General features: G+C 68.7%; 54 protein-coding genes and 2 pseudogenes (1 of these 56 cut by a window edge). 20 read left to right on the top strand and 36 right to left on the bottom strand.

Going from position 1 to position 55,648, the window contains the following annotated elements; all coding sequences use genetic code 11:
- Together AC1DGI_RS12485 and AC1DGI_RS12480 are read right to left on the bottom strand one after the other, a co-directional pair.
- Nucleotides 1-446 carry the 5' portion of a redox-sensing transcriptional repressor Rex gene (locus AC1DGI_RS12485; RefSeq protein ID WP_441403166.1) on the bottom strand. The gene continues 250 nt to the left of window position 1, outside the view, so only the first 446 of its 696 coding nucleotides appear in the window; it begins with the start codon at nucleotides 444-446; the stop codon falls past the left edge of the window.
- Nucleotides 447-547: 101 nt separating this feature from the next.
- Nucleotides 548-820, bottom strand: a complete 273-nt coding sequence (locus tag AC1DGI_RS12480; protein WP_441403165.1) for a glutaredoxin family protein — start codon at nucleotides 818-820, stop codon at nucleotides 548-550.
- Between the two features lie 115 nt (nucleotides 821-935).
- Here AC1DGI_RS12480 and AC1DGI_RS12475 point away from each other — a divergent pair, with 115 nt between their 5' ends.
- Nucleotides 936-1,754, top strand: a complete 819-nt coding sequence (locus AC1DGI_RS12475; protein WP_476899068.1) for an HAD family hydrolase — start codon at nucleotides 936-938, stop codon at nucleotides 1,752-1,754.
- 90 nt (nucleotides 1,755-1,844) lie between these two features.
- Here AC1DGI_RS12475 and AC1DGI_RS12470 read toward each other — a convergent pair whose 3' ends face one another.
- The 4 genes from AC1DGI_RS12470 to AC1DGI_RS12455 form a co-directional block, all read right to left on the bottom strand.
- On the bottom strand, nucleotides 1,845-1,943 hold the full coding sequence (locus AC1DGI_RS12470; protein WP_003792170.1) for a 30S ribosomal protein bS22: 99 nt from the start codon (nucleotides 1,941-1,943) through the stop codon (nucleotides 1,845-1,847).
- 193 nt (nucleotides 1,944-2,136) lie between these two features.
- On the bottom strand, nucleotides 2,137-2,349 hold the full coding sequence (locus AC1DGI_RS12465; RefSeq protein WP_441402758.1) for a helix-turn-helix domain-containing protein: 213 nt from the start codon (nucleotides 2,347-2,349) through the stop codon (nucleotides 2,137-2,139).
- Between the two features lie 192 nt (nucleotides 2,350-2,541).
- Nucleotides 2,542-3,654, bottom strand: coding sequence for a 3-deoxy-7-phosphoheptulonate synthase (locus AC1DGI_RS12460; protein ID WP_476899067.1), 1,113 nt, complete (start codon nucleotides 3,652-3,654; stop codon nucleotides 2,542-2,544).
- Nucleotides 3,655-3,972: 318 nt separating this feature from the next.
- Nucleotides 3,973-4,662: a FadR/GntR family transcriptional regulator gene (locus AC1DGI_RS12455; RefSeq protein ID WP_476899066.1), complete on the bottom strand. Its 690-nt coding sequence runs from the start codon at nucleotides 4,660-4,662 to the stop codon at nucleotides 3,973-3,975.
- Nucleotides 4,663-4,892: 230 nt separating this feature from the next.
- Here AC1DGI_RS12455 and AC1DGI_RS12450 point away from each other — a divergent pair, with 230 nt between their 5' ends.
- Complete coding sequence (locus tag AC1DGI_RS12450; protein WP_476899137.1) at nucleotides 4,893-6,101, top strand: alpha-hydroxy acid oxidase; 1,209 nt, start codon at nucleotides 4,893-4,895, stop codon at nucleotides 6,099-6,101.
- 36 nt (nucleotides 6,102-6,137) lie between these two features.
- Here the strand turns inward: AC1DGI_RS12450 and gdhA are convergent, their stop codons facing one another.
- From gdhA to AC1DGI_RS12435, 3 genes are all read right to left on the bottom strand, one after another.
- A complete protein-coding gene (gene gdhA, locus AC1DGI_RS12445) occupies nucleotides 6,138-7,475 on the bottom strand; it encodes an NADP-specific glutamate dehydrogenase (protein ID WP_476899065.1) in 1,338 nt (445 codons plus the stop codon).
- A 139-nt stretch (nucleotides 7,476-7,614) separates the two neighbouring features.
- Entirely contained in the window at nucleotides 7,615-8,139 is a 525-nt protein-coding gene (locus tag AC1DGI_RS12440) for an ArsR/SmtB family transcription factor (RefSeq protein WP_441403630.1), read from the bottom strand.
- A 100-nt stretch (nucleotides 8,140-8,239) separates the two neighbouring features.
- Nucleotides 8,240-9,463 (bottom strand): acetoin utilization protein AcuC, encoded by a 1,224-nt coding sequence (locus AC1DGI_RS12435; protein ID WP_476899064.1) that lies wholly within the window; start codon nucleotides 9,461-9,463, stop codon nucleotides 8,240-8,242.
- Between the two features lie 102 nt (nucleotides 9,464-9,565).
- Here AC1DGI_RS12435 and AC1DGI_RS12430 point away from each other — a divergent pair, with 102 nt between their 5' ends.
- On the top strand, nucleotides 9,566-10,999 hold the full coding sequence (locus AC1DGI_RS12430; RefSeq protein WP_476899063.1) for a TrkH family potassium uptake protein: 1,434 nt from the start codon (nucleotides 9,566-9,568) through the stop codon (nucleotides 10,997-10,999).
- Nucleotides 11,000-11,039: 40 nt separating this feature from the next.
- Complete coding sequence (locus AC1DGI_RS12425) at nucleotides 11,040-11,678, top strand: potassium channel family protein (protein WP_441402634.1); 639 nt, start codon at nucleotides 11,040-11,042, stop codon at nucleotides 11,676-11,678.
- 45 nt (nucleotides 11,679-11,723) lie between these two features.
- Here the strand turns inward: AC1DGI_RS12425 and AC1DGI_RS12420 are convergent, their stop codons facing one another.
- From AC1DGI_RS12420 to topA, 8 genes are all read right to left on the bottom strand, one after another.
- Nucleotides 11,724-13,277 (bottom strand): FAD-dependent oxidoreductase, encoded by a 1,554-nt coding sequence (locus AC1DGI_RS12420; protein ID WP_476899062.1) that lies wholly within the window; start codon nucleotides 13,275-13,277, stop codon nucleotides 11,724-11,726.
- Nucleotides 13,278-13,355: 78 nt separating this feature from the next.
- Nucleotides 13,356-13,940, bottom strand: coding sequence for an HhH-GPD-type base excision DNA repair protein (locus AC1DGI_RS12415; RefSeq protein ID WP_441402631.1), 585 nt, complete (start codon nucleotides 13,938-13,940; stop codon nucleotides 13,356-13,358).
- Between the two features lie 55 nt (nucleotides 13,941-13,995).
- Entirely contained in the window at nucleotides 13,996-14,829 is an 834-nt protein-coding gene (gene proC, locus AC1DGI_RS12410; RefSeq protein WP_476899061.1) for a pyrroline-5-carboxylate reductase, read from the bottom strand.
- Between the two features lie 242 nt (nucleotides 14,830-15,071).
- Nucleotides 15,072-16,391 carry an RNA polymerase sigma factor gene (locus AC1DGI_RS12405; protein ID WP_476899060.1) on the bottom strand — a complete coding sequence of 440 codons (1,320 nt, stop codon included), beginning with the start codon at nucleotides 16,389-16,391 and terminating at the stop codon, nucleotides 15,072-15,074.
- Nucleotides 16,392-16,403: 12 nt separating this feature from the next.
- The gene (locus AC1DGI_RS12400) at nucleotides 16,404-16,739 is read right to left on the bottom strand and encodes a YciI family protein (protein WP_476899059.1); all 336 of its coding nucleotides are present in this window, start codon (nucleotides 16,737-16,739) and stop codon (nucleotides 16,404-16,406) included.
- Between the two features lie 118 nt (nucleotides 16,740-16,857).
- On the bottom strand, nucleotides 16,858-17,874 hold the full coding sequence (locus AC1DGI_RS12395; protein WP_441400339.1) for a Ppx/GppA phosphatase family protein: 1,017 nt from the start codon (nucleotides 17,872-17,874) through the stop codon (nucleotides 16,858-16,860).
- Between the two features lie 81 nt (nucleotides 17,875-17,955).
- Nucleotides 17,956-18,405, bottom strand: a complete 450-nt coding sequence (locus AC1DGI_RS12390; protein WP_441400337.1) for an SseB family protein — start codon at nucleotides 18,403-18,405, stop codon at nucleotides 17,956-17,958.
- A 63-nt stretch (nucleotides 18,406-18,468) separates the two neighbouring features.
- A complete protein-coding gene (topA, locus tag AC1DGI_RS12385; protein ID WP_476899058.1) occupies nucleotides 18,469-21,207 on the bottom strand; it encodes a type I DNA topoisomerase in 2,739 nt (912 codons plus the stop codon).
- A 317-nt stretch (nucleotides 21,208-21,524) separates the two neighbouring features.
- Between topA and AC1DGI_RS12380 the strand changes: the two genes are divergently transcribed.
- From AC1DGI_RS12380 to AC1DGI_RS12370, 3 genes are all read left to right on the top strand, one after another.
- On the top strand, nucleotides 21,525-22,481 hold the full coding sequence (locus AC1DGI_RS12380) for an SRPBCC family protein (protein ID WP_476899057.1): 957 nt from the start codon (nucleotides 21,525-21,527) through the stop codon (nucleotides 22,479-22,481).
- A 211-nt stretch (nucleotides 22,482-22,692) separates the two neighbouring features.
- Entirely contained in the window at nucleotides 22,693-22,836 is a 144-nt protein-coding gene (locus AC1DGI_RS12375; protein WP_441400331.1) for a hypothetical protein, read from the top strand.
- Nucleotides 22,837-22,853: 17 nt separating this feature from the next.
- A complete protein-coding gene (locus AC1DGI_RS12370; protein WP_476899056.1) occupies nucleotides 22,854-23,645 on the top strand; it encodes a DUF2382 domain-containing protein in 792 nt (263 codons plus the stop codon).
- A gap of 82 nt (nucleotides 23,646-23,727) precedes the next feature.
- On the opposite strand, the gene AC1DGI_RS12365 is transcribed toward AC1DGI_RS12370, so the two are convergent.
- The gene (locus AC1DGI_RS12365; RefSeq protein WP_476899055.1) at nucleotides 23,728-24,390 is read right to left on the bottom strand and encodes an ArsR/SmtB family transcription factor; all 663 of its coding nucleotides are present in this window, start codon (nucleotides 24,388-24,390) and stop codon (nucleotides 23,728-23,730) included.
- Between the two features lie 79 nt (nucleotides 24,391-24,469).
- Here AC1DGI_RS12365 and AC1DGI_RS12360 point away from each other — a divergent pair.
- Nucleotides 24,470-25,705: pseudogene (locus tag AC1DGI_RS12360) on the top strand (MFS transporter); the annotation flags it as partial.
- 69 nt (nucleotides 25,706-25,774) lie between these two features.
- Here the strand turns inward: AC1DGI_RS12360 and AC1DGI_RS12355 are convergent.
- Both AC1DGI_RS12355 and AC1DGI_RS12350 read right to left on the bottom strand, forming a co-directional pair.
- Nucleotides 25,775-27,412 (bottom strand): DUF7059 domain-containing protein, encoded by a 1,638-nt coding sequence (locus tag AC1DGI_RS12355; RefSeq protein ID WP_476899054.1) that lies wholly within the window; start codon nucleotides 27,410-27,412, stop codon nucleotides 25,775-25,777.
- A gap of 9 nt (nucleotides 27,413-27,421) precedes the next feature.
- Nucleotides 27,422-28,237 carry a MerR family transcriptional regulator gene (locus tag AC1DGI_RS12350; protein WP_476899053.1) on the bottom strand — a complete coding sequence of 272 codons (816 nt, stop codon included), beginning with the start codon at nucleotides 28,235-28,237 and terminating at the stop codon, nucleotides 27,422-27,424.
- Nucleotides 28,238-28,583: 346 nt separating this feature from the next.
- Here AC1DGI_RS12350 and srmL point away from each other — a divergent pair, with 346 nt between their 5' ends.
- From srmL to AC1DGI_RS12330, 4 genes are all read left to right on the top strand, one after another.
- A complete protein-coding gene (gene srmL, locus AC1DGI_RS12345) occupies nucleotides 28,584-29,741 on the top strand; it encodes a PheS-related mystery ligase SrmL (RefSeq protein ID WP_476899052.1) in 1,158 nt (385 codons plus the stop codon).
- Between the two features lie 109 nt (nucleotides 29,742-29,850).
- Entirely contained in the window at nucleotides 29,851-30,306 is a 456-nt protein-coding gene (locus AC1DGI_RS12340; protein WP_476899051.1) for a hypothetical protein, read from the top strand.
- A gap of 35 nt (nucleotides 30,307-30,341) precedes the next feature.
- Nucleotides 30,342-30,911, top strand: a complete 570-nt coding sequence (locus AC1DGI_RS12335; protein ID WP_476899050.1) for a hypothetical protein — start codon at nucleotides 30,342-30,344, stop codon at nucleotides 30,909-30,911.
- 71 nt (nucleotides 30,912-30,982) lie between these two features.
- The gene (locus AC1DGI_RS12330; RefSeq protein WP_476899049.1) at nucleotides 30,983-31,531 is read left to right on the top strand and encodes a hypothetical protein; all 549 of its coding nucleotides are present in this window, start codon (nucleotides 30,983-30,985) and stop codon (nucleotides 31,529-31,531) included.
- A gap of 58 nt (nucleotides 31,532-31,589) precedes the next feature.
- Here the strand turns inward: AC1DGI_RS12330 and AC1DGI_RS12325 are convergent, their stop codons facing one another.
- Nucleotides 31,590-32,330 (bottom strand): DUF981 domain-containing protein, encoded by a 741-nt coding sequence (locus AC1DGI_RS12325; RefSeq protein WP_476899048.1) that lies wholly within the window; start codon nucleotides 32,328-32,330, stop codon nucleotides 31,590-31,592.
- Between the two features lie 166 nt (nucleotides 32,331-32,496).
- Here AC1DGI_RS12325 and AC1DGI_RS12320 point away from each other — a divergent pair, with 166 nt between their 5' ends.
- On the top strand, nucleotides 32,497-33,066 hold the full coding sequence (locus AC1DGI_RS12320) for a TetR/AcrR family transcriptional regulator (protein WP_476899047.1): 570 nt from the start codon (nucleotides 32,497-32,499) through the stop codon (nucleotides 33,064-33,066).
- Between the two features lie 177 nt (nucleotides 33,067-33,243).
- On the opposite strand, the gene trhO is transcribed toward AC1DGI_RS12320, so the two are convergent.
- Nucleotides 33,244-34,134: an oxygen-dependent tRNA uridine(34) hydroxylase TrhO gene (trhO, locus tag AC1DGI_RS12315; RefSeq protein ID WP_476899136.1), complete on the bottom strand. Its 891-nt coding sequence runs from the start codon at nucleotides 34,132-34,134 to the stop codon at nucleotides 33,244-33,246.
- A gap of 141 nt (nucleotides 34,135-34,275) precedes the next feature.
- On the opposite strand from trhO, the gene AC1DGI_RS12310 reads away from it, so the two are divergent.
- The gene (locus tag AC1DGI_RS12310; protein WP_476899046.1) at nucleotides 34,276-34,968 is read left to right on the top strand and encodes a GNAT family N-acetyltransferase; all 693 of its coding nucleotides are present in this window, start codon (nucleotides 34,276-34,278) and stop codon (nucleotides 34,966-34,968) included.
- Nucleotides 34,969-35,081: 113 nt separating this feature from the next.
- Nucleotides 35,082-37,505, top strand: a complete 2,424-nt coding sequence (locus AC1DGI_RS12305; protein WP_476899045.1) for a DEAD/DEAH box helicase — start codon at nucleotides 35,082-35,084, stop codon at nucleotides 37,503-37,505.
- 75 nt (nucleotides 37,506-37,580) lie between these two features.
- Here the strand turns inward: AC1DGI_RS12305 and AC1DGI_RS12300 are convergent, their stop codons facing one another.
- The 7 genes from AC1DGI_RS12300 to ssd all read right to left on the bottom strand — a co-directional run bounded on the left by AC1DGI_RS12300 (nucleotide 37,581) and on the right by ssd (nucleotide 42,880).
- Complete coding sequence (locus AC1DGI_RS12300; protein WP_476899044.1) at nucleotides 37,581-37,985, bottom strand: Rv3654c family TadE-like protein; 405 nt, start codon at nucleotides 37,983-37,985, stop codon at nucleotides 37,581-37,583.
- Nucleotides 37,982-38,359 (bottom strand): TadE family type IV pilus minor pilin, encoded by a 378-nt coding sequence (locus tag AC1DGI_RS12295; protein ID WP_476899043.1) that lies wholly within the window; start codon nucleotides 38,357-38,359, stop codon nucleotides 37,982-37,984. The genes AC1DGI_RS12300 and AC1DGI_RS12295 overlap by 4 nt, the downstream gene beginning before the upstream one ends.
- A gap of 152 nt (nucleotides 38,360-38,511) precedes the next feature.
- A complete protein-coding gene (locus AC1DGI_RS12290; RefSeq protein ID WP_476899042.1) occupies nucleotides 38,512-38,811 on the bottom strand; it encodes a DUF4244 domain-containing protein in 300 nt (99 codons plus the stop codon).
- A 163-nt stretch (nucleotides 38,812-38,974) separates the two neighbouring features.
- Complete coding sequence (locus AC1DGI_RS12285; RefSeq protein ID WP_476899041.1) at nucleotides 38,975-39,580, bottom strand: type II secretion system F family protein; 606 nt, start codon at nucleotides 39,578-39,580, stop codon at nucleotides 38,975-38,977.
- Nucleotides 39,577-40,284 (bottom strand): hypothetical protein, encoded by a 708-nt coding sequence (locus tag AC1DGI_RS12280; RefSeq protein WP_476899040.1) that lies wholly within the window; start codon nucleotides 40,282-40,284, stop codon nucleotides 39,577-39,579. The genes AC1DGI_RS12285 and AC1DGI_RS12280 overlap by 4 nt, the downstream gene beginning before the upstream one ends.
- Before the next feature lie 173 nt (nucleotides 40,285-40,457).
- Complete coding sequence (locus AC1DGI_RS12275; protein WP_476899039.1) at nucleotides 40,458-41,747, bottom strand: TadA family conjugal transfer-associated ATPase; 1,290 nt, start codon at nucleotides 41,745-41,747, stop codon at nucleotides 40,458-40,460.
- On the bottom strand, nucleotides 41,744-42,880 hold the full coding sequence (gene ssd / locus AC1DGI_RS12270; protein WP_476899038.1) for a septum site-determining protein Ssd: 1,137 nt from the start codon (nucleotides 42,878-42,880) through the stop codon (nucleotides 41,744-41,746). Before ssd ends, AC1DGI_RS12275 begins: the two co-directional genes overlap by 4 nt.
- A gap of 119 nt (nucleotides 42,881-42,999) precedes the next feature.
- On the opposite strand from ssd, the gene AC1DGI_RS12265 reads away from it, so the two are divergent.
- Entirely contained in the window at nucleotides 43,000-44,709 is a 1,710-nt protein-coding gene (locus tag AC1DGI_RS12265; RefSeq protein WP_476899037.1) for a bifunctional 3'-5' exonuclease/DNA polymerase, read from the top strand.
- Between the two features lie 161 nt (nucleotides 44,710-44,870).
- On the top strand, nucleotides 44,871-45,056 hold the full coding sequence (locus AC1DGI_RS12260) for a YegP family protein (RefSeq protein ID WP_441399701.1): 186 nt from the start codon (nucleotides 44,871-44,873) through the stop codon (nucleotides 45,054-45,056).
- A gap of 22 nt (nucleotides 45,057-45,078) precedes the next feature.
- Here the strand turns inward: AC1DGI_RS12260 and AC1DGI_RS12255 are convergent, their stop codons facing one another.
- The 4 genes from AC1DGI_RS12255 to AC1DGI_RS12240 all read right to left on the bottom strand — a co-directional run bounded on the left by AC1DGI_RS12255 (nucleotide 45,079) and on the right by AC1DGI_RS12240 (nucleotide 48,659).
- Nucleotides 45,079-45,759, bottom strand: coding sequence for an NUDIX hydrolase (locus AC1DGI_RS12255; RefSeq protein WP_441399700.1), 681 nt, complete (start codon nucleotides 45,757-45,759; stop codon nucleotides 45,079-45,081).
- Complete coding sequence (gene nth, locus AC1DGI_RS12250) at nucleotides 45,756-46,565, bottom strand: endonuclease III (RefSeq protein WP_476899135.1); 810 nt, start codon at nucleotides 46,563-46,565, stop codon at nucleotides 45,756-45,758. The genes AC1DGI_RS12255 and nth overlap by 4 nt, the downstream gene beginning before the upstream one ends.
- Before the next feature lie 67 nt (nucleotides 46,566-46,632).
- Nucleotides 46,633-47,994 carry a hypothetical protein gene (locus AC1DGI_RS12245; protein ID WP_476899036.1) on the bottom strand — a complete coding sequence of 454 codons (1,362 nt, stop codon included), beginning with the start codon at nucleotides 47,992-47,994 and terminating at the stop codon, nucleotides 46,633-46,635.
- 149 nt (nucleotides 47,995-48,143) lie between these two features.
- Entirely contained in the window at nucleotides 48,144-48,659 is a 516-nt protein-coding gene (locus AC1DGI_RS12240) for a hypothetical protein (protein WP_476899035.1), read from the bottom strand.
- A gap of 291 nt (nucleotides 48,660-48,950) precedes the next feature.
- Between AC1DGI_RS12240 and acs the strand changes: the two genes are divergently transcribed.
- Together acs and aroQ are read left to right on the top strand one after the other, a co-directional pair.
- Nucleotides 48,951-50,981 carry an acetate--CoA ligase gene (gene acs, locus AC1DGI_RS12235; protein WP_476899134.1) on the top strand — a complete coding sequence of 677 codons (2,031 nt, stop codon included), beginning with the start codon at nucleotides 48,951-48,953 and terminating at the stop codon, nucleotides 50,979-50,981.
- Nucleotides 50,982-51,301: 320 nt separating this feature from the next.
- Nucleotides 51,302-51,775 (top strand): type II 3-dehydroquinate dehydratase, encoded by a 474-nt coding sequence (gene aroQ / locus AC1DGI_RS12230; RefSeq protein ID WP_441399697.1) that lies wholly within the window; start codon nucleotides 51,302-51,304, stop codon nucleotides 51,773-51,775.
- Between the two features lie 5 nt (nucleotides 51,776-51,780).
- On the opposite strand, the gene AC1DGI_RS12225 is transcribed toward aroQ, so the two are convergent.
- A complete protein-coding gene (locus AC1DGI_RS12225; protein ID WP_441399696.1) occupies nucleotides 51,781-52,962 on the bottom strand; it encodes a MarP family serine protease in 1,182 nt (393 codons plus the stop codon).
- A gap of 283 nt (nucleotides 52,963-53,245) precedes the next feature.
- Between AC1DGI_RS12225 and AC1DGI_RS12220 the strand changes: the two are divergent.
- Nucleotides 53,246-53,743: pseudogene (locus AC1DGI_RS12220) on the top strand (Crp/Fnr family transcriptional regulator); the annotation flags it as partial.
- 507 nt (nucleotides 53,744-54,250) lie between these two features.
- Here the strand turns inward: AC1DGI_RS12220 and AC1DGI_RS12215 are convergent.
- Together AC1DGI_RS12215 and AC1DGI_RS12210 are read right to left on the bottom strand one after the other, a co-directional pair.
- Entirely contained in the window at nucleotides 54,251-55,087 is an 837-nt protein-coding gene (locus AC1DGI_RS12215; RefSeq protein ID WP_476899133.1) for an IS3 family transposase, read from the bottom strand.
- 14 nt (nucleotides 55,088-55,101) lie between these two features.
- Nucleotides 55,102-55,648: helix-turn-helix domain-containing protein (locus AC1DGI_RS12210; RefSeq protein ID WP_476899034.1), on the bottom strand; the 547-nt coding region annotated here is incomplete at its 5' end.

The raw sequence follows: 55,648 nt of genomic DNA, 5'->3' as shown, positions 1-55,648 counted from the left end.
TCGCTCACCCGCAGCCAGCCCACCTCGCTGCCCACCACCATCTGGTCGGCATCGAAAATGGCCACGATGTCAAAGCCCCGCGATTCAAAGCCGCCGTAGCGGGCGAGCGCCTTGCCGAGGTTGCCCGCGCCGACGATCGCCACCTTCCAGTCATGGGTCAGACCCAGCGCCGCGGCAATGTGACGGTTCAAGTACTGCACTTCATAGCCCACGCCCCGGGTCCCGTAGGAGCCCACGTAGGAGAGGTCCTTGCGGAGGGTGGAGGAGCTGACGCCACAGGCCTCGGCCAGCGACTCGGAGGATACGCGGTCCACGCCCTCGGCCAGCAGTGCGGTCAGGGCGCGCAGATAGAGGGTCAGCCGGGCCACGGCCGCGGGCGGGATCTGCTTGGCGGCAGAACCGGCTCCCCCGGGCAGGGCATCGGGTGATGAATCCAGCGAAGTCACTATCTGCTCCATTGCGTCGCGTTGTTTCTCCACTCTAGAGCCCCGGGAGTTCGTGCCACAAAGCAGAGGGCGCGAGCACCGGCCGCCGGTTCAGGGAGCACTCAGGCCTGCTGGCCCAGCGCGCGGCGCAAGGTTCGGGCCAGTCTCGCCTCATCGATCCGCCAGAAATCCCGCTGGACGCCGTCCACCAGCAGCACGGGAATTTCCTCGGCATAGCGCTCGCGCAGGCCGGCGTCGTCGTCGATCGACTGCTCGGACCACTCGAGTCCCAGGGCTGCGGTGACGCGCCCGACGGCGTCGCGCGCGTCCGCGCACAGGTGGCAGTTGGCTTTGGTAATCAGGACTACATCGGGGGGCAGCACGGGTTTGGCCATGGATCCACGGTAGCCCCGCCCTGCGTCACGCGTCGAAGCGGCCCAGGGGTTCCCACGCGGTGCGGCGGCGTGCCTGCTGCGCATGCGGCCCGCTGGCATTGACTAGACTCGTGGCATGCCCGAGGAGAAGATCGTCGCTGTCCCCACGGGGCCGGATGTGCCACCGCAGCATGGCGAGGCCGCCTTCTTCGACGTCGACAACACCCTCATGCGGGGCGCCAGCCTTTTCCATGTGGCCCGCAAGATGCATCAGCGCGGGGCGTTCACCATTCCGCAGGCTGCCGGCTTCGCCTGGAAGCAGCTGATGTTCGTGCTCCGCGGCGAAAACATCGACGACGTCCACGCCGTCCGCGACACCGCCCTCAGCCTCGGCTCCGGTCTGACAGTCAAGGACATTGAAGTGCTCGGCGAAGAGGTCTACGACGAGATGATCGAGTCGCGGATCTGGCCCGGCACCAAGGCGCTGGCCGAACAGCACCTGCGCATGGGCCGCCGGGTCTGGCTCGTCACGGCGACCCCGATCGAGGTGGCAACCGTGATTTCCACCCGGCTCGGCCTCACCGGCGCCCTCGGCACGGTCGGCGAGATCCACGACGGGGCCTACACCGGACGGCTCGTGGGCGAGATCCTGCACGGGCCCGCCAAGGCCGTGGCGGTCCGCGGCTTAGCCGAGGCCGAAGGCCTGGACCTGGACCGCTGCTGGGCCTACAGCGACTCGCACAATGACATTCCACTGCTCGGCATGGTCGGGCACCCGGTGGCCATCAACCCCGACGCCCGGCTGCGCCGCCACGCGCGCGAACACAACTGGCCGGTCTACGACTTCCGGTCAGGACGCCGGGCGGCAACCCTGGGCCTCAAGGCCGCGACCGTCGGCGGGGCCATCTACGGCTTGTGGCGGGGCTTCTCCCGCTTCCGCGGCCCCGCGGCGTAAAGCCGCCCCGCAGCCGGCGCGCCCGCTCCGGGACAAAGAAAATGCCCGCCGCCGGGAAGGCAACGGGCATTGACGCTGTGTGAAGTAGTTCTACTTCTTGTTGCGACGCTGGTGGCGCGTCTTGCGAAGCAGCTTGCGGTGCTTCTTCTTGGCCATACGCTTGCGACGCTTCTTAATAACTGAACCCACGAAAGTTCCTTACCGGCTAGATGCATTACCTGCCCGTTGGGAAGGGTCCGCGGGCTAAGCAGCAGACTGCACAACTGACAGGTTCTTACAATGACGTAAAACGTTCCTTAACAGGGTACCGCCTATCGGGGGCACACCACGACCGCAGGCCTCGGGGAGAGGTCTGTTAAGGCCCCGCGGGACGGGAGAAAGCTCAGCCCGTCTCGGTGCGTCCGTCGACAACAGCACCCCTGAGGTACTGTTCGACGGCGGTTTCCGGAACACGATAGGAGCGGCCGAAACGCACCGCCGGCATTTCACCGGAGTGCACCAGGCGATACACGGTCATCTTTGATACCCGCATGACATCCGCGACCTCGGCCACGGTGAGAAAGCGCGCGTTGGAGAAGTTGGCCTCCGAAGACATTTCTCTTATTCCTTTTGCTCAAGCGAACGGCTGCCCCGTCTGAACGACATGGCGGTGTGCCGATGCTGAGCCATCAAACAACCATGTGCTAGATACTCTAGGGGTTCGTGGTGCCAATGTGAAAGCCTTACGCAGGAATTTGCCAAGGTTTTCCGCAGGATACCCGCACCGGCCGTCCTCCCGGTGCCGGGCTCAGCTTAGGGTGCGCCGGGTTCGCGCCGACGCCGCCAGCTGGCCGAGCACCGAGGCGGTGACGTCCCAGTCCATGCAGGCATCCGTGACGCTCTGGCCGTACAGCAGCGCGTCGTTCCCGGCGGCGTGTTCGGCGACGTCCAGGGCCTGCGCGCCGCCCACCAGGAAACTCTCCAGCATGATGCCGGCGATGGCCGCCGCCGAGGCACCCCCCGTCTCGAGCTGGGCGCCGATCTCCAGGGCCACCTCCGCCTGCCGGTGGTGGTTCTTGCCGCTGTTGGCATGGCTCGCGTCCACGATGAGCCGCGGGTTCAGCTGCTGCGCGGCAAGGCGGGCGGAGGCCGCTTCGACGTCGGCGGCGGAGAAGTTGGGGCCCTGGCTGCCGCCGCGCAGGATGATGTGGGTGTCCGGGTTCCCTGCGGTGCTGACCAGGGCGGCCCGGCCATCCCCGTCGATCCCCAGGAACGCCTGCGCGGCGGCCGCGGCGCTGCACGCGTCCAGCGCCACCTGCAGGCCGCCGTCGGTGCCGTTCTTGAAACCGATCGGCATGGACAGGCCGGAAGCGAGTTGGCGGTGGATCTGGCTTTCCGTGGTGCGCGCCCCGATGGCGCCCCACGCGACGAGGTCCGCCATGTACTGCGGACTGATCGGTTCGAGGAATTCCGTGGCCGTGGGCAGGCCCAGCGCCGTGACCTGGCGCAGGAACTGGCGGGCGGCGCGCAGGCCGGACGCAATGTCATGGCTGCCGTCGAGCCGCGGATCATTGATCAGGCCCTTCCAGCCCACGGTCGTGCGCGGCTTCTCGAAGTACGTGCGCATGACGATCAGCAGGTCCTCGCGGTGCTTCTCGGCCTGGCTGACCAAGCGGCGGGCGTATTCGAGCCCGGCCTTGGGATCGTGGATGGAGCACGGGCCGACGATGACGAGCAACCGGTCATCGACGCCGTCCAGGATGGCGCGGACCTCGTCCCGGCCGCGGCCGACGACGTCGGAGCCCCGGGCGTCCAGCGGAAGCTCCGCGATCAGTTCCTGCGGCGTGGGCAGGGCGGTGAATTCACTGATCCGCAGATTTGAGGTGGACTGCTGGCTTTCGCCGGCTGCTTCGATGCTCATTGTTCGGGTCCTGTTCCGGGGGTGCGGAGCGGGCCCTGGTCAGAACCCGCCGGAGAAATGGCGAAGGGCAGAGAATGATCTCTGCCCTGTTGGCTCTGAAGGTGGGTTGGATGCGTGTCAGTTAGACGCAGGCCCCTCCAGAGCCAACGAAAAATACGCATACCAACGGTTAGTCATGGCTCGACGATAGCCCCGCTCCCCGCCGGAGGGCAAAGCGGCGGCGTAATATTCCGACGGCGGTACTCCGGGCGCGGCCCGTTGGGCTGCGGCCGGCCGGCGGCGGGCCGCGGCGACGGGTGCTGCGCGAGCGGGACGGCGTCAGGCGCCGCCACCCAAACCCGCCTCCGCGTAGTAGCCCTCGATATGCTCCGCCACCAGCCCGGCAGCCCCTTCGCCGTCGTGCCGGTTGATGGCCGCCAGGATGTCCCGGTGTTCCTGGCGCAGCCGCGCCGCGGTGGCGTCCCAGTCCGGCAGGTTTCCGGTGAGCCGTCCGGCGTAGTCCTGGATGGCTTCGCGCAGGGAACCCATCATGGCGCTGACCACCGTGTTGCCGGCCGCGTCCGCGAGCGCCAGATGGAACCGGACATCGAGGGCGAGGAAGTCCTCCGTGCCGGCGCAGCCGTCCATCTGGTCCAAAAGGCGGGCAGCCTCCGCGAGGGCGGGCGAGTCGGGGCTGGCCCTGGCCGCGGCCCAGGTCTCGAGCAGCACGCGGGTCTGCACAATGTCCGCCACGGGTAAATGCGAGGTGGCCACGTGGAGCCGGAGGGCTGAGCCGAGGGCCGCCGTCGGATCCGAGATCACCACGGTGCCGGCGTCCGGCCCGGAACCCACACCTGCCCGGACCACCCCCATCGCCTCAAGGACCCGGATGGCCTCGCGCACCGAGGTTCGGGAAACGCCTAACTGCTCGGCCAAGGACCGTTCCGCGGGGAGCCTGCCGCCCACGACCAGTTGGCCGCCGGAGAGCTGGTCTTCAATCCACTGCAGGACGAGCCGGTGCGTACGCATGGCCACATCCTACTTGATGTGGTCCGACCACATCCCCTAGAGTGTGGTTGGACCACAGTGTTGGAGACGAGACGCCCCCGGAGGCCGCAGTGACGCAACCCATGAAGACCGGCACCCCCAGCAATCCCGAGGCGCCCACCACGCCGGAAGACACCGCGGCCGGCGCGGCAGGAAACTCGCCCGGCACGCCCGTTGACCGCGGCGCCCTGCCCGCAGCCTTGAAGCGCCGGATGCCGAAGTACGCGGACCTCGCCCCGCTGATGCAGTTCAAGAAGCCGGAATTCAGCCGCGTCGCGAAGCTGCGGCGGGCGAGCACGATCTGGGACCTGCGCGCCATGGCCAAACGACGGACACCCCAGGCACCCTTCGACTACACCGATGGCGCCGCGGAAGCGGAGATCACCCTGCGCCGTGCCCGGGAGGCGTTCCTGGACATTGAGTTCCGCCCCGGCATCCTGCGCGACGTCTCGAGTGTGGACCTCGGCACCGAGATCCTCGGTAAGGCCGCCCGGCTGCCGTTCGGGATCGCGCCCACGGGCTTCACCCGGATGATGCAGTCCGAGGGCGAGTACGCCGGTTCCCGGGCCGCCGCGTCAGCCGGCATCCCCTACACGCTCTCCACAATGGGCACCGCCTCCATCGAGGATGTGGCCGCGGCCGCCCCGGACGGCCGGAACTGGTTCCAGCTCTACCTCTGGACGGACCGGGACCGCTCACTGGAATTGATCGAACGGGCGGCCAGGGCCGGCAACGACACCCTCATGGTCACGGTGGACACCGCCGTCGCCGGCGCCCGGCTCCGTGACGTCCGCAACGGCATGACCATCCCGCCGGCGCTGACCCTGAAGACCGTGTTCGACGCCTCCTACCGGCCCGCGTGGTGGTTCAACTTCCTCACGCACGAGCCGCTGACCTTCGCCTCGCTCTCCCGCTACACCGGCACCGTAGCGGACCTGATCAACTCCATGTTCGATCCCACCCTGACGTTTGCGGACCTCGACTGGCTGCGCGAAACCTGGAAGGGCAACCTGGTGGTCAAGGGAATCCAGACCGTCGAGGACGCCCGCAAGGTGGTGGACCACGGCGCGGACGGCGTCGTGCTCTCCAACCACGGCGGCCGCCAACTGGACCGTGCCCCCATCCCGTTCCACCTGCTCCCGGACGTGACCGCGGCACTCAAGGCGGACCACAGCGACGCGGCCGTCATCCTGGACACGGGCATCATGAGCGGCGCGGACATCATCGCGGCGCTGGCGCTGGGCGCGGACTTCACCCTGATCGGCCGGGCCTACCTGTACGGCCTGATGGCGGGCGGTCGGGCCGGGGTGGACCGGGCCATCGAGATCCTCGCGACGGACATGCGCCGCACCATGGCCCTGCTGGGCGTCAGCCGGATCTCCGAGCTCACCCCGGACCACGTCACGCTGCTGTCCAAATAGTTCGGCCAGGCGCCAGGCGCCAGGCCATTCGCCCGCCTAGATGAGGCCCTGGGCCAGCATGGCGTCGGCCACCTTGACGAAGCCGCCGATGTTGGCGCCCAGCACGTAGTTGCCGGGGTCGCCGTACTCGTCGGCGGTGGCGGCGCAGCGGTCGTGGATGCCGACCATGATTTCCGTGAGTCGGCGTTCGGTGTGTTCGAAGGACCAGGAGTCGCGGCTGGCGTTTTGCTGCATTTCCAGGGCCGACGTGGCCACGCCGCCGGCGTTGGCGGCCTTGCCCGGGCCGAACAGCACCCCCGCCTGCTGGAAGACCGCGACGGCGTCGCGGGTGGAGGGCATGTTCGCTCCCTCCGCCACGGCTACGAGACCGTTCCGCACCAGCCGGGCGGCGGCGTCGCCGTCAAGTTCGTTCTGAGTGGCGCACGGCAGCGCCACGGTGGCGTTAACGTCCCAGACAGAGCCGCCCTCGACGTAGGAGACGGCAGCACGGCGGGCCTCGTAGTCTTTGAGGCGTCCGCGTTCGACCTCCTTGATCCGGCGCAGGAGGTCGACGTCGATCCCGGCCTCGTCCACGATGTAGCCGGAGGAATCGGAACAAGCCACCACGTTGGCGCCGAAGGCCTGGGCCTTGGCGATCGCGTTGATGGCGACGTTGCCCGAGCCGGAGACCACCACGCGCTGGCCCTCAAAGGACTGGCCGCGGGTCTTGAGCATCTCCTCGGCGAAGATCACCGTGCCGAAGCCGGTGGCTTCGGGGCGGACCAGCGAACCGCCCCACGAAATCCCCTTGCCGGTGAGGACACCGGATTCGTAACGGTTGGTGATCCGCTTGTACTGGCCGAAGAGGTAGCCGATTTCGCGTCCGCCAACCCCGATGTCGCCGGCCGGGACGTCGGTGTATTCTCCGATGTGGCGGTACAGCTCGGTCATGAACGACTGGCAGAAACGCATCACCTCGGCGTCGGACCGGCCACGGGGGTCGAAGTCGGAACCGCCTTTGCCGCCGCCGATCGGCATGCCGGTCAGGGCGTTCTTAAAGATCTGCTCGAAGCCCAGGAACTTGACGATGCCCAGGTAGACCGAGGGATGGAACCGCAGGCCGCCCTTGTACGGACCCAGGGCCGAGTTGAACTCCACCCGGAAGCCGCGGTTGATCTGGACGCGTCCGGCGTCGTCCACCCAGGGCACCCGGAAGATGATCTGCCGCTCGGGCTCGCAGAGCCGTTCCAGGATGGCGGCTTCCAGGAATTCGGGGTGCCGGTCGTGCACGGGCCCGAGGCTCTCGAAGACTTCTGTGACCGCCTGGTGGAATTCGGTTTCGCCGGGATTCCGCGCTAGTACCGTGTCCCGGACAGCTTCTAGCCGCGCGTCCATGTAACTCCCTAACCCTGGGCGCCCGTGGTTGGGCGCAACAATATAGCCTTTCCATACTGCACCGCGCCGGGCCGGGAATGCCATTTGAGCGCCACGGCCGGGCGCTTGTGACGCCGGGCGGGTGACGGACAGGCAGGGGCTATTTCTTGCGGCCGAACTTCGGCAGGCTGGCGAGCAGATCCGCGGCCCTTGTGGCGGCCCGGCCCACCGAGCGGCCGATTTGCTGTGGTTTCGAATCCTCCGCCGCGGTGCCGACCGGGATGGCCACTGCCGGGCTCAGCACACCGCCGGCGCTCCGTTCCGGGACCGCTGGCGCAGCCTGTGCAGCCGCGGCGGCAAGGGTGTCCGGACCCGTTGGTGCGGCGGCAGCGGGCGGGGGTGTCGGTTCCGCAGCGGCCGGGCGGCCGACGTCGAAAGTCTCGAGCCAGCTGGCGACGCCGGCCAGCGGCTTGGGGTTCAAGGCGTAGTAGCGCTTCTGGCCCTGGGCGCGCATGCTGACGAGGTCCGCTTCGCGCAGGACCTTGAGGTGCTTGGATATGGTGGGCTGGCTCGCTTCGAGCTCCTGGACCAGTTCCCCTACCGCTTTGTCCCCCTCGCGGAGGGACACCAGAATGTCGCGCCGGGTTGCCTCAGCAATGACGGCAAATACGTCGTCTGTCACCATGCCCTCCACACTAGCGACATATACGCCGGATGGCATCCACCAGTTGCGGACGTCCGCCGGCGGGGCCACCCGGCGCTCCCGGCGGCCCCGATGGGAGGGCTCAGTCGAACCAGGGATCCAGTCCGTAGAGCGGGAAAACTTCCTTGCGGGTCGCCATGACGGTGCGGTCCACCTCGTCGTTGGGGTCGAAGCCGACCTCCCACGAGCGCCACCAGAGGTCGACGTCGTCGCCCATCACCGTGGGCGGCTCCACCCCGTACTTGGCCCCGTACTTCTCCTGCACGTAGTGCCGCCAGTCCTCCGGGACGGGGGTCCGGAGCGGGACCGGGCGGCCGGCCGCAATCGCGATCAGGTGGCTCCAGGACCTCGGGACCACCGTGATCACGTTGTAGCCCCCGCCGCCGGTGGAAATCCACCGGTTCTCGCAATAGCGGGCCGCGAGGTTGCCGATAGCCGTGGCCGCCTCGCGCTGGCCGTCCACGCTGATGTTCAGGTGCGTCAGCGGGTCCAGGCGGTGCGAGTCGCAGCCGTGCTGGCTGACAATGACTTCCGGCTCGAACGCGCCGATGAGTTGGGGCACGACGGCGTGGAAGGCGCGCAGCCAGCCCGCGTCCCCGGTCCCGGCCGGCAGTGCCACGTTGACAGCGCTGCCAAGGGCGTTCGGGCCGCCGATTTCGTTGGCGAAGCCCGTCCCCGGGAACAGGGTCAGCCCGGTCTCGTGGAGCGAAATCGTCAGGACCCGCGGGTCGTCCCAGAAGATGCTCTGCGTCCCGTCCCCGTGGTGCGCGTCGACGTCGACATACGCCACCCGCTGCACCCCGCCGTCGAGCAGGCGCTGGATCGCCAGGGCGGCGTCGTTGTAGATGCAGAAGCCGCTGGCCCGTTCGCGGGAGGCGTGGTGCATGCCGCCGCCGAAATTCACGGCCCGGACCGCGCTGCCGTCCAGGACCGCGGCGGCCGCGAGCAGCGACCCGCCGGCCAGCCGTGCGCTGGCCTCGTGCATGCCGGCGAAAGCCGGGTCATCCTCGGTGCCGAGGCCGCGTTCCAGCTCGGGGGTGTCCGGGTCCGCACTGACACGGCGGACAGCGGCGACATATTCCGGGCTGTGCACGGCGGCCAGTTCTTCGTCGCTGGCAACCCGGGGCGCCGCCACCGTGATGTGGTCCAGGTCCAGCAACCCCAGGCTGCGGGCCAGCCGGGCGGTGAGTTCCATCCGCTCCGGCGCCATCGGATGGTTGTGGCCGAAGTTGTATGCCGTCATGGCCGAGTCCCACACCACCGTCGTCGGCAATGCGGTCTGGGCGAGTCCGGGCAGCAGGGTCATCAATCACAGGCTACCCGAGCGCACCGTCCGGTCCCCCGTCCCTGCGCGGAATATAGTGGTTTACTACTGAGGGACGCCGTTTCAACCAAGGACACTCCACCCATGACGCAAAGCCAGTCGAGGTCAGCGAACCCGGCCAGCTGGCACCCCGGCCAGCCGGAGCGTGAGGGCCTGTGGATCTTCACCCGGTTGCGCGACTTCGTCGACAACATCGCGAACACCTCCCCGGCCCGGCTGGCGGTGACGGTGTTCGTCGTCGTTATCCTGGTCTTCACTGCCCTGCTCACGCTGCCCGTATCCTCGGCCGCCGGGCAGGCGACACCGCTGCACCAGGCCCTTTTCACCGCCGTGTCCGCCGTGTGTGTGACCGGGCTTACCGTGGTGTCGACCGCCATTCACTGGTCCTTCTTCGGCCAGCTGGTCATCCTGATCGGCATCTTCGTCGGCGGCCTCGGCACCCTGACCCTGGCATCGCTGCTGGCCCTGATGGTCAGCAAGAAACTTGGTGTCCGCGGCAAGCTGATCGCCCAGGAGGCCATGAACAACGCCGGCCGCCTCGGCGAGGTAGGCGCCCTGCTGCGGATCGTCATCGTCACGTCCGTGGTGATCGAGACCGTCCTGGCCGTTGCCCTGATTCCGAGGTTCCTGGCGCTGGGTGAAAGCCTGGGCCAGGCCGTCTGGCACGGCGTGTTCTACGCGATCTCCGCCTTCAACAATGCCGGGTTCACGCCCCACTCGGACGGCATCGTCCCGTACGAGACAGACCTGTGGATCCTTGTTCCCCTCATGGTCGGCGTCTTCCTGGGCAGCCTCGGCTTCCCGGTTGTCATGGTTCTGCTGCAAAACGGCCTGAGCTGGAAGAAATGGAACCTGCACACCAAGCTGACCATCCAGGTCTCGCTGATCCTGCTCGCCGCCGGCGCCGTCCTCTGGGGGCTGATGGAGTGGGACAACGTGCGCACCATCGGCGGCATGGACGTGGGCGACAAGGTGACGCACTCGATCTTTGCCTCCGTGATGACCCGCTCGGGCGGCTTCAACCTGGTGGACCAGAACCACATGGATTCCACTACCATGCTGCTGTCCGACGCGCTCATGTTCGCCGGCGGCGGTTCCGCGTCGACCGCCGGCGGTATCAAGGTCACGACCATCGCGGTGATGTTCCTGGCCATCGTCGCCGAGGCCCGCGGCGACGCGGACGTCAAGATCTACGGCCGGACCATCCCGGAGGGCGCCATGCGGGTGGCCATCTCGGTGATCGTCGCCGGAGCCACCCTGGTGGCCGTTTCCGCCCTGTTGCTGCTGCAGATCAGCGGCGCCTCGCTGGACCGGGTGCTCTTCGAAACGATTTCCGCGTTCGCCACCGTGGGACTGAGCACCAACCTCAGTGCCGAACTGCCGCCCGCCGGCGTCTACGTCCTCACGGCGCTGATGTTCGCGGGCCGCGTCGGCACCGTCACCCTCGCCGCTGGACTGGCCCTGCGCCAGCGCAGCCAGTTGTACCACTACCCGGAAGAGAGACCGATCATTGGCTAGTTCCCCAGGCGCCGTTAACCGCCCCGCCCACAACGCGCCCGTGCTGGTGATCGGGCTGGGCCGCTTCGGCGCGTCCACCGCCGAACAGCTGGTCAAGCAGGGCCGCGAGGTGCTGGCCATCGAACGGGACCGGGGCCTCGTGCAGAAGTGGGCGAGCGTGCTGACCCACGTGGTGGAGGCCGACGCCACCAACATCGACGCGCTGCGCCAGCTTGGCGCTCAGGAGTTCAGCTCCGCCGTCGTCGGCGTCGGCACCTCGATCGAGTCCTCGGTGCTGATCACTGTCAACCTCGTGGACCTCGGCATCGAACATCTCTGGGTCAAGGCGATCACGCCCTCGCACGGCAAGATCCTGACCCGGATCGGCGCGAACCACGTCATCTACCCGGAGGCTGACGCCGGCGTGCGCGCCGCGCACCTCGTGTCCGGCCGGATGCTGGACTTCATCGAGTTCGACGACGACTTCGCGATCGTGAAGATGTACCCGCCGCGTGAAACCGTGGGTTTCACCCTGGACGAATCCAAGGTCCGCTCGAAGTACGGGGTGACGATCGTCGGCGTGAAGTCCCCGGGCGAGGACTTCACCTACGCGCGGCCCGAGACCAAGGTCTCCGCCCGGGACATGCTCATAGTTTCCGGCCACGTGGACCTGCTGGAACGGTTCGCCGCCCGGCCGTAGCACCGCCGCTGCACCGTCGTAGCACCGCCGTCGCGCCCAGGGAAGCTAGGCGTCCCCGCCGGCGGCAGCGGGACCGTCCAGGGCCGGGCTGGGAGCCAGGTTGCGCGTGGCCGGCCCCTGGATGACGGTGCCGTCAGTGCTGAACCGCGAGCCGTGGCAAGGGCAGTCCCAGGTGATGTCTGTCGGGTTGAACTCCACGGCGCAGCCAAGGTGCGTGCAGACGGCCGAGACCGCGTGCACCTCCCCCGCGGGGCTGACGTACACGGCCGTTTCGGCCCCTTCCACATCCACCACCCTGCCCTCGCCGGGAACGACATGGCCCAGGTCCACCTCCCGCGGGGCAGCGGCCGGAGAGATAGCCGGGGCAGCGCCGTCAGCGCCCGGCACCCTCTCCGCCGGACGCGCCGCCGGCGTTCCGCCCTCGTTCCGGGTGCTGTCGAACACCGCGGCCCACGGGTTGTCCCGGCCGCACAGCGTGTCCCGGAGGATTAAGGCAGCGGCGGTGCCGTTGGTGAGGCCCCATTTTCGCAGGCCGGTGATGACGTGGAGATGCCGGGATTCGGGCCCCATGCGGCCCACGTACGGCAGCCCGTCGGCAGGCATGGCGTCCTGGGTGGACCAGCGGTAGCCGATCTCACCGGCGCCCAGGCGGTCGCGAGCGAAAGCCGCGAGCCGCCCGTACCGTTCGGCGGAATCAACGCTCTCGGTGGCCCGGTGCCCTTCCCCGCCGACCAGCACGTACCCGCCGCTCTCGACGTCGGCGGTCAGGATGGAGCGCATCGGTTCGTCAACGCTGATAAAGGTTGCGTCCAGCGCCGGAACCGAGCTCCGGGCGGCGACGACATACGAGCGGTGCGGGTAGCATCGGCCGGCGAACCGTCCGTTGTCCCCGAACGGCAGGTTTGTCGCCACGATGACTTCCTTCGCCCGGACTGATCCCCGTTCCGTGGCCACCACTGCCGGAGAGCCGTCCCGCACACCCGTGGCGGGCGACTCCTCAAAGACGAAGCTGCCATCCCCGTCCACGGCCCGGGCCAGGCCCTGCACGTACCTGAGCGCGTGGATCTGGGCCTGGCCGTCGAACCGGACGGCACCCCTGACCGCGAAGGGCAGCGGGACTTCTGTGGTGAAAATTGCCGGCAGCCCCAGCCGCCCGGCCAGCACCGCTTCTTCCCGGACCAGCGCAAGCGCGGACTCAGACTCGGCATAGGTGTAGTTGGCCACCCGCCGGAACCCGCAGTCGATCCCCTCCGCCGCCACGACGCCCGCCACATGTTCAATTGCTGCCTCGTTGGCCTGCCCGTAGGTGCGGGCGGCGTCGGCGCCGTGGCGGGCGACAAGGCCGGAGTAGGCGAGCCGATGCAGTGAGGTGACCTTGCCCGTGGTGCTCCCGGTGACGCCGGTGCCCACCCGCGCCGCCTCCAGCACGGCCACCGTCTGGCCCGCCCGCTTCAGGGCCAGCGCGGCGGTCAGTCCCGCGATACCACCGCCAATCACGGCCACATCCACGTCCAGCGGCGCGTCGAGGGACGCATAAGTGGCCGTTCCGCCGGTGGCAGCCCAGAGGGAAAGGAATCGTCCTGCCGGCTGTTCATACACGGTCCCGACCTCCACGCGCTAGGTTCCTCCGCCGTCGGGCGCGTTCCTTCCGGCGTCGCTGGCTCAACGACCGCAGAATCAGGGCCCGGCGGTCTTCCCGGCCTTCGCGGCGGCCTTGGCTGCCTGCTTGCTGGCCCGCACCTTGCCCAGCGACTCCGGATCCACAATGTCGGCGACGGACAGGAAGGCGTTCTCTTGGCCGTAGTGGCCCGCGGCGTCGCGCCAGCCTTCGGCCCGGAGCCCACACTGCTTTCCCAACAGCGCCAGGAAGATCTTGGCCTTTTGTTCGCCGAATCCCGGCAACGCCTTGAGCCGCCGCAGCACCTCCTGGCCGTCGGGCTCCCCCTGCGTCCAGATGGCGGTGGCGTCGCCGTTCCAGTCACTGTGCACCGTCTCGGCGAGGGCCTGGACACGACCGGCCATGGACCCGGGGAACCGATGGACGGCGGGGCGTTCTTTGAACATCTCGACGAACCCTTGCGGATCGTAGCCGGCGATCGCGGCCGGGTCCATGGACCCCATCCGCGTCCGGATCTTTTCGGGACCCGCAAAGGCCGATTCCATCGTCACCTGCTGGTCGAGTAACATGCCCGTGAGCAGGGCAAACGCGTCGTCGCTGAGTAGTTTGTCGGCCGCGGGATCCCCGGTGATGTGCAGTTCCATGGGACCTATCCTGCCACCCGGTCCGGCCTTCGTCATGGGTGCGGCTGCCTCGCGGCTAGCCCAGCTGTTTGGTGATCTCCGCGGCCCGCTCGGCTACGGCCCGGACGCCGGCGCTGATGATCGCGGGGAGGCCGCGCTCATTGAAGGTCGCGATGGCCCGTTCGGTGGTGCCGTTCGGGCTCGTCACTGCCGTGCGCAACGCGGTGGGATCGGCGCCCGGTTCGGCGAGCATCATCCCGGCACCGGCCACGGTTTCGCGGGCCAGCAGCAGCGAGAGCTCGGCGTCGAGGCCCAGTTCGACGCCGGCTGCCGCCATCGCCTCCGCCAGGTAGAAGGCGTAAGCCGGCCCCGAGCCGCTGATCGCCGACAGCGCGTCCACCTGCTCCTCGGGAATCTCCACGACGGTGCCGACGGCAGCGAGGATGTCCTTCACCCGCTGCAGCTGCTCCGCCGAACAGTGCTTCCCGGCGGAGACAGACACGACGCCGCGGCCCAGTTTCGCCGGAGTGTTCGGCATCGAGCGGATCACGGGCTGCCCGGCCGGAAGTGCAGCCTCCAGTTGTTCCAGCGACACGGCGGCGGCGACGCTGACCACAATGGTCTCCGGCGAGAGTGAGCCACTGATCTCGTGGGCCAGCGCGGCGATGCCGACGGGCTTGACGCCCAGGATCACGACGGCGGCGCCGGTAGCGGCCTGCGCGTTGTTCTCCGGTTCTTCTTCGCCCGCGATGGCCGTAATCCCGTGATGCCGTTCGGCCAGTTCGGCGGCCCGTACTGCCCGTCGGACGGTGGCGACGATGTCCGCCGGGTCCGCCCCGCCGGCGATCAGGCCACCCATGATTGCCTCGTTCATTGACCCACAGCCCAGGAATGCGATTCGGTTGCTCATGCCCCCATCATTGCAGTCCGCCCCGATTCACAGCCAGCTCACATCTTCAGCGCAGGTTGTTCTCAAACTCGGTGATTAGCGTAGTTATTACCTCATTGAGGGGTGCGAGTGATGATATGGCAGTCATGCGGATGTCTGCCGGCACCGGTGGTTTGCAGCGGGTTTCCCCCATTTTTCCCGCAGCCGACCGCCGGTGCCATTCTCTTTTTAACGTGGCTCTAGCCGGCGCTGCTTGATCCGGTTCAGTCCCCGGTAACCCGCTTCGCCTCGGCTTCCCGCACGCGCGCTTCCAGGAATCTCCGGTCGGCCGCGTTTCCGGCCAGCCGCAGTGCTGCGCTGTACGCTGCGGCCGCTTCGGCAGGGCGGTCCAGCCGGCGCAGGAAATCGGCCCGGACGGCGTGGAACAGGTGGTACCTTTCCAGCCTCAGCCCGTCGACGAGGCCCAGGGCAGCTTCCGGGCCCTCCACCTCCGCGAGTGCCACGGCGCGGTTGAGGGCCACGACCGGCCCGGGAGCGACTGCGACGAGCTGATCGTAGAGCCGGAGAATCTGGCGCCAGTCCGTCTTTGCGGCTTCAGGCGCGTCGGAGTGGACCGCATTGATCGCGGCCTGAAGCTGGTACGGCCCGGGCTGATTTCGCCGCAGGCACTGGCGCACCAGTTCCTGGCCTTCCCTGACCAGGGCACGATCCCAGAGCCCGCGGTCCTGATCGGCCAAGAGGACGGGCCCACCGCCGGCCTGCCGGGCGCCCCGCCGTGATTCGGTGAGCAGCATCAAGGCCAGCAGGCCTTTGACTTCGGGTTCGTCCGGCATCAGGGCCGTCAGCAGGCGGCCCAGCCTGATGGATTCCCGGCAGAGGTCCTGCCGGGGCTCGGGGCCTCCGGAGCCGGAACTGTAACCCTCGTTGAAGATCAGGTAGACCACCGCGAGCACCGGCGGCAGGCGGGCCGGGAGCTCCGCTCCGCGCGGCACCCGGTACGGAATCCTGGCGACCCGGATCTTTGTTTTGGCCCGGACGAGGCGCTGGGCCATGGTGGCTTCGGGCACCAGGAACGCGCGGGCGATTTCCGCCGTCGTCAGTCCGCCCAGCAGCCGCAGGGTCAGCGCCACCTGGGCGTTGACGGCCAAAGCCGGGTGGCAGCAGGTGAAGATCAGCCGCAGCCGGTCATCGTCCACCATGCCCTCCCTGGAGAGTTTTGCAACCACATGCTCCTCGGGCGTCGGTACTGCCGGAGCGAGAGCTTCCGCCAGCATTACTGCCTCGAGCTGTCTGTCGCCGCGGCCGGACTCGCGGCGCAGCCGGTCAATGGCCCGGTTTCTTGCCGTGGTGATGATCCAGCCCGCGGGGCTCGGCGGCAGACCGGTTGAGGGCCAGCGCCCCACCGCCAGGGTGAACGCGTCCTGAACGGCATCCTCGGCGGCGTCGATGTCGCCCAGCACGCGGGTCAGGACGGCGACCGCACGACCGTATTCGCGCCGGAAGACGGCCGCGACGTCCGCCTCCGCCGCGGGTGCCCGGGCGGGCTCGGGCGGCGGGGCGGCGGACAACGATTCGCTGGCCATTCGCGGTGGCACCTAGTGCTGGACGGGCCGCACTTCGATGGGCAGGGTGGTGGCGCGGGCCAGTCTCCCTGCCCAGCCGAGTGCGGCGTCGAGGTCCGGCGCCTCTATGACGGTGAAGCCGCCGAGGTGCTCCTTGGCTTCTGCGAAGGGGCCGTCCGTGATGAGCACCTCGGTGCCTTGCTGCCGGACCACGGTGGCGGTGTCGGTGGGGTGGAGCCCGGCGGCGAAGACCCAGACACCGGCAGCCTTCATGTCACGGTTCAGAGCCTCAAGGTCCTGCATGATGGGCGCCAGGACTTCCGGGGCCGGTCCGACGGGCTGGTAAACGCTGAGCAAGTACTGTGCCATGGTGCTGTCCTCCTCGACAATGGGCCGGCTCCGTGTCGGCCTTTCACCTACTAGACGAACGGCGTGCGTCCGGATCGACAGGTACGCGGCCGGCTGGCCAGGCGCCGGCGGAATACATTCATCGGACCGGCGCCATGGCGTCGGGCGTCTGCGGCTCGGCGGGGACACGGGTCTGGGTGACGTGGGGCGCGGGCTGCAGCGGCCCCTCGGAGACCAACTGGTCCAGCCTGCGCAGGATGAGTCCCTCCCGCAGCGCCCACGGGCAGATCTCCAGGCTGGGGAATTGGAACAGCTCGAGGGCGGCCTCGGCCACCAGGGCTCCGGCCAGCAGTTGCGGCGCCCGGGCGTCCGAGACGCCCGGGAGGTGGAGCCGGTCATCGATCTGCATCGCGGAAATCCGCTGCGCCCAGAGGCCCAGGTCCGACGCGAACAGTTCCCGCTTGACGTAGGGCCCCGCCGCGCTGGGGGCCGCGCCGGCGATGCGCGCCAGCGAACGGAATGTCTTGGACGTGCCAGCGACGAGGTTGGCGCGGCCCAGCTTTTGGAAGCTACGGACCGCGGGTTTGAGCGTGGCTCGGATATAGCGGCGCAGCTCCTTGACGCTCTTGGCCGACGGCGGATCGTCGTGCAGCCAGTCCCGGGTCAGCCTGCTCGCCCCGAGCGGCACGGACAGCGCCAGCTCGGGCAGTTCGTCCTGGCCCAACGCCATTTCGAAGGAGCCGCCGCCAATGTCGAGGTCAAGGATGGGTCCGGCGCCCCACCCGTACCAGCGGCGGACGGCGAAGAACGTCATGGATGCCTCGTCGCTGCCGGACAGCTCCCGGAGCGTCACGGTGGTCTCATGTTTGACCCGGGCCAACACGGCGGCCCCGTTGGTCGCTTCGCGGACGGCCGAGGTGCAGAACGCCAGCAGATCCTCGGCCTTGTGCTTGGCCGCGAACTCCCACGCCTCCAGGACAAACTCGATCAGCTCATGTTGCCCGGCGTCATTGATGTTGCCGTCCCCGTCGAGGAACTGCACCAGGGACAGCGGGCGTTTGTGGGAGGCAAAGGCAACCGGGCGCGCGCCGGGGTGGGCGTCCACCAGGAGGAGGTGGACAGTGTTGGACCCGATATCGAGGACGCCTAGCCGCATGCTGCCATTATTCTCCCCGGACGGGCCCTGCCCTAACCGGGCACCCTAAGCGGGCTTGGTCCCTGGGCTCGTCCCCCCGGGCTAGGCCTGGTTGCCGTCCTCGGCCGCGTCCGGCTCCTCCTCGGAGGGCTTGAAGTCGCGCCGGATGTTGGCCACGCCCTCCGGATCGATTTCGAAGCCGAAGGCCGCCCCGGGGTTGATGACCATGCCGAGCTGGTCCCCGAGGTTGCCGAGGATCGCAGCGCCCTGCGTGCCCAGCACATTCGGGGCCGCCGCGAGGTACTGCTCACTGACGCGGCTCGGGTGCGAGAAGACGGCCAGTACAGGTTGGCCCCCGGAGTTGGCGAGCACGAGCGGCTCGACTTGGGAATCGGGGCCGTCGACCGTGTCGGAGCTGACGATGTAGACCTCGTTGTTGAGGAAGGACAGAATGACGTCCACCGGGTTGGCGTCCGGCTGCTCCCCCCGGGCGAGCTTCTCCTCGAGGTCGTTGAGAGGCTGGAGATCCATGGGTGCTGGCTGTTCAGTCATGTTCCTACTCGATCACGTTCGGGCCGGGCACCGCAATTCCGCGTTGCCCCGGCCGCCCCCGCCCTACTTCTTCGCGACAGCCTTGCGCGCCGGGGGCTTGCGGGCCGTCGTCGTGCGCTTAACCGGTCCCTTGGCGCGCTTTTCGGCGAGGAGTTCGACGGCGCGTTCCCGGGTCAGCTCCTCGATCGCGGTGCTCCGGGGCACGGTGATGTTGGTGACGCCGTCGGTGATGTACGGGCCGAAGCGGCCCTCCTTCACCACAATGTTCTTCTCCGAGACCGGATCCGGGCCGAACTCGGCCAGCGGCGCTACTGCGGCGCGGGCGCCGCGCTGCTTGGGCTGCGAGTAAATCTCCAGCGCCTGGTCCAACGTGATCGTGAAGATCTCCTCCTCCGAGCCGATGGAACGGGAGTCGGTGCCCTTCTTCAGGTACGGGCCGAAGCGGCCGTTTTGCACCGTGATCGGGTTGCCCTCGGTGTCCTGGCCGAGAACCCGCGGCAGGCTCATGAGCTGAAGGGCCTCATCCAGGGTGACGCTGTCCACGCTCATGGAGGCGAAAAGCGATCCGGTGCGCGGCTTGGCCTTGACCGGCTTCTTCGGCGGCTTCGGCTTGCCGTTCTTATAATACTCCACCGGCTGGTTGGCGAGCTGTTCCTCGGTCATCTCCGGGATGATCTCGGTGACGTACGCGCCGTAGCGGCCGTTCTTTGCCACGACCGTGTGCCCGGTGTGCGGGTCCGCGCCGAGCACGCGCTCCTCGGGGGCGGCGGTCTCCATCAGCTCGATGGCCTTGGCGGCGGTGAGTTCATCCGGGGCCAGGTCTTCGGGGACGTTGGCGCGGGCGGACTCGACCACCTCGCCGGTCTTCGGGTCCACGGTGGGGACGGAGCTTTCCAGGTACGGGCCGAACTTGCCCACCCGCAGGGTGATTCCGTCCGTGACGGGGATGGAGTTAATCTCGCGGGCGTCAATCTCGCCGAGGTTGTTCACAATGCTCAGCAACCCCGGCTCGGAGTCCTCGCCGAAGTAGAAGTGCTTGAGCCACGCCGGGCCGGCCGCCTGGCCGTTGGCAATCTTGTCCAGGTCCGCTTCCATGTCGGCGGTGAACTCGTAGTCCACATAGTCGTGGAAATGCTGCTCGAGGAGCCGGATCACGGAGAACGCGATCCAGCTCGGCACGAGCGCGGACCCCTGCTTCCGGACGTACCCGCGGTCCTGGATGGTGGAAATCGTGGAGGCGTAGGTCGACGGGCGGCCGATGCCGCGCTTTTCCAGCTCCGCGGTCAGGGAGGCTTCGGTGTAGCGCGGCGGCGGCGAGGTTTCGTGCCCGACGGCGACGATGTCCGAAGCGGTGAGCGCATCGTCCTTGGCCACGTTGGGCAGCCGGCGTGCTTCCTCGGAGTCCTCGTCCCCGCGGCTCTCGTCCTTGCCTTCTTCGTAGGCCGCGAGGAACCCGGGGAAGGTGATGACGGTACCGGAAGCGGAAAATTCGGTGTCCCGGCCGGCGGCCGCGCCGCTGGCGGTGACGGCGCCGAGCCGGATCGTGGCGGTGGAACCCTTGGCGTCGGCCATCTGGGAGGCGACGGTGCGCTTCCAGATCAGCTCGTAGAGGCGGAACTCGTCGCCGGAGAGCTGCTTAGCGACCTGCGCCGGGGTGCGGAAGGAGTCGCCGGCGGGACGGATGGCCTCGTGGGCTTCCTGCGCGTTGGCCGCCTTGCCGGTGTAGACGCGGGGCGCCTGCGGGACGTACTCGGGGCCGTACAGCTCCGAGGCCTGGCGCCGCGCGGCGGTGACGGCCTCGTTGCTCAGGGCGGACGAGTCCGTACGCATATAGGTGATGTAGCCGTTTTCGTAGAGGCGCTGGGCCACCTGCATGGTGCTCTTCGAGGAGAAGCGCAGCTTGCGGCCGGCCTCCTGCTGCAGCGTGGAGGTGGTGAACGGCGCCGCGGGACGGCGGGTGTAGGGCTTGGTGTCGACCGAGCGGACCCGGAAGTCGGCGTCCTGCAGGCCGGCGGCCAAGGCAGTGGCGAGTTCCTGGTCAATGTGCACGACGTTGCGCGAGGTGAGTACGCCGTCGTCGTTGAAGTCCCGGCCGCTGGCGACCTTGGCACCGTCGACGGCGGCCAATTTCGCTTTGAAAGAGCCGGAATCCGCGCCGAACTGGCCGGTCAGATCCCAGTAGGCCGCGGACTTGAACGCCATCCGCTCGCGTTCGCGGTCCACCACCATGCGGGTCACGACCGACTGCACGCGGCCGGCGGACAGGCCGCGGGCCACCTTGCGCCACAGCACCGGGGAAATCTCGTAGCCGTAGAGGCGGTCCAGCACGCGGCGGGTTTCCTGCGCGTCCACCAGATCCTGGTCCACATCGCGCAGATTGTCCATCGCGCGGTGGATGGCTTCCTTGGTGATTTCACCAAAGGTCATCCGGTACACCGGCACCTTGGGCTTGAGGACTTCCAGCAGGTGCCACGCGATGGCCTCGCCCTCGCGGTCCCCATCGGTTGCGAGATAGAGGGCGTCGGCGTCCTTGAGAGCAGCCTTGAGCTCGGTCACCTTTTTCTTCTTGTCCGGCGACACCACGTAATACGGCTTGAAGTCATGGTCAATGTCGACGGCGAACTTGCCCACCGACGTTTTCTTCAAATCTGCAGGGAGCTCCGAGGGCTGCGGCAGGTCTCGGATGTGACCGATGGAGGCCTCAACGATGAAACCTTCGCCGAGGTACTTGGCGATGGTCTTACTCTTGGCGGGAGACTCCACAATCACGAGTTTCTTGCCGGTGGGGGCCTTGCTTGGCACGGTGCTCCTACAGAAAATGGTGGCTCGGGCAGATGCGCCCATACCCGCCTAGTTCACCATATTTTGCAGATTCCCGCGCATCCGGCCCCGAAATGGACACGGCGCGACACCCGATGCGTGCGCGGTACGCAGCTAGGGACGGGCTGTTAGGGACCCCTCCGGTCTTGGGCATCGGCGGCGTTCCCGATTCGCTGGCACCGCCGCCCGGGTTTGCGCCGCAACGTGGGTGCCTCTGGCCGGAGCGCACCTCAAAAGATATAGTAAGCATACTGATGACTAGTCAGCTCGTGTCACCCGATCCCAATCAAGGAGAAGCTGTGAGCACCAAGGTTGAAAAGCGCATTCTGGTCAATGTTCCCGTGAGCGTTGCCTACAACCAGTGGACCCAGTTCGAGGAATTTCCCCACTTTATGGGAGGCGTGAAGAGCGTCAAGCAGTTGAGTGACGACCGGCTGGAATGGACAGCAGAGATAGCCGGCGTAAGCAGGCAGTGGCAGGCACGGATTGTCGAGCAGGTGCCGGACCAACGAGTTTCCTGGGCGGCCACGGAGGGCGCGACCAACGCCGGGGCCGTCACTTTCGAAGACCTCGGCGGCGGGCAGACCTCCGTCCAACTTTCCCTCGAATATGAACCCGAAGGCCTGGTTGAAAAGGTCGGCGACAAGTTGAATGTTGTGGAGAAGCAGGCGGATAGCGACCTCAACCGGTTCAAGGCCTTCGTCGAAGATGAAGGGTATGCCACGGGGGCTTGGCGCGGATCCGTCGGCGCAGGCGTCGCGGCGGGGACCCCCGGCATTGACGCGGCCGCCGGATCGCGCGGGGACAGCGGCAAAGCCGGCGTATCAGGCAAGGTCATTGCGGGCCTCGGCCTCGCCGCCGCGGCCGCTGCAGGCGTTGCCGCCGCAACCGGGCGCAAAGACACCGCAGACGGCCCGGCGCACGAAGAAGCGGCGGGTACCCCCCTTACTGCGGCGCCGCCCATGACAGTTCCGCCCACAACCGTCCCGCCCACGGGCACCACAGGAAGTGTTTTCCCGGGTGAGGAACTGGCGCCAAGCGAGGGGCTGGCCACGAAAGCAGCACCGTCGGCCAACGAGGCTGGCACCCGGCCCGACGCCAAGCCATTTGACCAGACCAACGGCCTGGTGGACACCGAAGGCGAGTCCGACGGGACGGCCGCGAGCGACACCCTGAGCCCGGCGGACCGCGCAGCCGGCACCGAACGTGGATCCGGCGTCGTCCCGCCGGCCGGCGGCAGCCTGGGCCAGCACTAGGCGGGCGCCCGACTCCGAGCAATAACCCCTTGGAGCAGGACGGCCCCGCGCGACGGGTAATTCGCGCGGGCCCGTCCTGCCATGTTCTCGGACGATGGGGACAAGGCCCAGCCCGGCCGCCGGCCTCGCGGGGCAGCCGAGAGGCGAGGCCGGGGGAACGCACCCGGCCCGAAAAAAATTGATAAGTATGCTTGCCAAGTCGGTAGTAAGCATGCTTATCGTAGTCACGTCGGAGATCGCACTGGACGGCCTCCACACACTGGCCGAACATCGCCAAGCCGACGCATCGCTACTGGACCCGGTCGCCGGACCGCACGCCATCCTGGCACCGGACCGGCCGGCAGTTAATGAATGACAATCCAAGGAGACACCATGATCACCAAGGAACACATCGACGACCTGCTCAGCCGCAACGGCAACATCCTTTCCACCGACGGTGACAAGATCGGTTCGATCGGACAGGTCTACACCGACGACGACAGCGGCCAGCCAACGTGGGTCACGGCCAAGACCGGCTTGTTTGGCACCTCACAGACATTCGTGCCACTCGAAGGGGCCCAGGTCCGGGGAGACGACGTCGTCGTCCCGTACCCCAAGGACCTGGTCAAGGATGCTCCGCGGGTCGACGTCGACGGACACCTAGAGCCTGCCGAGGAAGACCGGCTCTACCAGCACTACCAGCTCAGCGGCGTCCGGACGTACTCGGATGCCGCCAACGGCCGGGACTCCGTCAACCCCGGCGAGAACACCGGCCGCTTCGAAGGCCAGGAGAGGACCGGAACCGTCGGCCGCGACGCGATGACCCGCTCGGAGGAACGCCTGAACGTTGGCACCGAGAAGCAGGAAACGGGTCGGGTGAGGCTGCGCAAGTACGTGACCACCGAGAACGTCACCCAGACGGTTCCGGTCCAGCGCGAAGAAGTCCGGCTCGAACGCGAACCGATCACCGATGCCAACCGGGGCCAGGCCCTGTCCGGCCAGGACATTAGCGAGGAGGAGCACGAGGTAATCCTTCACGAGGAGCGCCCGGTCGTGGAGAAGGAAACGGTGCCGGTCGAACGCGTCCGGCTCGGCACCGAGACCGTCACCGATGAGGCGACCGTCGACGAGGAAGTCCGCAAGGAACGCATCGAAACCGACGGCACGGGAGAGACCCGCCGCTAAGGGCTGGCAACCGCACGACACAGAAGCAAGGCCGGGGCGAGGGCATCAACCCTCACCCGGCCTTCTCCATGTCCCGGGCCGCTCAAGCCGGTGCGGCGCTGCCCCGGTCGTCCGGGATCATCGACCACATGGTAGCCATCCGCGCAGTGCCTTCCGGAATATGGTCCGGATCCTCGAGCTCGTAGTCCTTGAGGAGCTCAAAGATCCGCTCGTTCAGTTCGGCGCGCTGGGCCGGGGTCAGGTACAGCAGGTTGCTGGCCAACACCACCGAGGACGGCCTGTCGCCAGAGTCGCCGCGCTGGCGCTCTTCGTCGCGGATCTTGGCGTACGCCTTAACCCGGCGCCGGTAGGCGTCCAGTTCAAGGTCCAGCACGGCAAACTCCGGACTCGCCGGTCCCCCGCCCGAATGGATCATGAAGTCGGTGCCGGCCGCCTTCCAGCGTCGCTCCCGCGCGTCGCCGGCAGTGGCTGCGGGCACCACGATGCCCCACTTTTGCAGCGCGCGCAGGTGGTAGCTCATGGCACTCGGCGTGAGACCGGTCTGGGCGGCCAGCTCGGTGGCTGTGCGGCTGACCTGGGTCGAATACAGCTCGGAGATGACCTCGAGCCGCGCGGCGTGCGCCAGCGCCCGGATGGCCTTCGGGTCGGTGATTTCGACCTTTTTTTCCGGACGCGGCCTGCGTTTGGCGGCCGGCGCGGCGGACGGCGCGGCGACTGCCTGCGCCTTTGGGTTTTCAGCGTTCACCCTTTCAGTCTATCGACGCGTGCCAAACTATGAAAGAACTGCTTGACACTGCGCTGCACGCCCAACTATCTTGTCACTTATGAAGCATACATTTCATAAAATGCGAGCGTCGGCGGATGCTCCTTCCCTCTGGCGTAACCGCGACTTCCTGCTCGCCAGCAGCTCCCGTTTCCTGGCCACCGCCGGCATGGGCGCCGTCGTCGTCAGCGTGATGCTGCACCTGCAGACCAGCGCGGACGACACTCCGACGGCGGCCGCGGGGCCATGGCTCGTTGCGGCCTACCTGGTTTGCTCGGCCCTTCCGCTGGTCCTGCTGGCGCCCTGGGCGGGCCGGCTTGCCGACACCCGTGATTCGCGCGCGCTCGCGACGGCGGCCTCCGCAGTCAGCGCGGCGGCCGTGGCCGGCATGGGCCTGGGCCTGCAGTACCTGGACAACTACCTCCCGGTGCTTTTCGCCATGACGTTCCTGCTCGACGCCGCCCAGGCTGTTGCGGGCCCCACCTGGCAGGCACTGCTGCCCCGGATCGTCGGCGAGGAGCGCACGCCGCGGGCGATGGGAACCATGCAGGCCACCATCATGATTGCCGGCATGGCCGGACCGGCCGCGGGCGGCCTGCTCAGCGGCTGGGGCGGCCCGGGGCTGGTGTTCGGCGTCGCGAGCGGCTGCTACCTGGCCATGGGCGTCGGCGCCTTGCTGATCCGCACCCGGCGAGGCACCGCCGCGGAGCGCGACGGCCAGGAGGCACCCGCCCTGCTGGACGGCCTGCGGCTGATCCGGCGGGACAGCCTGGTGTGGGCCCTGGTCCTCGGAGCGTTGTTCTTCATCGTGGTGGGCGAGGCCACCAACGTCCTGGAAGTCTTCCTGGCCCGGGGCGAACTCGGTGCCACCGAGATCCAGTACGGGCTGCTGACGGCGGCCTTCGGACTCGGCATGGCGGCCGGCGCCGCGGCGGCGGCCCGGATCAAGACCCCGCCGGCCCGGCTACGAGTGCTGCTCGCCTCGATGGCGCTGACTTCGGCCTTCTTGGGCGTCATGGCGCTGGTGCCCACGGTGGGGTGGCTCTTCGTGGCCTACACGGCGATGGGGACGGCCTGCGGCGCGTTGAACGCCTGCTTCGGGGCAATCACCATCCTGCGCATCCCCGAAAGTGGGCGCGGTCAGGCGGTGGCGATCATCGGCGGGATGACCCGCGCCGTTTCGATTGGCGCCCTGGCCCTGGGCGGCCTGCTGGGCGCGCTGCTGCCGGTCCGGCTGAGCTTCCTCATCACCGGGGTGGGCGGCGTGCTGGTGGCGCTGGCCGTCGCCGCCTATGTGCTCCCCCGATTTGGCGGCGAAGGCGCCGCGGCCGTTCCAGCGGCGGTGCCGGGACCGGCGTCGTCCGCCTCAGGTCGGGAGCAGGAAGCCGTCGCGCACCAGATTGCCGACCTCGTGCAGGAGACCGTCGCGGAACGCCCCGGCGTCGTAGCCGTCGTACCCGCCCAGCAGGGCCTCAAGGGCTCCGATGATCTGCCCGACGGAGAGCTCGCCGTCGCACGCTGAGACAAATCCGGCCAGCTCGGTGCTCAGCAGGTTGGTGCGGCGCAGCCCGGCGCCCTGGCGCAGCAGGATGACGCCCGGGTGTTCGGCGCCGGGGCGCTGGTGCCGTTCCTCGGTGACATCCTCGGCCACCAGCAGGTGCGCGGCGGCCAGTTCGTGGCCGGCCAGCCAGTCGGCGCGGTCGACGGCGGCGGCCAGGTGCGGGCCGACCGGCTGTTCGATCGGGTAGGTGATCTCCTCAAAGCGGGTGATCACCGGCTGGGCGCCGGCGGCGGGGCGCCGCAGCCAGATCATCCCGAAACCGATGGCTTCCACGTTCCGGGCCGCGAAGTCGGCCAGGTACGCGGCGTAGGACTCCTGGTAGAGCCGCCGGTCACGGGCCTCCGAGGCATCCTGCAGCCAGGTCTCGGCATACTGCTCCGGGCCGACCTGCTCGCGCTGGATGAACCACACGTCGGCGTCCGGACCGGCCCAGCTTTGCGGCCGGTCGGCCCATGCGGCGCCCGCGGGGATCTCCCAGTTGCCCAATAGCTGGGCTGTCCCGCCGGGGGTAAGGACCGAGGGAAGGTCCCGGACCAGGTTGGCGACGATGTCGTCGCCGGGCAGACCGCCGTCGCGGTAGGTGAACTGTTCCGCCGCGCTCTCGCCCGCGCCGCGCGGGGTAATGACGAACGGCGGGTTGGAGACCACCAGGTCGAATTCCTCCCCGGCCACCGGGTCCAGCAGCGAGCCCAGCCGGAGGCTCACCCGGCTCTCCGGCTCGGCCGGATCCAGGTGCAGCGCCGCCGCGTTGAGCACCAGGTTGAAGCGCGTGAAGGCCAGTGCCCGCTCGGAGATGTCGGTGGCGGTGACGTGTTCGGCGTGGTGGAGCAGGTGGAAGCTCTGGATGCCGCAGCCGGTGCCGAGGTCCAGCGCGCGGGCAACGTGCCGGCGGGCCGTGACTTGCACCAGGGTGGTGGACGCCTGCCCGATCCCAAGGACGTGGTCGTGGCGCAGCACTCCCGGGCTCTGGTGCGCGGCAAGGTCGCTGGCCACCCAGAGGTCGGCGCCGCCGCTGGCGGCGCCGTCCTCAGCCAGGGTCGGGTCCCAGCCGTAGGGCCGCAGATCAACCCTCGCCTGGATCAGGCCCCCGGCGGCCGGTTCCACGAGTCCCAGCCGGAGCAGCCCCTCCGTGCGGACGCCGGGCAGCGCGGCGTCGAGTGTCCCGGCGGCCTGCGGTTCGGCCAGCAGCCAGAGGCGCACGACGGCGGCGAGCGCCGCCGTCGTCGGCTCGCCGTGGGCGGCGGACTCGGTGGCGATCAAGGCGGGGATGAGCTGGTCACGGCCCAGGGCCGCGTGCGCGGCGTCGCCCAGCAGTCCCGCGACGCCGTCGACGGTGTAGTTAAGGGCCGTCAGGTCCGCAGCGAGCGTCCCGAGCAACTCGGGGAGGTCGCTGCGGGGAGCATCGGGGGTGTTGCCGGCGGTGAAAAGCGTTGAGGGGGTCACCGGACAAGTTTAGGCGCGCTCCCATGGCGCCGGCCGCGCCCCCGCCCCAGCTGCGTCACTGCCCCAGAGGTGCTTCTGCGCGTAGGCAGCCAGGGCGTCCCGCACGAAGGCCGCCCCGGCGGCCCCGCCGTAATTCGCGGCAAAGCGCGGATCCGCCACGTACAGCTCGCCGAGACCGGCCACGTAGCCCTTGAGGTTCCCGCTGCCGCCGGCGGCGGCCGGGGTGCCCGGGATGCCGGTGAGCCATTCAACCTGGCGCCGGGCCAGGTCCTGCGCTGCCGGGCTGTCCGGGGCGGTGCCCGCCTCGGCCGCGGCGGTCCAGTCCGCAGCGAGCTGCCGGGAACGCTGCTTCCAGGCCTCCCTTTGGGCGGCATCCTTGCCGCGCCACCACGAGTCGCCCTGCGCATATGCTTCCTTGCCCCAGCGTTGTTCGACCTCGTCCTGGTGCCGGGTGTGGTCGAAGCCGTCGAACATTTCTTCCGCCATGATGTCCCTTCCTTCCTTTACTGCCTCGATGGTGCGCTGGACCGAAGCGATCTGCCGGGCCAGCCTGCGCTGCTCCTGCCGCAGCCACTCCAGGTGGCCGGCGAGCGCAGTTTCCGCCTGCCGTTCGTGCGCCAGGACTTCGGCGACGGCGGGCAGACCCAGCCCCAGTTCGCGCAACAGCAGAATCCGCTGCAGCCTGAGCAGCCCGGCCTGGCCGTAGTACCGGTAGCCGTTGTCCCCGGTGCGGCTGGGCTTGAGCAGGCCGACACTGTCGTAATGGCGCAGGGTCCGGCTTGTGGTGCCGGCGATTTTCGCGAGCTGCTGCACGGACCACTCCATTGGCTTTCCTTCCGCTGGCGGGTATTTCCCGTCCGCTCCTTTGAGCCTAAATGTTGACGCAGCGTCAAGGTCAAGCCCCCGACGGCCGGGGAGGCGGCGGGGTGCGCTCCCAGGGCTTCGTACCAGGGCTGCGTACCAAGGCGTCCTACCAGGGACGGGAGCGGTCCGGGCCGTCTGGGGCATAACATGGACACATGCACAGGCAGCAGCGATTTACCAGCCCTCGGCCGCTTACCGGCCGCACGGGCTTCTTAGCGCGCGCCTAAACGGCAGCCGCCGGGGTCCGTCCGGCGCAGCGGCTGAGGGTGTTCTTCCCTCCCGCCCCTAGAACTCCAAGGACCCCGCCATGAAAAAATATCTTTCCCTGCCCGAGCTCAACGCCGCCCTCGCCGTGCGAGACCTGTCCGATCCCGCCAGCGGTCCGCACGCCGTCCAGCTCCTGCTGGCGGAGGTGGTGGCCAGCCTGGAACGGCTCTGGGACATTCCCGCCGCCACGCACCGCCACAACCCCCTCGTGGCCACCGCCGACAATTACGACCGGCTGGGCTACTCGGCGGACGACGTCACCCGGGACTCGCGATATTCCCGCCACGTCAGCCCCACCGTGATGCTCCGGAGCCATACCTCGGCGGGCGTCCCTGCCCTGCTGGACACGCTCCGCGGCGAGCTCGGCCGCTACGACCGGCTCCATGTGCTGCCGGGTCTGGTCTACCGGCGCGACGCGGTGGACCGGACCCATGTCGGCGCGCCGCACCAGGTGGATCTATGGCGTCTCAAGTCCCGCGGCCTGCTCGGCCCCGCCGAGCTGCGCGCGATGATGGCCGCGGTGGTCGAAGCCGTGTTGCCGGCCGCCGATTATCCGGACGTGCAATGGCGTGCCACACCGGCGGAGCACAGCTACACGGCGCTGGGACAGCAGCTGGACGTTTGGGTCACGCGCTCCGACGGCCGCCGCGAGTGGCTGGAACTGGCAGAGTGCGGGCTGGTCGCGGCTCGGGTATTGCGTGGGTCCGGGCTGGACCCCAGGCGCTGGGCCGGGCTCGCGTTCGGTCTCGGCCTGGACCGGGCCCTGATGCTGCGCAAGGGCATCGGGGATATCCGGTTGCTGCGCTCGGAGCATCCGGAGGTCCGGGCGCAGTTGCAGGACCTGCTGCCGTACCGGCCGGTATCGGCCATGCCGCCGGTCCGGCGGGACCTGTCCCTGGTTCTCGGCTCGGCGGAGGACGCCGACGTCGAACTGCTGGGGGATCTTGCCCGGTCCGCCCTCGGCACGGACGCGGAGCTCGTGGCGGCCTTGGAAATCCGGGCCGTCACGCCGGCTGCGGCGCTGCCGGCGGCCGCCGTACAACGGCTGCGGCTGGACCCTGGACAGGTCAACGTGCTCCTCCGGCTGGAACTGCATCCGCTGGACCGAACGCTGACCGCCGAGGAGGCGAACCGGCTGCGCGACCGCGTGTACCTGGCCCTGCACCAGGGGAAGGTGCTGGAGTTGATCGCCGGGTAACGGCAGCCGGACGGCGCGGGGAGCCGGGCGCCGCGAAGTCCGGGCGTCGCATGGCAGGTCCGGACGACGCCGGTGAGGGCCACTATCCCCAAGCCGGTAAGTTGGAGGCATGCTTTTCGTTCCCCCGCTGTTGTCCCGTTCCCGCGCCGTCCGGAGCGTCGTCGCCGCTGCGGCCGGCGCCGCCGTCGTGCTCGGCGCCTCGGCCTGTTCCCCTGCCGGCTCGATCGCGTCCACCGACGTCGCCACCTGGAAGGCGACAGCCCTGCCGTCGGCCAGCGGAACCGTCCTTGCGGACGCAGGCAAGATCCTGAGCCGTGAGCCGGTCGCCAAGGATGCCCCCGTCGCGGCGGGGAACTACACCCTGACCATGACTTGCGACGGCGGCGGCAAGGAATTCTTCGAAGTCTCGCTCGACGGCAAACGCCTGACAGAGGCGGGGGCCGCATGTAACGGCAGCCGGGAAACCGCCCGGATCACGCTGCCCGCCGCCGGCAGGCTGACGATCAGCGCCTCCAGCGTGGACGCCCCGCTCATTTTTGCCTATCAGCTGGTGCCCGCGGCCTGACTTGCGCCGGCCTCCGGCCGCAGTAGGCTCAGGGCATGATTGCTGCCGGGGGAAGGCATGGCGGGGGACGGCGTGGGCGCCGGACTGCGGCGCCGCTGATCGTGCTGGCGCTGGCGGCTGCTGCACTGGCCGGCTGCGAGGTTGCGGACGACGTCGGGCTCCCCGCCTCCGACTCCAGCCCATCGGGCCGGCCTTCCGCGGCCCGTCCGCCGCTGCCGGCCGAAGACCCGCAACTGGCAGCCCGGCAGGCCCGGAACCAGGCGGAGGTTGCACGGATCCTGGGAGACCCGCCAGGGCCGGTGCCGATGGGCGGGGCCGGCGGAATCGGCCGGAGCGGTTTCCGCGCTTCGCTCACGGTCCCGGGGAAGGGCTCCTATGCGGTGACCGCCGCCTGCGCCGGAACGCCGAGCGCCCTTTTGGCCATTTCGCAGAACGGCGGCCGGAACGGGGGCCATCTGGAGCTCAGCGTCGAGTGCGGGCGTCTCGTCGAGGGGACGGTGGACCTGGAATCGGGGTCGGTCACAGTCCAAATCTTCAGTAATACAACGGATCCGGGCCCGGGCGCCGCGGCAGGTTTCCGGATCGAGAGCCGTCCGCCGTCGTAGGGCCGGTCAGTGCGGGGTGGCCGGTCCAGCCGGCTCTGGCCCGCCGCCGCGGGCGGGCCTAAAGTCGGAATATGCTCCCTGTGCTGGCTCCCCGGCCGCAGCGGCAGCGCGGCGGTGACCTTGTCGCCGTCGCCCTCAGTGCCGCCGCGATCACCGCCGGCCTGTCCTGCGGACTGACCGCCTGCGAGTACCAGTACGACGACGGACTTTCCGCCCGGGATTCGCCTTCCCAGACTTTTGCCGACGCCGCGCTTCCCCGGGACCCGGCCCTGAACCGGCCGGTGAGCGGCGCGGAGCTTAGTCGGTGGGTTGCCGAGGCGCTGCCGGCGACCCAGGGCCGGATCTTCCACACCGGCTCGGGGTTGCTGGACGCCGGGGCGACGCGGAACGAAACCACCACGCAATTGCCGAGCGGCACGTACGCCCTCACCTTGGCATGCCGGAGTACCCGGCGGGTGTCCTTCACCATCGCGGACAAGGAGAACGTCCTGGTGGACTTGAGCCTGCTTTGCGGCACGTCGCGGGTCAACGTCGTGCAGCTCGCCGCGGACACGGTGCTATCGGTCCGGATTGAGTCCCTGGCGCCGGCGAACTTCGCCTACCGGGTGAGCCGGCTTTGACAGATGTGGGCAGCAGTAGGCCCCCGCGGACTCATCCACGAGGGCCCGGCCAGACTCCCTACATAGTGTTGACGATCAGGCCGATGTGCGTGAAATAGTTCATGGCGCCAAAGAGCAGGAATGCCAGCCCGGTCAGAAGCCACACTATTCCGATGACCTTGACCAGTCCCGACGCCGCTGCGCCGGAGGTGCGGAGCTTGGCAACGGCAAAGGGAAACAGCACTGCGCCGACCCCGACAAGGGCGAAGAGCCCGGACATAAAGGTTGCTTCAATGACGGGATAGGCAGCGAAGGCGCCCGAAATCGGTTCCTGGGGCGGCGCTGCAAAAAGCTGGTAGGTAATGCCGGCGGCCGCGATCGCGAGCAGGCTCAGGCCCAGACCGCCAATAAAGAGGGACAAGGGGCGGACCGTATTAGCTGCAAAGGCAATGGGGTCGGGGGCGGAGGTGAGAGCCTCGCCGCGACGCCACAGGTAAAAGGCAGCCCCGAGCAGCAGCACGCCGAAGCCCAGGCTGGTTTCGCCGAAGATGATGTTGTCGAACGGGAAGCCGCCTGCCGCAAGCGGCCAGGTCAGGGTCATATGCAGGCCTGTGGTGGTGAGGATCAGGCCCAGGACGCCAAACGCCATAGACCAGCCGTCAGTGCTGACGGTTGCATCATTGTTGCGGCGAAGCCGAAACAGGTCGCGGCCCAAGATGACCACGGCCAACAATCCCGCCCCGGCGGCCAGTGACATGATGGTGTTGTAGGTAGGCATAGTCGCCCAGTCGATTTTGAGAGCTTCCGTTGTCATGCTCATGATGCAATCGCTTTCCCTTTGCGTGGGCCGCCATGGTCCAACCGAAAAGCCATACCGTTGTATGGCTTTTAATGTAGCGACGGTGGCGGCGGTTTTATTCCTGCGGGAGCGGGGTTAAGAGGATGAGGAAATCAAGCAACATCGCAGTCAGGCGAAGCAGGAGCTGATGGCCGCGGCCGCCGCACAATTACTGATTGACGAAGGGCCGTCCGCCGTCACTCATCGTCGCGTTGCCGAGGCCGCCGGGCTGGCCGCGGGATCCGGAAACTACTACTTTCCCTCCAAGAAGGAACTGTTTCGGGCCGCCGTTGCAGGAGCCGAGGACCTGCGGTCTGCGAGCGCCCTCACGGTAGCCCGGGCCTGCCGTCCCGGCGAGGAGAGCCTGAGGTCGGTTGCCCTGCGGCTGATGGCCATCTACTTTGCCCCCAAGCTGGGCTCGAACGTGGTGACTGCTAGGCTCAATCCGATTCTGGATGCTGGCCATGACCCTGAACTGCAAGAGATCATCCGCAGTCACCAGCCGCTGCTGGCCGAGGCCCTGAACATCGGGCTGGAACGGATGACCGGCCGAACGCTGGGGAGCAATGACATGCAGTTGCTCATGCAAACCATTGGAGCGTCGCTCCTGTATGGCTTCGCCCTCGGGGACGATGACGTGCTTGGGTATTCAGCCCGTTCGATCGCCCGAATCCTGGAATTGTTAGGTGTGGGCATTGTGGCGGCTCCGCTTGAATAGCGGCCGCTGCCAGAAAGCCACTGCTGCACGTACGCAGCCTCAATTGGCGCGTTCAGGCGGCCGCGCAGCCGTCGCGTTCAGGCCGCGGCGCAGCCGTCGCGTTCAGGCCGCGGCGCAGCCGTCGCGTTCAGGCGGCCGCGCAGCCGTCGCGTTCAGGCCGCGGCGCAGCCGTCGCGTTCAGGCGGCCGCGCATCCGTCGGGGCAGCGCAGCGTCGCCGGGTCCGAGGCGCAATCGGCGCAGTACAGCGTCAGCGTGCGGCAGCTCGGGTTGGAGCAGTTCTCAAACTTGCTCGTGGGCGCAGCACAACGGACGCACTGGCCGATGGTCTTGGCATCCTCGCTGAACTCGAGGTGCATGCGCTTGTCGAACACATACAGCGAGCCCTCCCAGAGGCCCTGGTCCCTGAACGCCTCGCCGTAACGGACGATCCCGCCGTCGAGCTGGTAGACCTCTTTGAAGCCGCGGTTGACCATCAGGCTGGAGAGGACCTCGCAGCGGACGCCGCCGGTGCAGTAGGTGACCACCGGCTTGTCCTTCAGGGCGTCGTACTTGCCGGAATCGAGTTCCCTGATGAAATCGTGCGTGGTCGCGACGTCGGGCACCACGGCGCCCTTGAACTTGCCGATCCGGGCTTCGAAGCCGTTGCGTCCGTCGAAGAACACCACCTCGTCGCCCGCCTGCTTCTTGGCCTCCACGAGCCGGTGCAGTTCCTCTGGCGCAAGGTGGGTCCCGCCGCCGACGACGCCGCGCCCATCCACCTTGAGCTCGCCCGGCGCACCGAAGGAGACAATTTCGTCACGTACTCTGACGCTGAGCCGGGGGAAGTCCGCGGCACCGCCGTCGGACCATTTCACGTCGATGCCGCGGAAGCCCTGATATTCACGCGTCGTCTTGACGTACTGTTTGACCGCCGCGATCTCGCCGCCGACCGTCGCGTTGATGCCGTCTTTGGAGATGAGGATCCGGCCGGTCAGCCCGAGCTTTTGGCCGAGGGCGCGCTGCCAGAGCCGGATGGCCTCCGGGTCCGGGATCGGGGTAAAGCCGTAGAAGAGCACAATTCGATTCACGTATTTAAGCGTACTGGTCCGGGCAAAACGCCTTGCCCGGCTCCGCACGCGTCCGTCCGAAAGCGTCATGTTCACGGCGTCAAAGGACTTGACCGGACCGGGCCCCTGTTGCTTGCGCCGGGGCTGGAATACGCTCATCTCATGAGTCTTGACGCCATGGTTGAGGACACCACCCATCTCCTTGAAGTTTGGGTTGCCGGGTGGGCTGGTTGCCGGGGTTATGAGACACGCCGTGAGGGCCGCTTTCCCGCGGTGCTGAGGGCGGACACGACCCAGGAATGGGAATATTTCGCCCACGATCCCTCGGATGCCGAGTTCGCGGACTTGGCCGCCAAGACCGCCGAGGTCCCCGCCCGGATCCTCACGATCCTCACAAACGACGCGGCCCGCTACAAGCCCCTGGCCCAGCAGAACGGGCTGAATGTGACCTCGGCGTCGCAGACCATGATGATCGTGGACATGGAGACCCAGGACTCCGAGGATCCCTGGCTTCCGGACGACGACCTCAGGTGGGTGCCGTCCACCGTTGGCGGTGTCCACCACGCCGTGGTGTACGCCGGCGATGAGGTTGCCGCCAGCGGACAGGTGTTCGTCGCGGACCACATGGCCGTGTTCGACAAGATCGTGGTGGAACCCGGGTACCAGCGGCGGGGGCTCGGCAGCTTCGTCATGCGGGCGCTGGCTGCTCAAACGTTCGAACACGACGTCGAAGGCGGGCTCCTGCTGGCCTCACTGGACGGGCAGCACCTGTACTCGCATCTTGGCTGGACCACGGTGTGCCACGTGCTGATGCTTTCTTCCTCGGACGAGGGCGCCGACCTTTCGGTGGAGTGAGGCGGGTCCGGGGCGCGGCCAGGGCAGCTTGGCGGCGGGCAGCGCGCCGCTGCGGCGGGTGGCTGGCGTCGGGCGGCGGCGGGCGATTTGAGCCCGGGTGAAACAATGTTGGAGTGAATCCCCATGAGTCCCTGATCCCGTTGCTGGGCCGCGGCCCGGACCCGGAGCAGCTGCGGCATGTGCGGATGATCCCGGCCCGGAAGGCCGTTGTTGAGCCGTGGCCGGAGTGGGTCCACCCGGATCTCGTGCAGGCGTACGGCAGGCTCGGCCTCCACGAGCCCTACCGCCACCAGGTACAGGCCGCAGATCTGGCCCACGCCGGCGAACATGTGGTGATTGCCACCGGCACCGCCTCCGGCAAGTCCCTGGCCTACCAATTGCCGGCGCTGGACGCGGTCCACCGCTCCGAACTGCGCGTGGCGGCCGATCCCGGAAAGATCCACGACGACGGGGCCGTCGCCCTGTACCTCTCGCCCACGAAGGCCCTGGCCGCCGACCAGCTGGCCGCCATCCGCTCGCTCCGGCTTCCCACCGTCCGCGCGGAAACCTACGACGGCGACACAGACCCGGCCTCCCGCCGCTGGATCCGGGACCACGCCAACGTCATCCTTGCCAACCCGGACATGCTGCACTTCGGCATCCTGCCCAACCATGCCTGGTGGGCCCGGTTCTTCCGCCGGCTGCGCTACGTGATCGTGGACGAGGCGCACAGCTACCGGGGCGTTTTCGGCTCGCACGTGGCGAACCTGATGCGCCGACTTCGGCGGATCTGTGCCTACTACAGCCCCGGCGCCGATCATCCCGGTCCCGTGTTCATCGCCGCTTCGGCCACCGCGTCCGACCCGGAAACCTCCTTCGGCCGGCTCATCGGCGCTCCGGTCCGGGCGGTGTCCGAGGACTGCTCGCCGCACGGTGCCACCACCGTTGCCTTCTGGGAACCGGCCCTGACGGAGCAGCGCGGCGAAAACGGGGCCAAGGAGCGCCGGACCGCCGTGGCTGAAACTTCGGACCTGCTGGCCAACCTGGTCGCCTCCCGGGTGCGGACCATCGCGTTCATCAAGTCCCGGCGGGGGGCCGAGACAATCGCCTCCATCACGAAACGCCTCCTGGACGAGGTGGACCCCAGCCTGCCGCAGCGGGTGGCGGCCTACCGGTCTGGGTACCTGCCGGAGGAAAGGCGGGCTCTGGAAAAGGCGCTGCGCTCCGGCGAGCTGCTGGGCGTTTCCAGCACGTCCGCGCTCGAACTGGGAATCGACATCTCCGGTCTCGACGCTGTTCTGGTGGCCGGCTGGCCGGGAACCAGGGCCTCGCTGTTCCAGCAGATCGGCCGGGCGGGCCGCGCTGGGCAGGACGCCATAGCCGCCTTCGTCGCGAGCGACGATCCCCTCGACACTTATCTGGTGAACCACCCGGAGGCGATCTTCGACGTTTCGGTGGAGGCCACGGTCTTCGACCCCTCCAACCCGTATGTGCTCGGACCGCACTTGTGTGCCGCCGCGGCGGAGCTGCCGCTGGGGTATGCGGAGTTCGGGTTGTTCGGCCCGACGGCCGAAAAACTGCTGGATCAGCTGGTCGGCCAAGGCTACCTCCGCAAGCGCCCCGCGGGCTGGTTCTGGACCCACCCCCAAAGCGCCGCGGCCATGGTGAACCTGCGGGCCGACGGCGGCGGGCCGGTGAGCATTGTGGACGCCGACACCGGTTCCCTGCTCGGCACCATGGATTCGCCCCAGACGCATTACCAGGCACACACCGGCGCCGTCTACGTCCACCAGGGCGAGAGTTACGTCGTCGAGGAGCTGAACGAGGGCGAGCACTGCGTCGTGGTGCGGCGGGCCAACCCCGACTACTACACCACGGCACGCGACGTGACCCAGATCGAGGTCCTGGAGACGCTGCGCACCACGCAGTGGGGAGACGTCGCGGTGCACTTCGGCGACGTGAAAGTGACGACCCAAGTGGTCTCCTTCCAGCGCAAGGCGCTGATTTCGAACGAGATCCTCGGCGAGGAACCGCTGGAACTCGGCGCCCGGGATCTGTTCACGAAGGCGGTCTGGTTTGTGATGGACAACCGCTCCCTGACGGGTGCCGGGCTGATCGAGGCGCAGTTCCCCGGAGCGTTGCACGCGGCCGAGCACGCCTCGATCGGGTTGCTGCCGCTGGTGGCGTCCAGCGACCGCTGGGACATTGGCGGGGTGTCCACCGCCATCCACGCGGACACCGGGGTGCCGACGATCTTCGTGTACGACGGCCACCCCGGCGGGGCTGGTTTTGCCGAGCGCGGCTACGACAAGGCCCGGGTGTGGCTGTCCGCGACGCGCGATGCCATCAAGGCCTGCGAATGCGAGTCCGGCTGCCCGTCCTGCGTGCAGTCCCCCAAATGCGGCAACAAGAACAACCCCCTGGACAAGGACGCCGCGGTCGCGCTGATCGAGATGCTGCTGACCGACGCCACCGACCTCATGGGCGGCCCCGCGGCCGAACCGGGAACGGCGGCCGCCGACCCACTCGCCGGACAGGTCGCCGGCCGCCCGGCGTAGCTGTATAGCTGGCCCGGGAACCGCTCGGCTGCAACCGGGCGGCGGGGGGCTGCCTACCTTGGCCTGCCTTCGCGGTCAGCGGCTCGGGGTAGGCAGCCCCGTCGGGGGTCCCGCGTCCAAGGCGGGCGGAGGGCCCGCCCGGGCGCGGCCAAAGGCCGCACCGAAGGCCGTGCGGAACCGGAGTTCCGTGCGGACCTGAACGGTATCGCCGGACTCGACCACACAGTCCACCAACAGCGCGTCGTGCCGTGCCGCGACGTCCACGGCGACAGCACAGGGCTCGCCGACGGTGAGACCCCTGGCGGCATCCGCCGCTGCGAGGGCCGCCAGGTCCGCGGCGGTCGCCGACTTCGACGCCATCACGGCGGCCTGTCCCAGCGCCACCACTGCGGTCATCGCCAACAGCAGCACCAGTACCAGGCCAAGGGCGAGAACAGTGCCCGCACCCAGTTCCGGGTTCTGCGCCGGCGCCGGCATCATGCCTCCAGGCGGAGGGCCAGGGGCGCCGTCCGCGGGACAGACGACGCCGGCGCGTCCGAGGATTCACTTCGCGCCCAGGCCCTGGCGGTGAGGGTCCACGGGACCAGCGAACCCGCGGCCCCGCTGACCGTGCCTGAGACCGTGACGCTGATCCATCCGCCGTCGGCAGCCACGGTTGCCCGCGCCGAATCCCCGGCGAATTGCCGGACGATTCCGCTAACCGCAACGGCATCCTCGCCGCGGGCGAGCGCCCGGGCACCGGCCCGGGCAGCCTCCTCGAGCCGGAGTTGCGTCAGCCCGGCGGCGGAACCGGCCAGCAACAAGCCCAGCACCAGCAGGACCGCCGGCAGAGCGACGGCGAACTCGGCCGTCACAGCGCCGCGGCATGGCTCGCCGGGGCGGTGCCATCGGGATCGCGGCTGCGGCTCCTTGGCCGGCCACTGCCGGCGGGGTCCCGCTTGCCCACGGCCGCGGGAGCCGGCGCTGCCGGTGGAGGACGCTCGCGGCTCGCCAATCCGCTCGCTAATCACGGCAGCGCCAAGGCCGTGCGGATCAGATTCAGCAGGAAACCCCGGACCTCCTCACTGCGCATGATCAGCACGAGCAGGCCGGCAAACCCGACAGCGGCCAACGTTGCGATGGCGTATTCAGCGGTGGCCATCCCTACTTCCGAGCCGAGCTGCCTTCTCCGCCGGCGTCCGGCCGCGAGGCCGGCCTGGACCGGCGGGGCTTGGCGGGCGCCCGGGTAGATTTCACGGACCTCCGCCGTGCCGGTCTCGGCAGACTCACGGTCGGGGCCGGCGGGGGCGTTTGGATGGTGGGTCATGAGCGTTCCTCTCGAAATGAATCCGGCGCAGTCGCCGGCTGTTTCCACCCTGCGCGGTCCGGTCGGCGCCGTTAAGAGAGCGGCCGGGACAAGTGGAAAAGTTGGGCTGTGGAGGAGGAGTCGCAGCGCTCAAACGCACGGCGGCGCCTCCGCCGGTGAGCTGTCAGGAGCCCGGGGGCAGCATCGCGAGCACCACCGGCACAATCCCCAGGCACACGAAGGCGGGCAGAGAGCAGAGCCCCAGCGGGATGACCAGTTTCACGCCCAGCGCGGCGGCACGCTGCTCGGCGGCCCGGAAATGTTCGCGGCGGAGCCGGGCGGCCTGCGCGTACAGGATGGCGGAGGACGGCACGCCGGTCAGTGCGGCGAAGCCCAAAGCGTCGCGGAGGGCGAGCAGTTGGGAGGGAACGGCGTGGGAGCTGCGCCACGCGGTTTCCCAGTCGGCGCCGATCGCCAGGGCGGACACGACCGGACCCAGCGGACGGCCGAGTCCGGGGGCGGTGTGCCGGGCAACCAGCTCCAGCGAACGGCCCAGCCCGGATCCAGCGTCCAGCATGGCACCGATCAGTTCCAACATCAGGACCGGGTCCCGAAGCCCGACCCCGGGATCCTCGGGCGGGCCGCCGCGGCCTGTGACGCGGCTAGCCGCGAGCCGTCGTGGGCCCAGATGCCTCCAGCGCCGGGCCGCCCGGCCATGGTCCGCGAGTCCGACCACCGCTGCCGCGGCCAGCAGGGCGGCCACGGCGAGGCTGCCCGGTAGCGGGGTCACGGCTGCCGGCCGGCTGCCGCGCCGACCAGCCGGGCGGACCAGATCCGGCCCGCCGCGGTGAGGGCGATGCCCGCGCCGAGTGCTGCCAGGCCGACGGGTGTGCCGAGCAGGACGGTCGAGGGATTCACGCCCAGCAACACCCCGAGCCCGAGCCCGAGAAAGGGCAGCCAGGTAAGGATCCGGACGGTGGCCCTGGGCCCGGCGAGGGCAGTCTGCCGGGCGGCTGCGGCGTCGTCCTCGGCCTCCAGATGGGCGGCATACCGCGTGAGGACATCGGCGAGCGGACAGCCGCTGGCCTCGGCCACATCGAAGCACGCCGCAAGTTCCACCCAGACCGCCCGTTCCTTGTGTTCGCGACCCCGGGGTGAGGCTGTGCCGGGATCCGGGGAGGCTCCCTGGCGGATCGCCGCGGCCACCGGGGTACCCCGCAGGGCTGCGGTCCGGGCTGCGGACAGAATCCCCTGCGACGTCGCACTCAACAGTCCAGTACGGGCCGCGGCCCTGTTGCGCCGTCCGGTGCCCTCGAACGGGTGGTTCGGCGGGTGCTCCGGTACGCGGCCCGCCGTGTAGTCGGACCCGTGCTGGTTCACGTAGAGCAGCCAAAGTTCTTCCCACAGCCGGGCCGGTGATCGGCCGCCTTTCAGCAAAGCGGCCAGCTGCTGCACCAGCACGGTCATGGGCACCTCGGATACGGCTGGACCCATCCGGTGCCACGGCGAAAAGAGGCCGCGCCGGCCGGCCGTGGTGCCGCCGGCAGGTTCCCGGGGGCTACCCGGCGGCGGCCCGGATAGGACCCGCCGAATCCGCCGTCTGGCCCCGTCCGACGGCGAGAGTGCCAACCACAACGCCAGGGCCAGGATCCCGGTCAGGGCGGCCGTCATGGCGGCCCCGGCCCGGTGACAGGCGGCATCGGGGGTGCGGTCCCCGGCCCGGCAACCGGGTCCAGGCCCAGCCTGGCCGCAAGCTCCGGCCACGCGGGACCGGCGTGGACCTCGCCTCCGACTGTTTCCAAGGCCGCCGCCACGGCCAGGCCGGCGCCGTTTTCCCCGACCAGCCCGATGGATGCCACCTGCCGGCCAAGCCGGGTCCGTTCCAGATGGACCACGGCGTCCAGGGCGCTGGCGGCCTGGAGGCGGACAGCTTCCGGTCCCATCCCCGCGAGCGCGCCGAGCGCCATGAGCCGGGCGGGGACCCCCGCGGCGGTGTTGGCGTGGATCGTCCCGCCGGCCCCGGAGTGCCCGGTGTTCATCGCGGCGAGGAGCTCGCGGACCTCGGCGCCGCGGCACTCCCCGACCACCAGCCTGTCCGGCCGCATCCGCAGGGCCTGCCGAACCAGCTCGGCCAGATCGACGGTGCCCCCGCCTTCGAGATTGCTGTGGCGCGACTCGAGGGACACCACATGCGGATGAACGGGGTTCAGCTCCGAGGCGTCCTCGATCAGGACGAGCCGCTCCGCCGGCCGGCACAGCCCCAGCAGGGTGGCGAGCAGCGTCGTCTTTCCCGAGCCGGTGGCGCCGCTGACGAGAAAGCTGAGGCGGCGGGCCACCATCCGCCCCAGGACATCTTGGACCAACGGGCCGAACATGCCGCCGCGGCTGAGCTCGGCCAGGGAGAAGACAGACGCGCGCCGGATCCGCACGCTTAGGAGGGTGCCGGTGGTGGAAACCGGCGGCAGAACGGCGTGGACCCGGTAGCCGCCGTCGAGCCTGACATCCACGCAAGGCGACCCGTCATCCAGCCGGCGGCCGCCGGCGGCCACGAGCCGGGCCGCCAGCGCGCGGACCTGGGCTTCGCCGGCGAAGGTGACGGGGACACGCTCCAGACCGCGCCCGCGGTCCAGCCAGACCGAGTCCGGGCCGTTGACGAAGATGTCCGTCACCAGCGGGTCACGGGTCAGCGGCTGGAGCGGCCCCAGCCCGTTCAGTTCGGCGCTGATGCTTTCGACGGCGGCCAGCGCACCGGCGGTGCCGAGCACCCGGCCGCTAGCCTGCACGGCCGCGGCCACCCGGGACGGAGTGACCGGACCGGCGTCGGCCATAACCGATTCGCGGACCGCATCGAGCAGGCGTGCATCCACCCGTTTCTGGGCGCCCCGCAACTGCCGGCGAGCCGCCGGGTTTCCCGGATGCGGCGGTTCCCGCGGGTCCGGAACCGCGTGCGAGTTCACGGGTACTCGTCCGCGCTGAAGTCAAGGATGGCGTCGGTGAAGCGCTGCACGCTGCGCCGCACGCCGGTCTCCAGCAGGCGGCCGAGTTCCGTGGCCGCGGCCGTGCCGCGGACCTCGGGCATGATGCTCTGCACGGGCAGTCCCACGGCTTCGGCGATGAGCTGGAAGTCCAGCGCCGCCCCGGGTTTCGCGCGGATCACCAGTGCGGTGTCCACCGGCGGAAGCTCCGGCACGAGACGGGCGGATGCCACCGCGGCGCGGAGCTGGGCCGGCAGCACGACGAGGACCCGGTCGCATTCCCACGCCAAGGTACGCAGCGGCTCGCGGCCGCGGCCGATGTCCAGCAGGACCAGCTCGTAGCAGCGCCTCGCGGCGTCGAGCACCCCGGCCACAGCGGCCGCGTCGACTGCCTTGGGCCGCTCACGGTTGCCCGGCCAGGACAGGAAGGAGAAGCCGCCCGCTTCGGGCAGCGCCTCGTGCAGCTGGTCCGGGTCGATGCTGCCGCTGGCCTCGGCGAGGTCGGGCCAGCGGAGCCCGGGGGCGTCTTCCGCGGCGAGTGCCAGTTCGAGCCCGCCGCCCCACGGATCGCCGTCGACCAGGAGCACGCGGGCGCCGAGGCCTGCGGCGGCCTGCGCCAGCCAGATCGCGGCAGTCGTCGCCCCGGCCCCGCCACAGCCGCCGACGACGCCGAGGACGTGCCCGCCGGGATCCGGGGCGTTCGAGCGGCTCAGGTACTCGGCCAGCCACGGGCCGCCTTCGGGGAGGACCGCCACGCGTTCGGCCCCCATCGCGGCGGCCAACTGCCACAGGCTGTCCCCTTCGCCGCTCAGCCCCACCAGCACTGCGGGGGCACGGCGCCGGTAGGGCAGCTCGGGCACATCGCTGCCGACCAGCACCGCGTCGGCGGAGTCCCAGTACGGCGCGGCCTCCGCAACGTCCCGGACCAGGCTCAGCTGGCGCCCGGCCGCGGCGACAATGCGCTCCACCTCGCCCCGCAGGACCTCGGATCCGGTCACCAGCAGCGTCTCCGCCGCCTCACCGGGAAGCCACGACCCGGGACTCGGCCCGGGCTGGGGGTCGGTCCCGGACACGGGTTCCGGGACCACGGGCTCGGGTAGCTGATGCCTGTTCATGCAATCACTGTGGGCGTGCCGGGCACGGGACGGAACCGCCGCCGCCAGCTATGTGGAGAACCGCGGCGAGTTCCGGCAACTGGCGGCCGCTACCGGAACGACAGGGCAGAATTGAGCCTATGCATCTGCTGCTTGCCGCCCACGCCGACGGCGCAGCCCTACAGCGGCTCACGGCCCAGGGCGAGCCCGATCCTGCCGCCCCCGAACCGCGCTTGGTCAGCTCGGCAGAGCTGCCCGGCGTCGTGCGTGAACTGGAAGTGGACCGCCCGCGCTGGATCTGGCACCGGACGCAGGACTGGTACCCGGCATTGCTCGGCGCCGGCGTCGAACTGGAACGCTGCTACGACCTGACCCTGTGCGGCGCCATCCTGGCCCACTCGGAGTTCACCGCGCACACCGATTACGCCCGGAACGCGGAGAAACTGACCCAGGATGACGACGTCGAGCAGCCGCCGCGGGTGCTGCAGCCCCCGCCCCAGCCTGCGGACCAGGGAGCGTTGTTCGATGACCCCGGGCTGCGCGCGGCGCCGCGCCATTCGCCCGAGGAGCTCCGCGCCGAGTACGCCGCTCAGCAGGAAGCCCTGGCCGGAATCGAGCCCGGCGGCGAGCGGCGAAAACAGCGGCTCCAGCTGCTGCTCGCCGCCGAGTCCGCCGGGGCCATGATCGCCGCCGAGATGCAGCACACCGGTGTGCCTTGGCGCGAAGAACTGCACGAGCAGATCCTCGCGGACCATCTCGGGCCGCGGCCGCCCCAGGGCCAGCGCCCGGCCCGACTGGAGGCACTCAACACCGAGCTTCGGCGCCTGTTGCAGTCCCCGGCGTTGAACCCGGATTCCCCGCAGGAACTGATGCGTGCCCTGCACCGCAACGGCATCGAGGTGAAATCCACCCGCCAGTGGGAGCTCAAGGAATCCAGCCACCCAGCCATCGAACCGCTGCTGGCCTACAAGAAACTCGCCCGACTCCACGCCGCCAACGGCTGGGCGTGGCTCGACGCCTGGGTTAAAGACGGCCGGTTCCAGCCCGAATATGTGGTGGGCGGCGTGGTGTCCGGGCGCTGGGCGTCGCGCGGCGGCGGTGCGCTGCAGATTCCGCGCCAGATCCGCGGTGCCGTCCACGCCGACCCGGGCCACAAGCTGATCGTGGCCGATGCGTCACAGCTGGAGCCGCGGGTGCTGGTGGCGCTGGCCCAGGATTCCAGGATGGCCGAAGCCGCCCGCGACAAGGACCTCTACGCCGGCATCGCCGCGCAGGGCTTCGGCGGCGACCGGGCCAAGGCCAAGGTCGCGTTGCTCGGCGCCATTTACGGTGCCACCACCGGGGAATCCGGGCGGCTGATGCCGCAACTGGCCCGCACCTATCCGCGCGCCGTCGGGTTTGTCGAGCAGGCCGCCCGCGACGGCGAGGCAGGGAAAACCGTCACGTCCCGGCTGGGCCGCAGCAGCCCGCCACCCTCGGAGCGGTGGCGGCGCAGCCAGCAGTCCGCCACCGCGGAGGAACAACGCCGGGCCGATATGCTGGCACGCTCGCGCGGGAGATTCACCCGGAACTTCGTGGTGCAGGGTTCCGCCGCTGACTGGGCCGCCTGTTGGTTGGCGGAACTGCGACGGCGGCTCCGCACCCTGCGCGCGTCAGGCTCTCCCGCCGGCGAGCTGGTCTTCTTCCTGCACGATGAAGTCATGGTCCACTGCCCGGATGATGCCGTTGCCGCCTGCAGCCAGGCCATCGAGGAATCTGCGGCGGCCGCGAAGGAACTGCTCTTCGGCAGGATCCCGGTGGATTTCCCGGTGAGCATCGCCGTCGCCGACTCATACGACAAAGCCAAATAAACAGCGCCAAAATGCCGCCGGGAGCCGCCCGAAATTCGCCGCGGGCGGCGGCCCGGACACCCGGGGTAACGTACCCGCCAGTAGCGTTGCGTCCGCTCTGTGACCCCCGATACGCTCGAAAAGCCCGAAAACGGGGCAACGAACATTGGGGAGGCAGCAGAGTGGCTGGCATATTCGAGATCGCAGCAGACGGAGACGAGTCGTACTTCTTCAAGCTGACCGCGTCGGACGGGACAGTACTTGCTGTTTCACCGCTTTACAACACCATCAGGGGCGCAGCCGCGGGCATCACAGCGGTGCGCGAAAATGCCGCCACCGGCCTGGTGGTGGACCGCTCCACAAGCTGACACGCCCAGCCACCGCGGAGCGTTAGCCGTCGATCCCGAGGAGCCGGGTGCGGTCCCACGGGACGGACCAGCCCAGCTGGTCGAACAGCTGGTTGAGGATCATCCCGGTGAAGCCCCACACCACCACACCGTTGACGGTGAACGCCGGGCTCTGGAACGTCTGACCGGCGCGGCTGACGGTCGCCATGACCCGGTTGTCCGGATCCAGCAGGTCCCGGACCGGCACCCGGAACACCTGGGAGGATTCGCCGTAGTCCACCACCCGGACGGGCGACTGCGACGCCCACCAGCCGAGGACCGGCGTGACCAGGAAATTCCCGCGGGGCAGGGCAAGTTCGGGCATGATGCCGAGGACCTCCACGCCCCGCGGGTCCAGGCCGGTTTCCTCTTCAGCCTCGCGCAGGGCCGCCTCGGTGACGGATTCGCCGGGGTCGATGCCGCCACCGGGGAACGCCACCTGGCCCGGATGGTCGTCCAGGGTCTGCGCGCGCTGGAGCAGAAGGACATCCAGGTCCGCCGGCGCCAGCAGCTTCACCGACGTTGCGGGGACATCGTCCAGCGAGCCGAACAGCATCAGCACGGCGGCACGGCGCACTCGTTCGCCGGGTTCGACCACCAGCTCGCGCCAGCGCGGATCCGGCGCCGGCGCCGTACCTGCCTGCACCGCGGCCACGTGGTCGATCAGGTCCTGGCGGGCGGTCATTGCGGCCTCCTCTGCGATGCCATCCGGATTTCGGCGGCCCGGTGGGTTTCCGCCAGCAGCTTCCCGAGCAGCTCCTCCTGGCCCGGCGCCAGTTCGTACTTCAGCAGCTTCCTGGCCTTGGCCGGGTCAGTCTCGCCGGCACCGTAGCTCGGACACCAGGTCGCCACCGCGCAGGCCCCGCAGGCCGGCTTGCGCGAATGGCAGACACGCCGGCCGTGGAAGACGACGCGGTGCGAGAGCATGGTCCAGTCCTTCGGCTCAAACAGCTCGGCGACGTCGGCTTCGACGCGGACGGGATCGTCCGAGTCCGTCCAGCCGAAGCGGCGGGCCAGCCGGCCGAAGTGGGTGTCCACCGTGATGCCCGGGACACCGAAGGCGTTGCCGAGGACGACGTTTGCGGTCTTACGTCCTACGCCCGGCAGCTTGACCAGGTCTTCGAGCCGGCCGGGCACCAAGCCGTCGTAGTCGTCGACAAGCCTGGTGCACAGCGCCATCAGGTTCCGTGTTTTGGCCCGGAAGAAGCCGGTGGGTTTGATGATGGCTTCCAGTTCGGCTGCCTCGGCCTCTGCCATGCTCCGGGCATCCGGAAAGCGGGCAAAGAGCAGCGGCGTGATCTGGTTGACCAGCACGTCGGTGGTCTGTGCCGAGAGCACAGTGGCCACCACCAGCTCGAACGGGCTGCGGAAATCCAGTTCGGCGTGCGCGTAGGGGTACTGCTCCGCCAGCGCCTTGTTGATCCGGCGGGCGCGGCGCTTGAGCCCCAGCAGGGACTCCGCGCCCGCCCGCGGCCCGGACTTCGCGTTCAGGACTTTCCCGCCGGGAGTCTTCCCGCCAGGGGGTTGCGCGCTCCCGGGTTCGATCGCCACGGCCCGGTTAGCCGCGTTCGATGTTGCTGAGGTCCTGGAGGACGCCCACACGGCCGTCCGTATGCTGGACCAGGAACTCGTGGCCGCGGTCTTCCAGGGCGAGGACCCAGCCGCCGGGTTCGACGACGAACGCGGGCGCGCCGGTCCGCTCGTCCACAGCTGTGCGGGGTTGCGCGACGGCGAACCAGAAAGCCTCATAGGCAGGCTGCGGAGCCGCGGCTTCGGGCCGGCTCGCGGGGTCCACGGTGGCGCCGATCGGCTCCTGCGCACGGACCTGCGGGGTCAGCGCGGTGGGGGCCTCGTGGCTTGCGGCCGAAGGCCCGGACGACACCGATGACGCGGCCGACGCGCCGGCAGCGGCCGGTGCGGGTGCGGCCTGGGTCTGCTCGGCGGGAGGAGCCACTACTCCGGCCCCGGCGGGCGGAGCATATGCCGCCGTCGGCGTCGGGGAAGCGGCGGGGACGACGCCGTGCGCCTGGGTGGCCGGCTCGTGGGATGCCGGGCGGTTATTTCCCGCGCCGAAGACGGCACCCGCCTCGATACCGCTGCCCCCCACAGCGGTGGCGCCGGCACCGCCGGCAGCACCCGCGCCGGCAGCAGCCGCGGCAGGGCTGGCGCCCGCGTGGGGCGCACCGTTGGACTCATGGCCCCTGGGGACGTGCGCTGAACTGCCGCCCTGCCTGCCGGGCGCGATCCGCTTCGCCCAGCCGGCCAGCGGGCTGCTGCTTCCCTCTTTGGCGGGCTTGGCTTCGCCAGCGGTCTTGGGAGGCTTCGGGGCGCGCGGCTTCCGGACCGGCTCCGCGGCTTCCCGCGCCACGACGTGGGCCGGCGCTTCGGCGCGGTGCAGGAAATCACCCGCGAGCGCCGGGAACAGCCGCGCCAGCACGGTGGCCGCGAAAAGCCCAAGCGCGCCTACGAGGCCAAGCAGCATGCTCGGCACGAACGCCCCGGCGGCCGCCAGGAAGAAGAACGCCAGGCTGAAGGACGCCACGACAGAGGCGAACTGGTCAATCGAGAGGGATCCGATGCGGATCTTCGTGCCCGGGCTTACCCGGCGCGCAACAAAGAGGGCGGCGACGATCAGCGGCAGCAGGACGCCCAGGCCCAAGAAGAAGAGGCTGCCCAGGTTCCAGAGGTTGTACCGGATGGCGAACATGGGGATCAGGGAGGCGATGAAGAGAATCAGCGTGGAGCCGAAGACGGTGAGGTCGCGGACGGTGAAAGGCCCCAGGACTGCCTCGTTGTTCTTCACGTTCGGCTTATCGACGGTGAAGCGTGGTTGTTCCCCCGGCCCATGGGACTGCGCCGGCCCGGACGGGCTTTCGTTTCGGGAGGGCGCTTGGAGCTGCCCGTTGCTTTGCTCGTTCATTCTGTTCTCCTTAGCTTGGCCGCACTCCGGACAGTGCCGCCTAACGGCAGGCAAAAGCTGGACCGCCAGCGGTCCTGTAGCCCCCATCGGATGTCACAACTCCATCTCAGCCTAGTCAAGTGCAGGACTGATCACTAGCTGGCCGGCCGTCACTCCAGCACCAGCGTGGTGGTTCCTTCGCCCTCCGCGTAAACCAGTGTGATTGTCAGCGGGAGTGTGTCCGCGCCGGCCGGGACGCTGAATTCGTGCGTCGTCGCCGCCAGGTCGGCGGTGCACGGGTTCTGCGCAGGCGCTTCGAAGCGGATGCGCACCCGGTCCGGGGCCGTGACTTCGATCCGGGTCGGAACGGCCGCGCAACTGGAGCTGCCCCACAGGGTGATGCCGAACCGTCGGGGCTTCTCCAGCCAGCCCGCCTCCGGCGTTCCCAGCTTCAGCCGGGGCGCGGGAACGGCGCCCGGCGGAACGGACGGCGCGCCTTGCGTGGCACCCGGCGAAACGGGCGGCGTCGGGAGCGTTCCGCGGTAACTGCGGTCGGCCACGCTGGGCGGTCCGGCGCAGCCGGTCAGCATCAGGGCCACAGCGAGAATGAGCGCGGCCAGCGCCGTTCCGTGCCGCTCCACCGCGGCCACCCGCCGCTGGCGCGGGCTCTGGCCCCAAAGTCTCATCTGCTCCCCCATGTCACTACACGTCGTGGGACCAGTCTCAGTCGTGCGTGCCCGCTCCGCCAGTCCCGGCTGCTCATTGCAGTCCTCCATTCGGCGCTTAATAAACGCCGCTCACGGTTCGCTTTGTGACCGGGCGCACGTTCCGTCCGAGGCAGGCGTTAGGGTGTATTTCGGAACAGCTCTTTGCGGTACGCCCGTGACCAGCCGCTGCCCGACGCCGCGCATGCGGCCCGGGAGCGCGGCGGAAACGGACGTCCGTGCAGCACGGATCGATGAATGATGAGGTTCACCATGTCCCAGCAGGCCCCAGGCTCCACCGCGACGACGCCCCCACAGGGCGATGCCTTCGAAAACCTGTCGCAGGAGAACCGCAAGTTCGCCCCCTCTGCGGAATTCGCCGCGAACGCCGTGGTCACCGCCGCGGACTATGCCGCGGCCGACGCCGACCGGCCTGCCTTCTGGGCCAAGCAAGCCCGCGGCCTGCTGAGCTGGAGCAAGGACTTCACCGAAACGCTGGACTGGTCCAACGCACCGTTCGCGAAATGGTTCGTCGGCGGCGAAATCAACGCCGCGTACAACGCCTTGGACCGGCACGTCGAGGCCGGCAACGGGGACCGGGTCGCGATCTACTTCGAGGGCGAGCCGGGCGACACCCGGACCTACACCTACGCGCAGCTCACCGACGAGGTCAAGAAGGCAGCCAACGCGTTCGAGTCCCTCGGTGTGGCCAAGGGCGACCGCGTCGCCGTGTACCTGCCGATGATCCCCGAGGCCGTCATCACCCTGCTGGCCTGCGCCCGGATCGGGGCCATCCACTCGGTGGTCTTCGGCGGCTTCTCCGCGGAGGCGCTCCGGTCCCGGATCGACGACGCCGAGGCCAAACTGGTTGTCACCGCCGACGGCACCTACCGCCGCGGCAAGCCCAGCTCACTCAAGCACGCCGTCGACGACGCGTTGTCCCACGAGGGTGACGGTGACGGCCACACCGTCCAGAACGTCGTCGTGGTCAAGCGCAACGGCCAGGACGTGGACTGGCACGACGGCCGGGACCACTGGTGGTCCGACACGGTCGGGGCCGCCTCCGCGGAGCACACCGCCGTCGGCCACGACTCCGAACACCCCCTCTTCATCCTCTACACCTCGGGCACCACCGGAAAGCCCAAGGGCATCCTGCACACTACCGGCGGCTACCTCACGCAGGGCGCGTACACCCACAAGGCGGTCTTCGACCTGCACCCGGAGACGGACGTCTACTGGTGCACCGCCGACGTCGGCTGGGTCACCGGCCACTCCTACGTTGCCTACGCGCCGCTGATCAACGGCGCCACCCAGGTGATGTACGAGGGTACCCCCGACTTCCCGCACCAGGGCCGCTGGTGGGAGATCGTGGAGAAGTACAAGGTCTCCATCCTCTACACCGCCCCCACCGCGATCCGCACCTTCATGAAGTGGGGCAAGGAGATCCCGGCGAAGTCGGACCTCTCCTCCATCCGGGTCCTGGGCTCGGTGGGCGAACCCATCAACCCCGAGGCATGGATGTGGTACCGGGACGTCATCGGCGCCAACGCCGGAGCTCACGGGGAGAAGAAGGAACACCCGGCACCGATCGTCGACACCTGGTGGCAGACCGAGACCGGCGCGCAGATGATCGCGCCGCTGCCCGGTGTGACGGCCACCAAGCCTGGCTCCGCACAGGTCCCGCTGCCCGGCATCGCCGTGGATGTCGTCGATGAGGCCGGCGAGTCCGTGCCCAACGGTCACGGCGGCTTCCTGGTGATCCGCGAACCGTGGCCCGCCATGCTGCGCGGTATCTGGGGCGATCCGGAGCGTTTCAAGGAAACCTACTGGTCCCGCTTCGAGACGATGTATTTCGCCGGCGACGGCGCCAAGAAGGACGAGGACGGCGACATCTGGCTGCTCGGCCGGGTGGACGATGTCATGAACATCTCCGGCCACCGGCTCTCCACCGCGGAGATCGAATCCGCGCTCGTGTCCCACCCGGCCGTGGCGGAAGCGGCCGTCGTGGGCGCGGCGGACGAGACCACCGGGCAGGCGGTCGTGGCGTTTGTGATCCTGCGCGGGGACGCGGTGGATTCGGGCGAGGCGATGGTGCAGGAGCTCCGCAACCACGTGGGCAAGGAAATCGGGCCGATCGCCAAGCCCAAGACCATCCTGATCGTCCCCGAACTGCCCAAGACCCGCTCCGGCAAGATCATGCGGCGCCTGCTCAAGGACGTTGCGGAAGGCCGGGAGGTGGGTGACGCCACCACGCTGGCAGACAACACCGTGATGGCCCAGATCGCGCGCTCGCTTAAGCAGTAGGCGCAGGCCGCGGCCGGCACCGACGGCGGCGCCGCCCACGTACGAGGGCGACGCCGCCCACGTCTGCGATTACCGGGCGCGGACCACGACGACTTCGAAGGTCGTGGCGGCGGGGCCCGTCGATTTCAGGGTGCGGGGGGGGCCCAGGCTGCCCGGCGGATTGCGTTCGCTACGTGAATGTTGCGCATGATGACGCACCAAAAGATTGGGCTTTTGTGCGCGGACCGACCGCCACGGGGACTCCGCACGATGGTCATTTCAGTTCAAGCAGGGGACCCCGCACGGGCCAGAGCCCGCTGTTACGCGATACATTGGCTGGCATGAGCGAAGCCACCCCCACGGACGCCGGCCGCGGCACCATCCTGGTCCTCAACGGACCCAACCTGAATTTGCTGGGCACCCGGGAGCCGGAAAAGTACGGGACGGCCACGCTGGCCGACGTCGAACAACTCGCCAGGGACACCGCCGCAGCGCACGGGCTCGACGTCGAATGCTTCCAGTCCAACCATGAGGGCGCCCTCGTGGACGCGATCCATGCCGCCCGCGGGAAAGCGGTGGGGATCGTCCTGAACGCCGGCGCCTACACGCACACCTCGGTGGCGATCAGGGACGCGATCACGGCGGTCCAGCTGCCCGCCGTCGAAGTCCACATCACCAACGTCCACGCCAGGGAAGCGTTCCGGCACCACTCCTACCTCTCGGACATCAGCAAGGCCGTGATCGCCGGCGCGGGCGTCCTCGGGTACCGGTTCGCCATCGAATATCTCGCCGAACTGCATGCCGGCCAAGACTGACACACTTACTTCTTGATGCACTGCCCGGATGAGACGGCGTTGCCCAGCCCCGGCGCCTGCGCGGCCACGGGACCGAGGTCGTTCATGGTGATCGCGAAGCCGAGCGAGTTTTCGGTGGTGGATTTCGCGAAGACCACGCCGGCCACCTGACCTTCCGCCGTGAGCAGCGGTCCGCCCGAGTTGCCCGGCTGGACGTCGCCGGCGATCCGGTAGACATCCTCAGCCGCAGCGTTATTGCCATAAATGTCCGGGACCAGGACGGTGGCGATGTCGCGCACCGTGGCGGGTTTGGACTGGAACGGGCCGCCGTGCGGATAGCCCGCGAACGCCGCCGGGCTGCCGGCGGGAAGGTTGGAGCTCAGCGGCAACGGCGCGGAGGGCAGCCCGTCGACGGCCAGCACGGCAAGGTCGTGCCGGCTGTCGAAGTAGACGACCCTGCCCGGGAGCGCTCCGCCGCCCGGGACCTCGACGACGGGCTGCGGGACACCGGCCACCACGTGGGCGTTGGTCACCACCCGTCCGGGCGAGACCACGAAGCCGGTTCCGGTCTGGTTCTGCCCGCACTGGTAGGCGGTCCCGGCGATCTTCAGCACGGAGGCGGCCGCCTTGTTCAGCGCCGGGGTGTCGGTGCTGGCATCCGGAACCGCGACGGGCTGACCCCCGATGCCCTCGAAAAGGGTGGGGATCCCGTCGCCGATGACGGCGGAGCGCAATTGGGCCATGGACGTCTTCAGCGGTGTGGGTGTGACGCCGTCGATAAACCCAATCACCTTGGAGTCGGCGAGCTGCTGGGAAACGAAGGGGACACCAAGGGCGCTGATGCTGAACGCCAGCATGGACATCACGAGGGCGGAGACGGCGACGTTGACGCCGCCGCCGGCTACACGGTCGGCCAGCCGGAGCGGGCTGATCTTAACGACGCTCCGGAGGCGCCGGCCGATCGCGGTGCCCAGCCCGTGACCCAACATCATCAGCACCACGGCCGCAGCGATGATCGCGGTGAGCCGCCAGGTGGGGTCATCGACCAGCTTGCTGACGATCGGTACGGACAGGAAGGCGGCCACGGCGCCGGCAGCGAACCCCGCGATGCCGCCGAACGTCACCAGGAAGCCGTTACGCAAGCCGTAGATCAGGTAGGACAGCAGCGTCAGAATCAACGCGAGGTCCAGGATGGTCAAGCCGAACACCGGGGCTCCTTAAGGACTTGTCAGGTCCACATTCTACCGGCGCGGGCCGACAGTTTGTCTGCCGCCTGCAGCGGCGTCCGACGTCGCGACCCGCGGCCAGCTCCGACGCCGAGGCTGAGCGTCCGACAGCTCGGCGGCGTGCTGGGGCGTGCGGCGTCGTCGCGCCCGGCGTCGTTCTCCGGCGTCGTATAGGGGGTTTCGGTGCCAAGTACGTCACAGAAGCCGCAAAATTCTGAAACAATGGCTAAAGCGCCCCAGCCGACACAGCAAGTCAGGAGTTTTCATGGATATCGAGGTATTGCGCCGCGCACCCCTTTTCGCCACGCTCGACGACGAGGCGTTCCGTCTGTTGACGGACGAACTCACCGAGGTGGACCTCTCACGCGGAGCCTCGGTTTTCCGGGAAGGCGACCAGGGTGACCAGCTGTACTTCATCGTCTCCGGCAAAGTGAAGCTCGGCCGCACGTCCCCCGACGGCCGCGAGTCCCTGCTCGCCATTCTCGGCCCCGGCGAACTCTTCGGCGAAATGGCCCTGTTCGACCCCAGCCCGCGCACCGCCACGGCCACGGCCGTCTCCGAAACCCGGCTGGCCGGCCTGCGGAACGAGAGCCTCAACGCCCTCCTGCGCACCCGCCCGGAGGTCTCGGCCCAGCTGCTGCAGGCCCTCGCCCGGCGCCTGCGCCGCACCAACGACTCACTCTCCGACCTGGTCTTCTCCGACGTTCCGGGCCGCGTGGCCAAGGCGCTGCTGGACCTGGCCGACCGCTTTGGCCGCCCCGCGTGAACTGGTCCCCGAAAGTTGGACTCGCAAATGCGATGTCTCCACTTTAGCGGCCAGCGATCGGCCCTTCTGAGAAGGCTCCGTCCCATTAGGGACGGAGCCTTCCTTTGTAAGTGAGTGTCTGCTTCGAAACGGCGTCGACACTGCGGGGACTTCGCGTTGGCCTTGGGGATGCTCATGGACAGGACCGTGGCACTTGATTGAAGCCCCTGACATGAGGCTCTAGACTCGCTTCAATCCGTAGTTGGGCGCCATTCAAAGGGCACGGCAGCGGGTCCTGACGAAGGGAAGCTCCTTGAGCCCAAAGACGAGTCGAATTCTCATTCTCATAGGGACGGTTGGGCTGGCGATAATCGCCTTGATTCAGCTCATCCGTGGGGACTACATCTCCGCCGGTCTTGGCCTTTTCGGCGCCCTCATCGGCGCTTGGTCCTATGCTCTGAACCGCCGGGCCAACAAAAAGACCCTCTGATCAAAGGTCGTATGCTCCAGCGCCCGCCGGGGGTCCTAACCTGCGAGGGTCTCAGCACGGTATTGCACGGGGCTGAGGCCCTTGAGCTTGGTGGAGATTCTTTCGGTGTTGTACCAGTGGATGTATTCGTGCAGCGCTGATGCCAGGGCGTCGGTGCTGATGAATCGGACGCGGTGGAAGAGCTCTTCTTTGAGGTGTCCGAAGAAGTTCTCCATGACGGCATTGTCGTAGCAGTTGGCTTTGCGGGACATCGATTGGACCGCGCCCGCGGTCTGCAGGAGCTTGCGCCAGGAGTAGTGCTGATACTGGAACCCCTGGTCGGAGTGCACGAGCGGTTCCTGTCCGACCTCCAGGGTGGCCAGTGCGCCGCGCAGCGAGGAGTTGGTGAGCTCCAGATTGGGTGAGAGGCCAAGGGCGTAGGAGATGATCTGCCGATCGAAGAGATCCATGACCGGTGAGAGGTACAGTTTCCTGTCGCCGACGCTGAACTCGGTCACATCGGTCACCCATTTCTGGTTGGGGGCATCTGCTTCGAACTGGCGTTTCAACAGGTTCGGGGCCACGATGCCCTGCTCGCCCTGATAGGAGTTGTAGCGCTTCTTCCGCCGGACCTTGCAGACCAGCCGCAGTGAACGCATCAGCTTCAGCACGGTCTTTTTCGCGACCGTCCAGCCTTGTTTGACCAGTTCGATATGGACACGGCGGTGCCCGTACCGGGCATGGCTCTTCTCAAAGATGCCCGTGACCGCGGCWTTGAGCTCTGCTTGCGGGTCAGGAGCCAGCAGCCGAGCTTGGTGATAGTAGAACGTGGACCGGGGCAGCCCGGCAACGTCCAACRGAACTTCCAACCGGTGTTGGGCCTTGAGAGCGATGACAGCGCGGACTTTTAGCGCTGTTCCTCGTCCCTCAAGGCGTTTACTTTTCCCAAGAAGGCCACCTCTGCCCTCAACCGCTCGTTCTCGCGGCGAAGCCGCTGCAGCTCCGACTCCGGCTCTGCCGGCGCCCTGAGAGATGAGAGTGGTCGTCCGGGAGATTTCGGGCGTAAACCGTCCTCGCCTTCGTTGCGGTATATCCGCGCCCACTTCTTGATCAGATCCGGCGAGGAGAGTTGGAGCTCCTTCGCCAGGGCGACCTGGCTCTCCCCGGCCAGGAACCGGCGGACCGTATCGAGTTTGAACTCAAACGTGAACTTCCGATGGGTTGATTTGGTCACTAGCGCCGTACCTCCGCGAACTCTCCACAGGGCATGAATGCGGATGACAGCTTTAGAGCGGACGCCTAACCTCGTCGCCGCTGCCTTCGCGCCCCAACCCATCTCGAACAACGCTACCGCGGCCTCGCGCTGTTCCTCAGATAACGAACTACTGTCCTGCATAAAACTGCTCCCCGATAGAAGGACCGATTTCTCAGTCCAACTTTCGGGGAGCAGTTCA

The organism is Arthrobacter sp. 05N428_2 (assembly GCF_056397065.1).
This window is presented reverse-complemented; position numbering and strand designations above follow the sequence as displayed.

Excerpts from the sequence above, each read along its gene's own strand:
- AC1DGI_RS12435 (WP_476899064.1), bottom strand. The coding sequence starts at position 9,463 with ATGACCCTGCTGCCCGGACTCGCCCAGACCGCATTGCCGACGACGGTG.
- AC1DGI_RS12395 (WP_441400339.1), bottom strand. The coding sequence starts at position 17,874 with ATGCGGCTAGGCGTCCTCGATATCGGGTCCAACACTGTCCACCTCCTC.
- AC1DGI_RS12325 (WP_476899048.1), bottom strand. The coding sequence starts at position 32,330 with ATGAGCATGACAACGGAAGCTCTCAAAATCGACTGGGCGACTATGCCT.
- AC1DGI_RS12390 (WP_441400337.1), bottom strand. The coding sequence starts at position 18,405 with ATGACTGAACAGCCAGCACCCATGGATCTCCAGCCTCTCAACGACCTC.
- AC1DGI_RS12265 (WP_476899037.1), top strand. The coding sequence starts at position 43,000 with ATGCATCTGCTGCTTGCCGCCCACGCCGACGGCGCAGCCCTACAGCGG.
- acs (WP_476899134.1), top strand. The coding sequence starts at position 48,951 with ATGTCCCAGCAGGCCCCAGGCTCCACCGCGACGACGCCCCCACAGGGC.
- AC1DGI_RS12290 (WP_476899042.1), bottom strand. The coding sequence starts at position 38,811 with ATGACCCACCATCCAAACGCCCCCGCCGGCCCCGACCGTGAGTCTGCC.
- gdhA (WP_476899065.1), bottom strand. The coding sequence starts at position 7,475 with ATGGACGCGCGGCTAGAAGCTGTCCGGGACACGGTACTAGCGCGGAAT.
- AC1DGI_RS12375 (WP_441400331.1), top strand. The coding sequence starts at position 22,693 with ATGCTTATCGTAGTCACGTCGGAGATCGCACTGGACGGCCTCCACACA.
- AC1DGI_RS12300 (WP_476899044.1), bottom strand. The coding sequence starts at position 37,985 with ATGATGCCGGCGCCGGCGCAGAACCCGGAACTGGGTGCGGGCACTGTT.
- AC1DGI_RS12320 (WP_476899047.1), top strand. The coding sequence starts at position 32,497 with ATGGCCGCGGCCGCCGCACAATTACTGATTGACGAAGGGCCGTCCGCC.
- AC1DGI_RS12370 (WP_476899056.1), top strand. The coding sequence starts at position 22,854 with ATGATCACCAAGGAACACATCGACGACCTGCTCAGCCGCAACGGCAAC.
- AC1DGI_RS12310 (WP_476899046.1), top strand. The coding sequence starts at position 34,276 with ATGAGTCTTGACGCCATGGTTGAGGACACCACCCATCTCCTTGAAGTT.
- AC1DGI_RS12450 (WP_476899137.1), top strand. The coding sequence starts at position 4,893 with ATGCCGAAGTACGCGGACCTCGCCCCGCTGATGCAGTTCAAGAAGCCG.
- AC1DGI_RS12440 (WP_441403630.1), bottom strand. The coding sequence starts at position 8,139 with ATGGTGACAGACGACGTATTTGCCGTCATTGCTGAGGCAACCCGGCGC.
- AC1DGI_RS12240 (WP_476899035.1), bottom strand. The coding sequence starts at position 48,659 with ATGAGACTTTGGGGCCAGAGCCCGCGCCAGCGGCGGGTGGCCGCGGTG.
- proC (WP_476899061.1), bottom strand. The coding sequence starts at position 14,829 with ATGAGCAACCGAATCGCATTCCTGGGCTGTGGGTCAATGAACGAGGCA.
- AC1DGI_RS12255 (WP_441399700.1), bottom strand. The coding sequence starts at position 45,759 with ATGACCGCCCGCCAGGACCTGATCGACCACGTGGCCGCGGTGCAGGCA.
- AC1DGI_RS12415 (WP_441402631.1), bottom strand. The coding sequence starts at position 13,940 with ATGGAACTGCACATCACCGGGGATCCCGCGGCCGACAAACTACTCAGC.
- AC1DGI_RS12475 (WP_476899068.1), top strand. The coding sequence starts at position 936 with ATGCCCGAGGAGAAGATCGTCGCTGTCCCCACGGGGCCGGATGTGCCA.
- AC1DGI_RS12245 (WP_476899036.1), bottom strand. The coding sequence starts at position 47,994 with ATGAACGAGCAAAGCAACGGGCAGCTCCAAGCGCCCTCCCGAAACGAA.
- AC1DGI_RS12405 (WP_476899060.1), bottom strand. The coding sequence starts at position 16,391 with ATGGCCAGCGAATCGTTGTCCGCCGCCCCGCCGCCCGAGCCCGCCCGG.
- AC1DGI_RS12280 (WP_476899040.1), bottom strand. The coding sequence starts at position 40,284 with ATGGGTCCAGCCGTATCCGAGGTGCCCATGACCGTGCTGGTGCAGCAG.
- aroQ (WP_441399697.1), top strand. The coding sequence starts at position 51,302 with ATGAGCGAAGCCACCCCCACGGACGCCGGCCGCGGCACCATCCTGGTC.
- AC1DGI_RS12430 (WP_476899063.1), top strand. The coding sequence starts at position 9,566 with ATGACGCAAAGCCAGTCGAGGTCAGCGAACCCGGCCAGCTGGCACCCC.
- AC1DGI_RS12330 (WP_476899049.1), top strand. The coding sequence starts at position 30,983 with ATGCTCCCTGTGCTGGCTCCCCGGCCGCAGCGGCAGCGCGGCGGTGAC.
- AC1DGI_RS12335 (WP_476899050.1), top strand. The coding sequence starts at position 30,342 with ATGATTGCTGCCGGGGGAAGGCATGGCGGGGGACGGCGTGGGCGCCGG.
- AC1DGI_RS12480 (WP_441403165.1), bottom strand. The coding sequence starts at position 820 with ATGGCCAAACCCGTGCTGCCCCCCGATGTAGTCCTGATTACCAAAGCC.
- srmL (WP_476899052.1), top strand. The coding sequence starts at position 28,584 with ATGAAAAAATATCTTTCCCTGCCCGAGCTCAACGCCGCCCTCGCCGTG.
- AC1DGI_RS12340 (WP_476899051.1), top strand. The coding sequence starts at position 29,851 with ATGCTTTTCGTTCCCCCGCTGTTGTCCCGTTCCCGCGCCGTCCGGAGC.
- AC1DGI_RS12455 (WP_476899066.1), bottom strand. The coding sequence starts at position 4,662 with ATGCGTACGCACCGGCTCGTCCTGCAGTGGATTGAAGACCAGCTCTCC.
- AC1DGI_RS12465 (WP_441402758.1), bottom strand. The coding sequence starts at position 2,349 with ATGTCTTCGGAGGCCAACTTCTCCAACGCGCGCTTTCTCACCGTGGCC.
- AC1DGI_RS12350 (WP_476899053.1), bottom strand. The coding sequence starts at position 28,237 with ATGGAGTGGTCCGTGCAGCAGCTCGCGAAAATCGCCGGCACCACAAGC.
- AC1DGI_RS12460 (WP_476899067.1), bottom strand. The coding sequence starts at position 3,654 with ATGAGCATCGAAGCAGCCGGCGAAAGCCAGCAGTCCACCTCAAATCTG.
- AC1DGI_RS12400 (WP_476899059.1), bottom strand. The coding sequence starts at position 16,739 with ATGGCACAGTACTTGCTCAGCGTTTACCAGCCCGTCGGACCGGCCCCG.
- ssd (WP_476899038.1), bottom strand. The coding sequence starts at position 42,880 with ATGAACAGGCATCAGCTACCCGAGCCCGTGGTCCCGGAACCCGTGTCC.